General features: G+C 70.6%; 49 protein-coding genes and 1 pseudogene (1 of these 50 running past the window's edge). 18 read left to right on the plus strand and 32 right to left on the minus strand.

Going from position 1 to position 56,848, the window contains the following annotated elements; all coding sequences use genetic code 11:
* Positions 1-240: 240 nt before the first annotated feature.
* The gene (locus ACLQ2O_RS24125) at positions 241-1,209 is read right to left on the minus strand and encodes a glycerophosphodiester phosphodiesterase (protein WP_425835089.1); all 969 of its coding nucleotides are present in this window, start codon (positions 1,207-1,209) and stop codon (positions 241-243) included.
* Between the two features lie 158 nt (positions 1,210-1,367).
* Between ACLQ2O_RS24125 and ACLQ2O_RS24130 the strand changes: the two genes are divergently transcribed.
* The 3 genes from ACLQ2O_RS24130 to ACLQ2O_RS24140 are packed head-to-tail and all read left to right on the plus strand — an operon-like array spanning position 1,368 to position 6,033.
* Positions 1,368-2,534 carry a DUF418 domain-containing protein gene (locus ACLQ2O_RS24130; RefSeq protein WP_425835091.1) on the plus strand — a complete coding sequence of 389 codons (1,167 nt, stop codon included), beginning with the start codon at positions 1,368-1,370 and terminating at the stop codon, positions 2,532-2,534.
* A gap of 44 nt (positions 2,535-2,578) precedes the next feature.
* Entirely contained in the window at positions 2,579-4,300 is a 1,722-nt protein-coding gene (locus ACLQ2O_RS24135) for an ABC transporter ATP-binding protein (protein WP_425835093.1), read from the plus strand.
* Positions 4,297-6,033 carry an ABC transporter ATP-binding protein gene (locus ACLQ2O_RS24140; RefSeq protein ID WP_425835095.1) on the plus strand — a complete coding sequence of 579 codons (1,737 nt, stop codon included), beginning with the start codon at positions 4,297-4,299 and terminating at the stop codon, positions 6,031-6,033. The genes ACLQ2O_RS24135 and ACLQ2O_RS24140 overlap by 4 nt, the downstream gene beginning before the upstream one ends.
* Positions 6,034-6,086: 53 nt before the next feature.
* Here the strand turns inward: ACLQ2O_RS24140 and ACLQ2O_RS24145 are convergent, their stop codons facing one another.
* From ACLQ2O_RS24145 to ACLQ2O_RS24155, 3 genes and pseudogenes are all read right to left on the minus strand, one after another.
* Complete coding sequence (locus tag ACLQ2O_RS24145; RefSeq protein ID WP_425835097.1) at positions 6,087-6,629, minus strand: rRNA adenine N(6)-methyltransferase family protein; 543 nt, start codon at positions 6,627-6,629, stop codon at positions 6,087-6,089.
* A gap of 80 nt (positions 6,630-6,709) precedes the next feature.
* A pseudogene (locus ACLQ2O_RS24150) lies at positions 6,710-7,129 on the minus strand (CapA family protein); the annotation flags it as partial.
* A gap of 12 nt (positions 7,130-7,141) precedes the next feature.
* Complete coding sequence (locus ACLQ2O_RS24155; RefSeq protein ID WP_425835099.1) at positions 7,142-7,675, minus strand: CapA family protein; 534 nt, start codon at positions 7,673-7,675, stop codon at positions 7,142-7,144.
* A 127-nt stretch (positions 7,676-7,802) separates the two neighbouring features.
* On the opposite strand from ACLQ2O_RS24155, the gene map reads away from it, so the two are divergent.
* Positions 7,803-8,573 carry a type I methionyl aminopeptidase gene (gene map / locus ACLQ2O_RS24160; protein ID WP_425835100.1) on the plus strand — a complete coding sequence of 257 codons (771 nt, stop codon included), beginning with the start codon at positions 7,803-7,805 and terminating at the stop codon, positions 8,571-8,573.
* A gap of 1,533 nt (positions 8,574-10,106) precedes the next feature.
* Here map and ACLQ2O_RS24165 read toward each other — a convergent pair.
* Positions 10,107-11,246, minus strand: coding sequence for an Rv2578c family radical SAM protein (locus tag ACLQ2O_RS24165; RefSeq protein ID WP_425835102.1), 1,140 nt, complete (start codon positions 11,244-11,246; stop codon positions 10,107-10,109).
* 37 nt (positions 11,247-11,283) lie between these two features.
* Positions 11,284-12,123 (minus strand): NAD(P)H-binding protein, encoded by an 840-nt coding sequence (locus ACLQ2O_RS24170; RefSeq protein ID WP_425835104.1) that lies wholly within the window; start codon positions 12,121-12,123, stop codon positions 11,284-11,286.
* A gap of 89 nt (positions 12,124-12,212) precedes the next feature.
* On the opposite strand from ACLQ2O_RS24170, the gene ACLQ2O_RS24175 reads away from it, so the two are divergent.
* From ACLQ2O_RS24175 to ACLQ2O_RS24185, 3 genes are read left to right on the plus strand one after another with little or no spacing between them, the layout of a single operon-like run.
* Positions 12,213-12,995, plus strand: coding sequence for a TetR/AcrR family transcriptional regulator (locus ACLQ2O_RS24175; RefSeq protein WP_425835106.1), 783 nt, complete (start codon positions 12,213-12,215; stop codon positions 12,993-12,995).
* Between the two features lie 49 nt (positions 12,996-13,044).
* Entirely contained in the window at positions 13,045-14,808 is a 1,764-nt protein-coding gene (locus tag ACLQ2O_RS24180) for an HSP90 family protein (RefSeq protein ID WP_425835108.1), read from the plus strand.
* Positions 14,805-17,459: a hypothetical protein gene (locus tag ACLQ2O_RS24185; protein ID WP_425835110.1), complete on the plus strand. Its 2,655-nt coding sequence runs from the start codon at positions 14,805-14,807 to the stop codon at positions 17,457-17,459. Before ACLQ2O_RS24180 ends, ACLQ2O_RS24185 begins: the two co-directional genes overlap by 4 nt.
* A gap of 3 nt (positions 17,460-17,462) precedes the next feature.
* Here the strand turns inward: ACLQ2O_RS24185 and ACLQ2O_RS24190 are convergent, their stop codons facing one another.
* Positions 17,463-18,932, minus strand: a complete 1,470-nt coding sequence (locus tag ACLQ2O_RS24190; protein WP_425835112.1) for an alpha/beta hydrolase — start codon at positions 18,930-18,932, stop codon at positions 17,463-17,465.
* 51 nt (positions 18,933-18,983) lie between these two features.
* Positions 18,984-19,601 carry a TetR/AcrR family transcriptional regulator gene (locus ACLQ2O_RS24195; protein ID WP_425835114.1) on the minus strand — a complete coding sequence of 206 codons (618 nt, stop codon included), beginning with the start codon at positions 19,599-19,601 and terminating at the stop codon, positions 18,984-18,986.
* A 154-nt stretch (positions 19,602-19,755) separates the two neighbouring features.
* On the opposite strand from ACLQ2O_RS24195, the gene ACLQ2O_RS24200 reads away from it, so the two are divergent.
* From ACLQ2O_RS24200 to cpt, 3 genes are read left to right on the plus strand one after another with little or no spacing between them, the layout of a single operon-like run.
* Positions 19,756-20,274, plus strand: coding sequence for a SigE family RNA polymerase sigma factor (locus ACLQ2O_RS24200; protein WP_425835116.1), 519 nt, complete (start codon positions 19,756-19,758; stop codon positions 20,272-20,274).
* The gene (locus ACLQ2O_RS24205) at positions 20,271-20,903 is read left to right on the plus strand and encodes a hypothetical protein (protein ID WP_425835118.1); all 633 of its coding nucleotides are present in this window, start codon (positions 20,271-20,273) and stop codon (positions 20,901-20,903) included. The genes ACLQ2O_RS24200 and ACLQ2O_RS24205 overlap by 4 nt, the downstream gene beginning before the upstream one ends.
* 41 nt (positions 20,904-20,944) lie before the next feature.
* Positions 20,945-21,493 carry a chloramphenicol phosphotransferase CPT gene (gene cpt / locus ACLQ2O_RS24210; RefSeq protein WP_425835120.1) on the plus strand — a complete coding sequence of 183 codons (549 nt, stop codon included), beginning with the start codon at positions 20,945-20,947 and terminating at the stop codon, positions 21,491-21,493.
* Positions 21,494-21,497: 4 nt separating this feature from the next.
* On the opposite strand, the gene guaA is transcribed toward cpt, so the two are convergent.
* Positions 21,498-23,048 carry a glutamine-hydrolyzing GMP synthase gene (gene guaA / locus ACLQ2O_RS24215; RefSeq protein WP_425835122.1) on the minus strand — a complete coding sequence of 517 codons (1,551 nt, stop codon included), beginning with the start codon at positions 23,046-23,048 and terminating at the stop codon, positions 21,498-21,500.
* A gap of 134 nt (positions 23,049-23,182) precedes the next feature.
* Here guaA and ACLQ2O_RS24220 point away from each other — a divergent pair, with 134 nt between their 5' ends.
* Entirely contained in the window at positions 23,183-23,809 is a 627-nt protein-coding gene (locus tag ACLQ2O_RS24220) for a LuxR C-terminal-related transcriptional regulator (protein WP_425835124.1), read from the plus strand.
* A 14-nt stretch (positions 23,810-23,823) separates the two neighbouring features.
* Here ACLQ2O_RS24220 and ACLQ2O_RS24225 read toward each other — a convergent pair whose 3' ends face one another.
* Positions 23,824-25,161, minus strand: coding sequence for a hypothetical protein (locus ACLQ2O_RS24225; protein ID WP_425835126.1), 1,338 nt, complete (start codon positions 25,159-25,161; stop codon positions 23,824-23,826).
* Positions 25,162-25,378: 217 nt separating this feature from the next.
* Between ACLQ2O_RS24225 and ACLQ2O_RS24230 the strand changes: the two genes are divergently transcribed.
* On the plus strand, positions 25,379-27,907 hold the full coding sequence (locus ACLQ2O_RS24230) for a choice-of-anchor D domain-containing protein (RefSeq protein ID WP_425835128.1): 2,529 nt from the start codon (positions 25,379-25,381) through the stop codon (positions 27,905-27,907).
* On the opposite strand, the gene ACLQ2O_RS24235 is transcribed toward ACLQ2O_RS24230, so the two are convergent.
* Positions 27,891-28,436 (minus strand): phage tail protein I, encoded by a 546-nt coding sequence (locus ACLQ2O_RS24235; protein ID WP_425835130.1) that lies wholly within the window; start codon positions 28,434-28,436, stop codon positions 27,891-27,893. The two genes, ACLQ2O_RS24230 and ACLQ2O_RS24235, sit on opposite strands and share 17 nt — an antisense overlap.
* A 19-nt stretch (positions 28,437-28,455) precedes the next feature.
* Positions 28,456-29,364, minus strand: coding sequence for a zinc ribbon domain-containing protein (locus tag ACLQ2O_RS24240; RefSeq protein ID WP_425835132.1), 909 nt, complete (start codon positions 29,362-29,364; stop codon positions 28,456-28,458).
* Between the two features lie 59 nt (positions 29,365-29,423).
* Between ACLQ2O_RS24240 and ACLQ2O_RS24245 the strand changes: the two genes are divergently transcribed.
* Positions 29,424-29,624, plus strand: coding sequence for a hypothetical protein (locus ACLQ2O_RS24245; protein ID WP_425835133.1), 201 nt, complete (start codon positions 29,424-29,426; stop codon positions 29,622-29,624).
* Positions 29,625-29,813: 189 nt separating this feature from the next.
* Here the strand turns inward: ACLQ2O_RS24245 and ACLQ2O_RS24250 are convergent, their stop codons facing one another.
* From ACLQ2O_RS24250 to ACLQ2O_RS24300, 11 genes are all read right to left on the minus strand, one after another.
* Positions 29,814-31,760 carry a putative baseplate assembly protein gene (locus tag ACLQ2O_RS24250; RefSeq protein ID WP_425835135.1) on the minus strand — a complete coding sequence of 649 codons (1,947 nt, stop codon included), beginning with the start codon at positions 31,758-31,760 and terminating at the stop codon, positions 29,814-29,816.
* Positions 31,760-32,191 carry a GPW/gp25 family protein gene (locus ACLQ2O_RS24255; RefSeq protein ID WP_425835137.1) on the minus strand — a complete coding sequence of 144 codons (432 nt, stop codon included), beginning with the start codon at positions 32,189-32,191 and terminating at the stop codon, positions 31,760-31,762. The genes ACLQ2O_RS24250 and ACLQ2O_RS24255 overlap by 1 nt, the downstream gene beginning before the upstream one ends.
* Before the next feature lie 15 nt (positions 32,192-32,206).
* Positions 32,207-34,144 (minus strand): phage baseplate assembly protein V, encoded by a 1,938-nt coding sequence (locus tag ACLQ2O_RS24260; protein WP_425835139.1) that lies wholly within the window; start codon positions 34,142-34,144, stop codon positions 32,207-32,209.
* On the minus strand, positions 34,084-35,382 hold the full coding sequence (locus ACLQ2O_RS24265) for a phage tail protein (protein WP_425835141.1): 1,299 nt from the start codon (positions 35,380-35,382) through the stop codon (positions 34,084-34,086). Before ACLQ2O_RS24265 ends, ACLQ2O_RS24260 begins: the two co-directional genes overlap by 61 nt.
* A complete protein-coding gene (locus ACLQ2O_RS24270; RefSeq protein WP_425835143.1) occupies positions 35,379-35,876 on the minus strand; it encodes a phage tail protein in 498 nt (165 codons plus the stop codon). The genes ACLQ2O_RS24265 and ACLQ2O_RS24270 overlap by 4 nt, the downstream gene beginning before the upstream one ends.
* 11 nt (positions 35,877-35,887) lie before the next feature.
* The gene (locus tag ACLQ2O_RS24275) at positions 35,888-38,119 is read right to left on the minus strand and encodes an eCIS core domain-containing protein (RefSeq protein WP_425835145.1); all 2,232 of its coding nucleotides are present in this window, start codon (positions 38,117-38,119) and stop codon (positions 35,888-35,890) included.
* Between the two features lie 123 nt (positions 38,120-38,242).
* A complete protein-coding gene (locus tag ACLQ2O_RS24280) occupies positions 38,243-38,428 on the minus strand; it encodes a DUF6760 family protein (RefSeq protein WP_425835273.1) in 186 nt (61 codons plus the stop codon).
* The gene (locus tag ACLQ2O_RS24285; protein WP_425835147.1) at positions 38,425-38,832 is read right to left on the minus strand and encodes a hypothetical protein; all 408 of its coding nucleotides are present in this window, start codon (positions 38,830-38,832) and stop codon (positions 38,425-38,427) included. Before ACLQ2O_RS24285 ends, ACLQ2O_RS24280 begins: the two co-directional genes overlap by 4 nt.
* Positions 38,829-39,242 (minus strand): phage tail protein, encoded by a 414-nt coding sequence (locus ACLQ2O_RS24290; RefSeq protein WP_425835149.1) that lies wholly within the window; start codon positions 39,240-39,242, stop codon positions 38,829-38,831. The genes ACLQ2O_RS24285 and ACLQ2O_RS24290 overlap by 4 nt, the downstream gene beginning before the upstream one ends.
* Before the next feature lie 102 nt (positions 39,243-39,344).
* Entirely contained in the window at positions 39,345-39,797 is a 453-nt protein-coding gene (locus tag ACLQ2O_RS24295) for a phage tail protein (protein ID WP_425835151.1), read from the minus strand.
* On the minus strand, positions 39,794-41,374 hold the full coding sequence (locus ACLQ2O_RS24300) for a phage tail sheath family protein (protein ID WP_425835153.1): 1,581 nt from the start codon (positions 41,372-41,374) through the stop codon (positions 39,794-39,796). The genes ACLQ2O_RS24295 and ACLQ2O_RS24300 overlap by 4 nt, the downstream gene beginning before the upstream one ends.
* A gap of 135 nt (positions 41,375-41,509) precedes the next feature.
* On the opposite strand from ACLQ2O_RS24300, the gene ACLQ2O_RS24305 reads away from it, so the two are divergent.
* The 5 genes from ACLQ2O_RS24305 to ACLQ2O_RS24325 all read left to right on the plus strand — a co-directional run bounded on the left by ACLQ2O_RS24305 (position 41,510) and on the right by ACLQ2O_RS24325 (position 47,564).
* Positions 41,510-42,199: a DUF4255 domain-containing protein gene (locus ACLQ2O_RS24305; protein WP_425835155.1), complete on the plus strand. Its 690-nt coding sequence runs from the start codon at positions 41,510-41,512 to the stop codon at positions 42,197-42,199.
* The gene (locus ACLQ2O_RS24310; RefSeq protein ID WP_425835157.1) at positions 42,171-42,563 is read left to right on the plus strand and encodes a PAAR domain-containing protein; all 393 of its coding nucleotides are present in this window, start codon (positions 42,171-42,173) and stop codon (positions 42,561-42,563) included. Before ACLQ2O_RS24305 ends, ACLQ2O_RS24310 begins: the two co-directional genes overlap by 29 nt.
* Before the next feature lie 181 nt (positions 42,564-42,744).
* On the plus strand, positions 42,745-45,498 hold the full coding sequence (locus ACLQ2O_RS24315) for a helix-turn-helix transcriptional regulator (RefSeq protein ID WP_425835159.1): 2,754 nt from the start codon (positions 42,745-42,747) through the stop codon (positions 45,496-45,498).
* A gap of 216 nt (positions 45,499-45,714) precedes the next feature.
* Entirely contained in the window at positions 45,715-46,515 is an 801-nt protein-coding gene (locus tag ACLQ2O_RS24320; RefSeq protein ID WP_425835161.1) for a hypothetical protein, read from the plus strand.
* 44 nt (positions 46,516-46,559) lie between these two features.
* Entirely contained in the window at positions 46,560-47,564 is a 1,005-nt protein-coding gene (locus ACLQ2O_RS24325; protein ID WP_425835163.1) for a hypothetical protein, read from the plus strand.
* A 114-nt stretch (positions 47,565-47,678) separates the two neighbouring features.
* Here ACLQ2O_RS24325 and ACLQ2O_RS24330 read toward each other — a convergent pair whose 3' ends face one another.
* The 9 genes from ACLQ2O_RS24330 to ACLQ2O_RS24370 all read right to left on the minus strand — a co-directional run.
* Positions 47,679-48,992, minus strand: coding sequence for a hypothetical protein (locus ACLQ2O_RS24330; protein ID WP_425835165.1), 1,314 nt, complete (start codon positions 48,990-48,992; stop codon positions 47,679-47,681).
* 14 nt (positions 48,993-49,006) lie between these two features.
* The gene (locus tag ACLQ2O_RS24335; protein ID WP_425835167.1) at positions 49,007-49,993 is read right to left on the minus strand and encodes a hypothetical protein; all 987 of its coding nucleotides are present in this window, start codon (positions 49,991-49,993) and stop codon (positions 49,007-49,009) included.
* A 272-nt stretch (positions 49,994-50,265) separates the two neighbouring features.
* Entirely contained in the window at positions 50,266-50,940 is a 675-nt protein-coding gene (gene bioD, locus ACLQ2O_RS24340) for a dethiobiotin synthase (RefSeq protein WP_425835169.1), read from the minus strand.
* Positions 50,937-52,124 carry an 8-amino-7-oxononanoate synthase gene (locus ACLQ2O_RS24345; protein ID WP_425835171.1) on the minus strand — a complete coding sequence of 396 codons (1,188 nt, stop codon included), beginning with the start codon at positions 52,122-52,124 and terminating at the stop codon, positions 50,937-50,939. Before ACLQ2O_RS24345 ends, bioD begins: the two co-directional genes overlap by 4 nt.
* Positions 52,124-53,425, minus strand: a complete 1,302-nt coding sequence (bioA, locus tag ACLQ2O_RS24350) for an adenosylmethionine--8-amino-7-oxononanoate transaminase (RefSeq protein ID WP_425835173.1) — start codon at positions 53,423-53,425, stop codon at positions 52,124-52,126. The genes ACLQ2O_RS24345 and bioA overlap by 1 nt, the downstream gene beginning before the upstream one ends.
* Complete coding sequence (locus ACLQ2O_RS24355; protein ID WP_425835175.1) at positions 53,418-53,603, minus strand: hypothetical protein; 186 nt, start codon at positions 53,601-53,603, stop codon at positions 53,418-53,420. Before ACLQ2O_RS24355 ends, bioA begins: the two co-directional genes overlap by 8 nt.
* Positions 53,600-54,589 carry a biotin synthase BioB gene (gene bioB / locus ACLQ2O_RS24360; protein ID WP_425835177.1) on the minus strand — a complete coding sequence of 330 codons (990 nt, stop codon included), beginning with the start codon at positions 54,587-54,589 and terminating at the stop codon, positions 53,600-53,602. The genes ACLQ2O_RS24355 and bioB overlap by 4 nt, the downstream gene beginning before the upstream one ends.
* A gap of 460 nt (positions 54,590-55,049) precedes the next feature.
* A complete protein-coding gene (locus ACLQ2O_RS24365; RefSeq protein WP_425835179.1) occupies positions 55,050-56,762 on the minus strand; it encodes a GMC oxidoreductase in 1,713 nt (570 codons plus the stop codon).
* A gap of 1 nt (position 56,763) precedes the next feature.
* Positions 56,764-56,848: the final stretch of a succinic semialdehyde dehydrogenase gene (locus ACLQ2O_RS24370; RefSeq protein ID WP_425835181.1), read on the minus strand. It continues 1,508 nt past the right edge of the window; 85 of the gene's 1,593 nt are visible here — the last part of the coding sequence; its start codon lies off the right edge, out of view; the stop codon is at positions 56,764-56,766.

The following is a 56,848-nucleotide window of genomic DNA, read 5'->3' on the forward strand; positions in this document are numbered from 1 at the left end:
AACCGCCCGGGCTCCCCAGGAGCCCGGGCTTCGACATGTCCGCCCGCCCTCCAACTGCCACACCGACCGCAAGAACCCGACCTGGCGCCTGGGGCTCGAGCACCAGCTCGCTGACACGCTCTACCGGGACCTCGAACGCGGCAAGGTCCACCGGCCTGGCTGAGACGCCTCAGCGGGAGATCGAGCGGCGGCTGCGGGTCAGCCGGCGGAGCGGGTGCTGAAGGAGCTACGGGCGTTGCCCTAGACCTTCTGCGTCGCGCGCTGGGTCTTGGCGGCTACGGCGATGTCGGGGTGGTCGGCGAAGACGCCGTCGATGCCGGTGGCGGCGAAGGCCTTGAGCTCGGCGGCCAGGTCGAGGCCGGCGGGGCAGAACTGGCGTTCGGCGCGGAAGGTCCACACCTGGACCTTCAGGCCGGCGTGGTGGGCCCGGTCGACCAGGCGGGTCGGTTCGCCCAGGCTGCCGTCGGCGCGGCGCGGGATGACCAGGTCCTTGTGCGGTGCCAGGACCTGGGCGTACGTCGAGATCTCGCGCAGCCCGGACGGTCCGGTCAGGTCGGTGAAGGTGCGGTCGTCGCCGAAGCGCTGGAAGTCGTTCGGCGTACCAACGGAATCGACCAGTTGGACCAGCGGGACGTCCGTCATCACGGACAGGCGGCGCAGGCTGCTCGGCTCGAAGGACTGGACCATCGCCTCGTCGCGCCGTACGCCGAGCGCGGTGAGCCGTTCGGCCAGCAGTTCCTCCAGCGGCAGCCCGAGACGGCGGAAGTACGCCGGGTGCTTGATCTCCGGGATCACCCCGATCGGCCGGCCCAGCCGCGCCGACTCCTGCCGGGCCAGCGCCACCACGTCGTCGAAGGTGGGGATCGCTTCGCGGCCGTCGTACGCGGTGTTGGCCGCGCGCAGGGCGGGCATCCGCTCGCGGGCGGTCAGCGTGCACAGCTCGGCGTAGGTGAAGTCCTCGACGAACCAGCCGGTGACGGCCTGCCCGTCGACGATCTTGGTGATCCGGCGGTCGGCGAACACCGCGTGGTCCGCGACGTCCGTCGTACCGGAGATCTCGTTCTCGTGCCGGGCCACCAGGACGCCGTCGAGCGTGGCGACCAGGTCCGGTTCCAGGTAGTCGGCGCCGAGCGCCGCGGCCAGGCGGTACGCCGCCGGCGTGTGTTCCGGACGGTACCCGCTCGCTCCCCGATGCGCGATGACCAGCATGGATCCAGGACAGACGCTCGAGGTGGCCCGTCGGGGACTGGTTGCCCAACGCAAGGTGAAGGTCGCGCACCGGGTCGACGACTGTCCCCTGATCGGTGGACACCGGGTCCGCCGGTGGCCGGATGCGGGCAGGCGGCGGTCGTCCGTAGCGTCTCGGCATGAGCCCATCACGGACGATCGCCGGTGACGGGCCGACCCGGGTCAGCACCCGCGCACTCGGCCCCGACCTGGCCCGGGGCGTGATGCTGGTGTTCATCGCGCTGGCCAACACGCACGGCTTCCTGCACCCCGCCGGGGTCTCGGTGATCCGCGGGATCCCGATCGCGTCGTCGGCGGCCGACCGGGTCGTGGCCTTCGCGGAGACCGTCCTGGTCGACGGCCGCTCCTACACGATGTTCGCCGCACTGTTCGGCTACGGCATGGTGCAGATCACGCGCCGCCAGGAGGGCACTGGTACGCCGTGGCCAAGGACACGTGCGCTGCTGCGCCGACGCGGCCGGTGGCTCGTGCTGTTCGGGGTCGCCCACGCGGTCCTGCTGTACTACGGCGACATCCTCGCGGCGTACGGTCTGCTCGCGCTGATCCTCGCCTCGGCGGTACGGCACAGCAATCGCCGGCTGCTGATCGGGGCCGGGGTCTGGGCCGTCGTCGGCTCGGTCGTCTACGGCTTCTTCGCCTCGCCCATGACCCCGGAGACGATCAGCCAGGTCTACCCGTGGAGCACCGAGGAGAACCCGTTGCTCGGGGCCGCGTTCCGGCTCGGTGGGATCATCGTCTCGGCGCCGGTGCTGGCCGTCACCGCCGCGGCGGCGCTGCTGCTCGGGATCTGGGCCGCCAAGCACCGGTTGCTGGAGGAGCCCGACCGGCACCTCGTCCTGCTGCGCCGGATCGTGGTGATCGGTCTGCCCGTCGCCGTGCTCGGTGGGGTCCCGCTGGCGCTCTACACCTCGGGGATCGTGGCCGGCCCGGCGCAGGAGGTCGTCCCGGTCGCGGTCCTGCACTCCCTGACCGGCTTCGCGGGCGGACCGGCGTACGCGGCGCTGATCGCGCTGTGGGCGCGGAAGGTCCGGCCGAACGTGGTAGTGACCGCGCTGCAGGCGACCGGCCAGCGGTCGCTGACCTGCTACCTGCTGCAGTCCGCGGTCTGGGCCGTGGCGTTCTTCCCCTGGCTGCTGGACCTCGGCCACACCATGCCCCTGTGGCAGTCCGCCATCCTTGCCGTCGTGACCTGGGCGGTGACGGTGGTGATCGCCGAGCTGCTCCGCCGCGGCGGCTACCGCGGTCCCTTCGAGGTCCTGCTGCGGAGGCTGACCTACCGCCCTTAAACCACATGCTTTTTGTCGGTGCCGAGGCCTAGCCTGAAGCGGTTATGAAACAGCTTCCTGTCGCCGACCCCGGCACTCCGGATCACCGTTCCGCCGCGCGCTACCTGCTCTGGGTGGCCCGCGGCCAGAAGGCCACGCTGCTGGGTGGCATGACCTTCGGGATGCTGTGGATGGGCGCGCAGGCGTTCGTCCCGGCGATCCTGGGCAAGGCCATCGACGAGGGCATCGCCGGTGGCGACACCGAGCGCCTGCTGGAGTGGACGGCGCTGCTGTTCGCGGTCGGCGTGGTGCAGGCGCTGGCCGGCATCATGCGGCACCGGTTCGCGGTGTCGAACTGGCTGAGCGGCGCCTACCGCACGGTCCAGGTGATCACCCGCAAGTCGGCCGACCTGGGCGCCGCCCTGCCGAAGAACCTGGCCACCGGCGAGGTGGTCAGCGTCGGTGCCGGCGACCTGGCCTACATCGGGAACCTGCTGGAGATCGTCGCCCGGTTCAGCGGTGCGATCGTCGCCTTCGTCGTGGTCGCGGTCATCCTGCTGACCACCTCGACGACGCTCGGCCTGGTCGTGCTGATCGGCGTCCCGCTGATGCTGTTCGCGCTCGGCCCGATGCTGCGCCCGCTGCACCAGCGTCAGTCGGCGCAGCGCGAGGCGGTCGGCGAGCTGAACTCCCTGGGTTCCGACATCGTCGCCGGGCTCCGCGTGCTGCGCGGCATCGGCGGCGAGGAGTCCTTCTCCAAGCGCTATCGCGCCGAGTCGCAGCGGGTCCGCGGCGCCGGGGTGAAGGTGGCCGGGATCCAGTCCGTGCTCGACGCGGCGCAGGTGTTCCTGCCGGGCATCTTCGTGGTCAGCGTGGTCGGCCTCGGCGCGCACTTCGCCGTCCGCGGTGATTTGAGCGCCGGCAGCCTGGTCGCCTTCTACGGGTACGCGACGTTCCTCGTCCTGCCGCTGCGGACGGCGACCGAGATGGCCAACTCGTTGATGCGCGCGCTCGTCGCCGGCCGCCGGATCATCCGCGTGCTCGAGCTGACGCCCGACGTCGTCGACCCGGCCGAGCCGGTCCGGCTGCCCGACGGCGGCGACCTGGTCGACCCGGTCTCGGGCATCCGCGTCCGCGACGGACGCCTCACCGCGATCGTCTCCGCCGAGTCCGACCGTGCCGCTGCGATCGCCGACGTCCTGGGCCGGTACGACGACACCAGCGAGGTCCGGTACGGCGGGGTCACGCTGGCCAGCGCGACCCGGGCCGACGTCCGGCAGCGCATCCTGGTCAGCGACACCGGCTCCCAGCTGTTCACCGGCGTCCTGCGCGAGGAGCTGGATCCGACCGGCCGGCGGACGGACGACGAACTGATGGCAGCGCTCCGGACAGCGTCGGCCGAGGACGTGCTGGTCGCACTGGCCGACGGGCTCGACTCCGACGTCGAGGAGAAGGGCCGGTCGTTCTCGGGCGGTCAGCGCCAGCGGCTGGTCCTGGTCCGTGCGCTGCTCGCCGACCCGTCGGTGCTGGTCCTGGTGGAGCCCACGTCCGCGGTGGACGCGCACACCGAGGCCCGGATCGCCGACCGGCTCCGTGAGTACCGGCAGGGCCGCAGCACCGTCGTACTGACGTCCAGCCCGCTGCTGCTCGACCGGGTCGACGAGGTGATCTTCGTGGCCGCCGGACGAGTCGTCGCGACCGGCGGGCACCGGCAGCTCCTGGAGACCGAACCGCAGTACCGCCGTACCGTCACCCGCCAGACCGAGGAAGAGGAGGTGCTCGCATGAAGCGGATCCTGCCCGTCGCAGACTCCGCACAGGTCCGCCGGCACGCCCGTCGGCTGGCCCGGCGGCACCCGCGCGCCCTGCTGATCGCACTCGGCCTGCACGGTCTGGCCGCGATCACCGGTCTGGCCACACCGCGGCTGATCGGTGAGCTCGTCGAGGACGTCCAGGGCGGTACGACGGCCGCCGCCGTCAACAAGGTGATCCTGGTGATCGCCGTGTTCGTGGTGGTGCAGTCGCTGCTCACCCGCTGGGCGCGGTACCGGTCGTTCGCGCTCGGCGAGCAGGTGCTGGCCGAGCTGCGCGAGGACTTCGTCGACGACGCCCTGGCGCTGCCGATCGGCACGGTCGAGCGGGCCGGCACCGGCGACTTGCTGTCGCGCACGTCGCGCGACGTGGACACCCTGTCGAGGACCGTGCGGTTCGCCGTACCGGAGACGATCATCGCGTTCGTCACCGTGCTGTTCACGGTCGCGGCCGCGATGCTGGTCGGGGTCTGGGTGCTGGTGCCGCTGCTCGCGATGGTCCCGGTGCTCTGGGTCAGCACCAAGTGGTACCTGCGCCGCGCCAAGGACGGGTACCTGCGCGAGAACGCGGCGTACGCGCAGATGACCAGCTCGCTGGCCGAGACCGTCGAGGGTGCGCGCACCGTCGAGGCCCTGCGCCGGTACGAGGCGCGCGTGCGCCAGGGTGACCGGGACATCCGCGGCTCGTACGACGCCGAGCGATACACGTTGCATCTGCGCACGGTCTGGTTCCCGGTGGTCGAGGTCGGCTACCTGGTGCCCGTCGTCGGCACGCTGCTGTTCGGCGGCTGGCTGCACAACAACGGACACGTCTCGCTCGGCGCGGTCACCGCGGCGGTGCTCTATGCGAGCCAGCTGATCGACCCGGTCGACCGGCTGATCTCCTGGATGGACGAGCTGCAGTCCGGTGGTGCCGCGCTGGCCCGTCTGCTCGGCATCACCGACGTACCGGACGACCGCACGCCGTCGGGCGAGCAGCCGGACGGTGAGCTGGTCGAGGCTCGCGATGTGCGCTTCTCGTACGTCGACGGTCGCGACGTGCTGCACGGTGTGGAACTGACCGTCCAGCCGGGCGAGCGGATCGCGATGGTCGGACCGTCCGGCGCGGGCAAGTCCACGCTCGGGCGGCTGATCGCGGGCATCCACCCGCCACGGACCGGTTCGGTCAGCGTCGGCGGCGTCGGGATGACCGACCTGCCGCTGGACGAGCTGCGCCGGCAGGTCGCGCTGGTCACCCAGGAGCACCACGTGTTCGTCGGCACCCTGCGGGACAACCTGTCGATGGCGGCACCCGACGCCTCCGACACGACCTTGCTGGAGGCGCTGGACGCGGTGGACGCGCGGGAGTGGACCGAGGCGCTGCCGGACGGGCTGGACACGCGGGTCGGTTCGGGGCAGTACGCACTGACTCCGGCGCAGGCGCAGCAGTTGGCGCTGGCGCGACTGGTGCTCGCCGATCCGCACACGCTGGTGCTGGACGAGGCGACCTCGCTGATCGACCCGCGCGCGGCGCGGCACATGGAGCGCTCGCTGGCCGCCGTACTGGAAGGGCGGACGGTGATCGCGATCGCCCACCGGCTCTACACGGCACACGACGCCGACCGGGTCGCGGTCGTCGAGGACGGCCGGATCAGCGAGCTGGGCAGCCACGACGAGCTGGTCGCCCGCGACGGTTCGTACGCGGCGCTGTGGAAGTCCTGGCACGGCTGAGGTTGTACAGGAACGGCCCGCTTCTCCCTCGAGAAGCGGGCCGTTCGTGCAATCTATCGTCGGGTCCTGCTGATCCGCAGGACGGCTGAATCGACATGTGGAGGCGGGGTGAATGCCTTGCGGGGAAGGCGGATCCCGATCGAAGCGTCGTAGTGCCGGCTCCAGCGCGCGGCTCCGGGTGCGCGGCCTTCGACCCACCGGTTCACCACTTGGCGCTGCAGCACGAGATCGGCCGACAGCAGGCGGGAGCCTGGTGCCAGCAACCTCTTCAGCAACGCGGTGGAAACCCCGTACGGCGGGCTCGAGACCACCCGGAACGGCCGGGTCGGCAACCGCAGATCGGCGGCGTCGACCCGGACGACCTTGACCTCGCCGAACCGCTGGCGCAGCTTGTCGGCCCGGCCGGGATGGAGCTCTACGGCAACGACCTCGGCACCTGCCCGGACCAGCGGTCCGGTCAGCGCACCGAGTCCGGCCCCTACGTCGAGGACGAGTTCACCGGGACGAACCCCGGCGGCGTCGACGACGCGTTGGGCCCAACGACTATCGAGCGGATGCCATCCCCAGGCACCCCTCGCCTGCCCGGAGGCGGGCACGACGGACCATCACGAAGTATGTAATCATGCGGGCGAGCCTAGAGCCATCGGGGCCTTGTGCTCAAAGGGTTTTCCGGCCGCTACAACGCCTTCGGCGCCGAGGTCAGCTGCTCGACCGTCTCGGTCGTCCGGCGCTCGGACAGCTCCAACCGGCGGCGTTTGCTGCCGGACAAGTCGGGCTTGGCCAGCTCACGGCGTACGTCGAGCACGCGGACCGGAAGGGTGTCGGTCACCAGCAGCGGTGCGTACCGCGGTGCCGCCGCGGTCCAGCGGTCGCCCTCGCGCCGGAAGCTGAACCTGACCAGCAGACCCTCGGACTTGGGGGCGTTCGGCGTCCGGTGCGCGGCGACCAGGTTGCCGAGACCGTAGACGACCCACTTGCCGTTGAGCTGCTGGATCGGCTGGACGACGTGCGCGTGGTGGCCGAGGATCAGATCGATGTTGCTGTCGGCAAGCAAGTCGGCGGCGACCGTGCGCTGGTCCTGGTTCACCGAGCTCGAGTACTCGTCGCCTCAGTGGCAGCTGACCACGACGATCTGCGCGCCGGCGTCGCGCGCCGCGCGGGCCATCGTCTCGATCCGGGCCGGGTCGAGGGTCCGCAGGGTCCGGTCGATGCCTGCGGCCCCTTGGTCGAAGCTGTGGTTGCTGGCGGTCGAGCACACGTCGTACCCGGTCCGCTTCAGCGCCGGGGCGATCTGCGGCGGGCCTTGGAAGAGCGGGTAACCGGAGTACGGCGTACCGATCGGTGTCTCGAGGTGGCAGACGGCGAGATCGGCGTTCTGCACCAGGGGTTTGACGCCGCTGAGCAGGGGCGCGAAGTCCCACTGACCGTTGCGGCCGTCCTGGCGGGCGGTGGTCCACAGGCGCTCGTGGAGCAGGACGTCGCCGGTCGCGACCAGGATGATCTCTTGCACGCCGTGCGGCGGTTGAACGCCTGGGCCTGAGCCGGAGTCGGTCGGTGCGACGTCCGCAGTGCCGGGAACATCCGCGCAGCCGCCGACCACAGCCAGCAGCAACCCCAACACCACGACACGCCAACCACGCATTTCCTGCCCCCAGGTCCCCACCCGTGGACAGGTGGACAGCTGGAGAGACGACGTGGCGGGCGGAAAGGTTGATTCCCGGTATAACTATCCCGTGGGGTTTCCGATGCCGTGGAGGAAGAAGCAGCCGATGGTGGACCTGAAGACACCGGCCGAGATCGAGGCGATGCACGCGGCCGGACAGGTGGTCGCGTCGGCTCTCACCACCGTGAAGAAGGCCGCAGCCGTCGGTGTCTCCCTGCTCGAGCTGGACGAGGTCGCCCGGGACGTCCTGCGCGCTGCCGGCGCGGTCTCGCTCTTCGACGGGTACCAGCCCGGCTTCGCGACCTTGCCGTTCAGCGGCGTCATCTGTACGTCGGTCAACGACGGCGTCCTGCACGGCCTGCCGACGGGCCAACGCCTGGCGGACGGCGACCTGCTCAACGTCGACTGCGGCGCGTCGATCGACGGCTGGTGCGCCGATTCCGCGACCAGCTTCGTCGTCGGTACGCCGCGCGCCGAGGACCTCGCGCTGATCGCGACCACCGAACGAGCCCTCGCCGCAGGCATCGCGGCCGCCGTACCGGGTGCTCGTCTGGGTGACGTCGGCGCGGCCATCGGAGTCGTCGGCCTGGAAGCCGGCATCGGCACCAACCTCGACTTCGGCGGCCACGGCATCGGCCGTCGTATGCACGAGGAACCCCACATCCCCAACGGCGGCCGCCCCGGCCGGGGCCTGAAGCTTCGCCCCGGTCACGTCCTCGCCATCGAACCCTGGTTCTGGCACGGCCCCGGCTCCACCTACGTCATCGACTCCGACGGCTGGACCCTCCGCTCCGCCGACGGCACCCGCGGAGCTCACGCCGAACACACGGTCGCCATCACGGAAGACGGTCCAGAGGTTCTCACCCTCCGCCAGTAGCCAAGCCGACCGGCGCATCCCACGGGGACAGGACCTCGAGCACCACCCAGCACCCACCGCTACAGATCCCAGCCGACCGGTGCACAAGATCCCACTCCCCCTTGCAGGAAACGACTTTGAGCACCACCCAGCCACAGATCGACACGAAATCTAGCTGACCGGTGCACAAGGTGGCTTGAAACAGAAGGGCCCAGCGCGCGCAGCCGCCTGGCCGGCGCGAGGCGGGGCCACCGGGCCGCGCCGAGGCCGGGGCGGGGCCGGCGTATCGGCTCGGACGGGGTGGGAGCTGCCTGGCGCTCGCGCGGGGCGGGGCAGGGCAGGGCTTGGCCGGAGCGGGGCGGAGCGGGGCGAGGCAGCCGAGCCTGGCCGGGGCGAGGCGCGGGTCGGGTCGGGTCGGGTCGGGTCGGGTCGGCGTATCGGCTCGGGCGGGATGAGCCGCACACCGACCTGCCCGGCGCTGGGCGCGGTGGGCCGCGGCAACTGCCTCCGTTTTCCACGACTGGCGCGGTACAACGCGGCAGTCGTGGAAATAGGCGTCAGCAGTCGCCTCGGTAGGCGCTGACCGAGCCGGGCGTGGCTGGCGTATCGGCTCGGGCGGGATGAGCCGCCTGCGGACCTGCCTGGCGCTGGGCGCGGTGGGGCTGACCGGGCCGGAGTTGGTCAGCGTATCGGCTCGGGCGGGGTGCCCCGCGCGCGGACCCGCCCCGGCGCTGGGCGGAGCGAGGCGGCGCGGCGCCGAGCTGGGGCGACGTGGCGGCGATGGAGCCGCAGCTGTGGTCGCAGGGTGGTGGTGCCGCGCTGCGCGCGCGATGGTGCACCGAAGGCCGCGGGCGGCGTATCGGCTCGGGCGGCGGTGACCCGCACGCGGAACTGCTGGCGCTCGCGCGGGGCAGGGCACGGCCTGGCCGGGCCCGGCCCGAGCAGGGCGAGCGGGGCGGGGCGAGGGGGCCGAGACGAGCGGGCCAAGGCGGGCGGGGCTGGGGCGAGGCGGGCCGGGCCGGCGTATCCCCTCGTGCGGGGTGGCCCGCACGAGGAGCCGCCTGATGCTCGCGCGGGCCAGGGCAGGGCCTGGCCGGTCCAGCCGGGGCCGGTCCAGCGGGGCCGGGCGGGGCGGGGCGGGGGGCGGGGGCGGGGCGGGCGGCGTATTGGCTCGGGCGGGGTGACCCACGCGCGGAGCTGCCTGGCGCTGCGCGGGGCGGCTCCGGGCCGGGGCCGGGCCGGGGCGGCGTGGCTGCGATGGAGTCGCGGCTGTGGTGCAGGTGGTGGTGCCGCGCTGCGCGCGCGGTGGTGCACCGATGGCCGCGGGCGGCGCTGGGGTGGTCACAGGTGACGGCACCGCTGTGCCCGTGCGCGGTGGTGTCCGCTGTGCCCGCGCGGGGTGGTCGCGCGCGTTGGCGCGGGGCAGCCCTTGCGGCGATGGGTGAACTGGGCCGATCAGGGCAGGCCAACGCCACCACCTGCGGCCGGCCTCGTGCACTCACCCACCCTGGGTGCACCAGAGGTTGGGAGAAAGGCCGGGGACAGCGGCATCGCTTAGAACAGCGGCTGCTGGTCTGGCTCGGGGATCGTGGCCGGGACGGGAGCAGGGCGGTGGCGGTGGGTGGTGGAGGTGTTGAAGGGGGCTGGGCTGGAGCGGCGTGAGCGGAAGCGGGCGGTGGGCTCGCCCCAGCCGGAGAAGGAGCCTTGACCGGAGGCTTCGACGACGTTGTTGGTGTTGCGGTGCGACGACGTACCGAAGCCGTGCTTCTCCAGTAGGGGGCGGACCTTTGACTCGAAGGCGTTGCGGTAGCTGGGGGCGGCGTTGGGGCCGTGGGCGTAGAGGGACTCGTAGCGTTTGACCAGGTCGGGGTGGTCCTCGGCCAGCCACTTCATGAACCACGGTTTGACGCCGGGCCGGAGGTGGAGGACGAGAGTGGTGACGCCAGTCGCACCGGCGGAGGCCAGCTGGCCGAACAGGTGGTCGAGGTGGTCGGCGGAGTCGGTCAGCCATGGGAGCACCGGCGCGACCATCACACCGCACGGGAGGTCCGCCTCGCGGACCGCGCGGATCAGGTCGAGGCGCCCGCGGACGGACGGTACGCCGGGCTCGAGTCGCCGGCGGAGCTCTTCGTCGGCCAGCGCCAAGGAGACACCGATCCCGACCGGGACCTGCTCGGCCGCTTCCTGCAGCAGCGGCAGGTCGCGGCGGAGCAGCGTCCCCTTGGTCAGGATCGACAGCGGCGTACCCGACTCGGCCAGCGCCGAGATGATCCCGGGCAGCAACCGGTACCGCCCCTCGGCCCGCTGGTACGGGTCCGTATTGGTGCCGAGGGCAACTTGTTCACCACCCCAGGACGGCCGGGCCAGCTCCCGCCGCAGGACGTCGGCGACGTTGGTCTTCACCACGATCTGCCGGTCGAAGTCCAGCCCCTCGTCCAGCTCGAGGTACTTGTGCGTCGGCCGGGCGAAGCAGTACCGGCAGGCATGGGTGCAGCCGCGGTACGGATTCACCGTCCAGTTGAACGGCAGCCCCGACCCCGGCACCGAGTTCAGCGCCGACCGCGCGAGCACCTCGTGGAACGTGACGCCCTGGAACTCCGGCGTCGTCACCGACCGGACCAGGCCCGCGATCGAGCCCAGCCCCGGCAACGTCCCGGGAACCTCCGCGTCGAGCTGCTGCCCCGCCCATCTCATGGAGTACAGTCGAACACATGTTCGCCCAGCTTTCAAATCACGTCCGGAACGCCGCCACGTTGTCCCGGGCCCACTCCCGGTAGGGCTTGGCCGACCGCCCGGTCACCTCCCGCACCACCGGCGACGGCTCGGCGGCGTACTCGGCCATCATCCGGAAGCCGTCCACCAGCCACTCGGCCGTCTCGGCCCCCATGAACGGCGCCCACGCGGCGACGGCTTCCTCGTGCGTCAGCTCCTCGAACCGCAGTTCCCGCCCGAGCGCCTCCCCGATCATCGCGACCTCCTGCGGCTGCGTCAGCTGCTCCGGCCCGCTCATCGAGAGCTTCTGCCCGGTGTAGCTCTCGTCCTGCAGTACGACGCTCGCCATCGCCGCGATGTCACGGAGGTCGATCGGCAGCTGCACCGCCTCGGCGTACGGGCCGCGCACGACGCCCTCGGCCTTGATCGACGCCGCCCAGTCGAGCGTGTTGTTCATGAACTGCCCCGGCCGCAGGTGCACCCACTCGAAGCCGCCGTCCTCGATCGCGCGCTCGACCTTGTAGTAGTGCCAGCTCTCCGGATCCCCCGTCGCCTCGTACTCGGCGGGTTCCCCCGACAGCACGACCACTCGCCGTACGCCGGCCTTCTGCGCCGCCGTCACGAACTCCTCCACGTACGCCGGCAGCGGTGCGAGGTACACCGTGTCGACTCCCTCCAGCGCCGCGGGCAGCGTCGCGGGCTTGCCCAGGTAGCCGACCGCCACCTCGACGGCGGACGGCAGCGCCGCCTTCGCCGGATTGTTGGTCAGCGCCCGCACCCCCGGCACTCCCGCCGCCACCAACTCGTCCACGAGCAACCGCCCGACACTGCCCGTCGCGCCCGTCACCAAGATCGTCATGTCCCCAGTCCCAACACCTCGGAAGCAATTCTCGTAGGGTATACGATAAAAGCACCTCATAGGATGCGGCGACGGAAACGAGGTGCGGGATGACGGTGCGGCACAGCGGCGGCGGTCCGGCCGCTCGCACGCTCGCGTTGCTCTGGCGCAAGACCCGGCCGACCCAGGAGAAGGCCCGCGGCCGCAGGCCGACCCTGCAGCTGGACACCGTGGTCGACACCGCGGTCGCGCTGGCCGACGAGCGCGGGATCGCCGCCGCTTCGATGGGCAACGTCGCCAAGGCCCTCGGCGTCGGCACGATGACGCTCTACACCTACGTGCCGTCCAAGGAGGAGCTGCTCGACCTGATGATCGACCAGGTTCTGCTCGAACGGCACCTGCCCGCTCCCGGCGAGGACCGCCCGGCCGACTGGCGTGCGCAGGTCGAGCTGTACTCCGACGAGACCCGCGCCCTCTACTCCCGGCACCCCTGGCTGGCCCGGGTCTCCACGATCCGCCCGCCGGTCGGCCCCGGCATGCTGGCGGCCCGCGAGTACCTGCTGTCCACCATGTTCGCGCTGGGCCTGCCGCCGGCCCGCGCGAACCTCGCCGCCCTGGCGATCGCGACGTACGTCGACTCGGCCGCCGGCGGCGAGGCCGAGAGCGACCTGATCGAACGCTCCACCGGCCAGACCCACGACGCCTGGTGGCACGAGCGCGGCGGCCTCTGGGAGAACTACTTCGACGTCGAGCGGTACCCGACGATGACCGCCGTCTGGAACGACGGCGACGGCAGCGGTTCGTCGTACGGCGACGGCACGCGCGAGGTCAGCGCCAAGGCCTACCGCTTCGGCCTCGACCACCTCCTGAACGGCATCGCCGCGAGCGCCTAGCCGAACCACCCATGCCGTAGCGTTTGGGCAGCTTTGAGGCGGAGGGGCAATGGGTAGCGAGAACTTCCGGGTGGATCTGCAGGGTGTCGTCGACCTGCTGAGTCATCACCTGTACAGCAGTCCGCGGGTCTACCTGCGGGAGCTGCTGCAGAACGCCGTGGACGCGGTGACCGCGCGGCGGGCCGTGGACGCGGCGGCGCCGGGTGTGATCGGCATCGCCGTGGACGGGCAGCGGCTGAGCGTCAGCGACACCGGGATCGGGCTGCGGCCGGACGAGGTGCGGGAGCTGCTGGCGACGATCGGGCGGAGCTCGAAGCGGGACGAGATCGGGTTCGCGCGGACCGAGTTCCTCGGGCAGTTCGGGATCGGGCTGCTGTCGGCGTTCATGGTGGCCGACGAGATCGAGGTGGTGACCCGCCCGGCCGACGGCCCGACCACCGGCTGGAACGGTACGGCGGACGGCCGCTACACGATCACCGAGACCGCGCCGAGGGACGCGGTCGGTACGACGGTGACGCTGCAGGCCCGCCGCGGTGCCGAGCAGTGGTTCAAGACCGCGACGGTGATCGAGCTGGTCAAGCTCTTCGGCGCCCTGCTGCCGCTGGAGATCACGGTCAACGGCGAGCGGGTCACCGACGGTGTCGCGCCCTGGGAGGGCAACGGCCGGGCCGACCTGGTCGGCTACGCGCAGGACCACCTGGGCTTCACGCCGTTCGACGTGATCCCGCTGAACAACCCGGCCGCCGGCCTGACCGGCGTCGCGTTCGTGCTGCCCTTCGCGGCGAACCCGGCCGAGCGCGCGACCCACCGCGTCTACCTGAAGCGGATGCTGCTGGCCGAAGGCGTCGAAGGGCTGCTGCCCGACTGGGCGTTCTTCGTCCGCGCCGTGATCGACACCTCCGAGCTGCGTCCGACGGCGAGCCGGGAGGCCCTGTTCGACGACGGCCACCTGGAGACCGCCCGGGAGGCGCTCGGCGAGCAGTTGCGCGGCTGGATGGTCCGGCTCGGCAGCACCGACCCGCAGAAGCTGGACCGGTTCCTCGGGATCCACCAGCTCGGTGTGAAGGCCCTGGCGCTGCACGACGACGAGATGCTCCGGCTGGTGCACCGCTGGCTCCGGTTCGAGACCAACCACGGCCGGATGACCGCCGCCGAGCTGCAGGAACGCAAGGGCGACATCCGGTACGTCGGGACGATCGAAGAGTTCCGTCAGCTCGCGGCGGTCGCCTCGGCGCAGGACCTGACCATCGTCAACGCCGGCTACACCTACGACGCGGAGCTGCTGCACCGCCTGCCCGACGTCGTACCGGAGCTGGTCACCACCAGGTTCGACCCGACCGAGCTGAGCACCAGCTTCGACGGTCTGGACCCGCGGACCGAGCTGGAGCTGCGCCCGTTCGTCCAGCTGGCCCAGGAGGCGCTGGACTCGGTCGGCTGCGAGGTGGTGGTCCGCTCCTTCGACCCGGCGTCGCTGTCGGCCATCTACCTGGTGGACCGGTCGGCCCAGTTCGCCAGTGAGCTGCGCGCCACCAGGGAGCGCACGGACGCGCTCTGGTCGGAGGTGCTCGGCGCACTCGACACCAACGACGACAGCCGCCCCCAGCTCGTGCTGAACCACCGCAGCCCTCTAGTACGACGGATGGCCGCGCTGGCCGACCCGGAGCTCGCCAAGCTGGCCGTCGAAGGCCTCTATGGGCATGCGCTGATGCTCGGCTACCACCCGATCGGCCCGGCGGACTCCGCTCTCGTGAACCGGTCGTTCCTCGGCCTGCTCGACCAGGCCGTTCCTACCTCGGAGGACCCGACGCGATGACAGACGACCTGGTCGACCGCCTGCACCAGGCCCAGCTCACGCCGTACGGCAAGGCGCGGGCCGCGATGCTGGAGGACGTGGTCCGGCGGGCCGACGCCGCCGAGGCCGAGGAGCTGGCGTTCTTCTCCCGGCTCAACCTGGTCACGGCGTACGTGATGGGTGGGGAGCCGCGGAAGTCGCTGGTGCCGTTCGCGCGCTGCGTGGCGGACTGGGACGCCGACCCGGCCAAGTACCAGGAGCACTCGCACCTGTTCCTGTGGTGCTTCAAGTACGCGCCGAGCACGCTGACCAAGTTCCCCGAGGTGCCGCTGGACCGGACGCACGCCGTACTGGACGACATGGAGCGGCGCTGGCGGGTCGGTGGGCACAGTCCGCACGCCGTGCACCAGCACCGCTGGCAGGTGGCGGCGCACATCGGTGACGACGAGACGGCGGCCGAGCAGTTCCGGCTCTGGTCGACCGCACCGCGCGACGACCTGTCGGACTGCATCGGCTGCGACCCGACGAGCAAGGTGCTGCACCTGACGACCACCGGGCAGACCGCCGAGGCGGTCGCGCTGTCGGTCGGCGTACTGGACGGGCAGCTGACCTGCAACGAGCAGCCGCAGCAGATGCTGACCACGCTGCTGCCCGCCTACGTTGCCGAGGGCATGTACGCCGAGGCCGTCGACGCGCACCGGCGGGCGTACCGGATCCTGCGCAACCAGCCCGGCGAGCTGAGCGCGTACTCCGACCACATCCGCTTCTGCGCCCGCACCGGGAACCTGCCGCGCGCCGTCGAGCTGATCGAGCGGCACCTGCCGGACCTGGCCGACTCCCCCAGCCCGCTGGCCGCCATGGACTTCGCGGCCGCCGCGTCGCACGCGCTGAGCCGGGTGGATCTGCGGATCCGCCGGTCCGCGAAGGAGGACGCCGAGTCCGGGCAGCTCGCCGAGGAGCTGGCCCAGCAGGCGCTGGACCTGGCGGCGCAGTTCGACGCGCGGAACGGCACGACGCGGCAGAGCGACAACATCCGGGCGGTGCTGGCTGCTGAGCCCTGGGTCGAGTACCTGCCGCTGTCGGAGACGGCTCGCAAGGCTCACCAGCGAGCGCAGGTCGCGCCGCCGGCTGTTCCGGAGGCGCCGCTGCCGGAGGGAGCCGGCCGGGGCTGGCTCGACCGGGCCGAAGAGGCTTGGCAGACGGACCGTCGTCCGGAGGCCGTCGCTGCGTGGGCGGCGTTCGAGCAGGAGGTGCCGGAGGGCGACCGTACGCCGCTGGACCAGGCGCGGGTGCTCGACGGACGCGGACTGGTTGCCTCGGACAACCAAGAGGTCGAGCTCGCGCTGGAGTCGTGGCGGGAGGCACTGAGCGTCTACGCGGAGCTGGGCGAGGAGATCCGGGTACTGCGCGACCGCGGCCGGATCGGCCGGGTCCTGTGCGACGCCGGGCAGCTGGACGAGGGCCTGGCGACCGGTGAGGCGCCGCTGCGGCAGCTGATCGAAGTGGACGAGCCGCGGCGGCGTGGTGGGTGGCAGTACTCGCTGGCGACGATGCTCGCCCAGGCCGATCGCAGTGAGGAGGCGCTGGCCGAGCTGTCGGTGCTCCGGACCCGGCCGGACACGGACACTGATCTCCAATCGGGTGCTGGGATCCTGCAGTGCAACCTGCTGCTGCAGCTGGAGCGGCTGGACGAGGCCGAAGAGGCTGCGACCGCTGGGACGGCGACCCGCGAGCAGATGCCGCGCTCGTTCGCCTACCGCCAGCGCGGGTGGATCAGGCTCGCCCTGCAGCGACCGGCCGAGGCGATCGGGGACCTGGAGGAGGCGATCGCGCTGGCCATCGGTACGCCGGATGCCGAGGTCCACGTGGCGATCTGCCGGCTGGAGCTCGCCAAGGCCTACCTGTTCAGCGGTCGCGCGCTGGAGGCGGCGGAGACCGCTGAGGAGGCGCTGCCCGCGCTGCGGGACCCGGAGCTGTCCGGTCTGTTCCGCGACGTACGCGGCGTACTGACTGATGCGTACCGGGCGCTGGGTGAGCTGGAGTCCGCGCTGACACAGGTGCGGGCGCTGCTGGCGGAGGCGCCGGACGACGCGCACCCGTACTGGCTTGCGCAGACCAAGCAGGACGAGGGCAACCTGCTCGAGCGCCTCAACCGCGACGAGGAGGCTGTTGACGTGTTCGCGGCTGCTGCGGCGTACTTCGAGGCCGCTGAGCAGCCGCTCGAGTACGTCCAGGCCCTGCGGCTTGCTGCACAGTCGGCGCGGTACACCGGTGACTTCGCCCAGGTCCGTGAGCTGCTGGACCGCGTCCAGCCCGTGCTGGAGCCGCTGCCGTCAGCGGACGAGCAGGTGCTCTTTCAGCAGGCAGGAATCCACTGGGACCGGGCCATCCTCGCCCTGCAGCAGGGCGAGGTGGAAGTGCTGGTAGCCGAAGCCGCCCGCGCCGCAGAGGCCTACGAACGCGGCGGCTACGAGGACCAGCACCTCAACGCCCAACTCCTGCTGGCCGAACACGCCACCACCGACACGACCGCGCTGGAGCAGATCTTCAACACCCTGCCCACCAGCCACCCCCACTACCACCGCACCGGCTACCTCCTGGCCGACCGCCTCCGCCAACTGAACCGCCCCCAGGAGGCGGACCAACTGGAGGCCCGCTTGAGCCAGGCCTGAGTCTCAGGCCTGGCAGTTGAGGTCGTGGTGGGGGCGGTTGCCGGTGGCAAGGAAATTGGTGGCTGTGTCGTTCAGGCACTGGTTGGACTTGAACAGGTAGGACAGGTGGCCGCCCTGGTCGGCGGTGACCAGGCGGGCCCGGTCGCCGAGGGCGTAGCGCATCAGGCGGGCGCCGGCGAGCGGGGTGATCGGGTCGCGCTGGTTCTGGACGATCAGGACGTTGGACGGGCCGTGGTCGGTGATGCGGACCTGCGGCTCGGACTGCCGCGGCCAGAACGCGCAGGCGGAGATGTTCGCCGAGGCGGCGCCGAACATCGGGTAGCGGATGCGGTCGACGGCGACGCCGAGCTGGTAGGTGAGGACCGACCTCGGCCAGCGGGAGTCGTTGCAGATCACGTGCAGCTGGCTGGCGAGGTAGTTGTCACTGGCAGCAGCGGCAGCCCTTGTTGCGGGCACGGTCCCGGCGTTGATGCTCTTCCAGAGCTCGGCGAGGGCCGGGAAGTTCTTGTCGTAGTACAGCTGGCTGAGCGTCGCTTGCCGGAACAGCGCGCCGTCAGGGCTTCCCGACGTCGTGGTCTTGTCGAGCGCCGCGGCCATCGCGTAGTACTTCTTGGTCACCTGCGCGGGCGTGCTGCCCAGCCCGTACTCCGGGTGCGCGGCGGCGTACTTGGCGAAGTCCGGGAACCGGTCGGAGAAGCCACGAGCGATCCGCCGCTGGAAGTCGTAGTCCCACCCGCCCGGGCTCGCCGAGCTGTCGAGCAGGACGCGGTCGGTGGTCCGCGGGAACAGCGTCGTGTAGACCGCGCCGAGATAGGTCCCGTACGAGATGCCGAGGTACGACGCCTTCGCCTCACCGAGCGCGGCGCGGACCTGGTCGAGGTCGCGGGCGGTGTTCGCGGTGGTGATGTGCGGCAGCAGCGCGGCGGTCTTGGAGGCTCCACACTGCTTGGCGACCTGCCGCGACACCTTGGCCTGCTGCGCGACGTCGGCCGCGTTGCGCGCGTACGGCGGGATGTTGGAGGTCTGCTGCGCCGGCGTCAGGTCGCACGTGACGGGCGTGCTGTGCCCGACGCCGCGCGGGTCGATGCCGATGATGTCGTAGCTGTCCCGCACGCTCTGCGGCATCGCCAGCTTGGTACCGCCGCCGTCCGCGATGTCGGCCGGGAAGCGAAGCCCCTCGCCGCCGGGACCGCCGGAATTGGTCAGCAGGATGCCGCGGCGCTTGTCCGGGTGCGGACTGGCCAGCCGGGAGATCGCGAGCTGGATCTTCGCGCCGTCGGGGTGGCTGTAGTCCAGTGGCACCTCGAGCGTCGCGCACTCCGGCTTCGACACGGTCGGTGGGTCGAAGGCGGGGCAGGCACCCCAGGTGAGCGGGCTCTTCACCGGCGCGCTCGGCGTACCGGGCGCTGCGGCCGACACTCCGGGCACGAGGATCAGGGCCGCCAGGGCCGCGGTCGCACCAACGATTCGCACGAAAATTCCTCCTCTGCCACCGACGGGGCGGCGGCGTGTGTGGCGGACTGGTCAGTCGTCGACCGGGTCACCGATCGCGAAACCGGTGGCCGCGCCGACGGCACGGGCCATCCGCGGGTAGGGGTCGTCCATTCGGGCACGGTCGGCACCGGCCAGTACGTCGGCCAGCACCTCCTCGCTGATCACCCGCACCACGGCAGCGACCGCGGCCGCGTGCACCCGCAGGTCGGGGTCGTCGGCCGGGCGGCGCATCCTGCCGGCGACCACCGGCAGCAGATCGCGCTCGAACTGCTCACAGGCGAGCAACCACGCGCCGCGAATCGCCGGCTCGGTGGCGCTCAGCACGATCATCCTGGCCGCGGCCAGGTTGTCCGCCGCCTCTTCCGGCCCCGGCTGGTACCGCGCCCGCTCGGCCACCAGGTGCTCCTCCAGCGACAGCTCAGCAGGCCAGCGGCGCAGCACGGTCAGGCACCAGGTCCAGCTGTGCGCGACGATCGGCTCGGCACAGCTCTCCTTGTTCCGGACGTGCCGCCACAGTGTGCGGACCGACAGGCCGACGGCGTCGGCGATCTGCTCGCCGGTGGTCGCCGCGACGCCCTGCTCCCAGAACAGCTTCGAGGCCGCGCGGGAGATCTCCAGGTGCAGTCGCGCTCGTCGCTGCTCACTCATCGCGCCCTGCATCGGGATCTCCCTTCCAGAACTCTGACACTAAGTGTCAAACTATCACCAGCTGCCGTTCGGCGCGGGATGCAACCATCGCGGGCGAAGCTGCCTCTTGTTCGGTATGCAGGCTGACACTGAGGTTTCGGAGCTGGAGGTTCGGGTGGCAGAGGGCAGCACCCGCGCCGATTTCGAGGCCTACGTGGCTGCCCGGTACGGCGCGTTGCTGGGCCTGGCCTACCTGCTCACGCAGGACCGCGGGCTGGCCGAGGACCTGGTCCAGACCACGCTGACCAGGTGCTGGCTGGCCTGGCGCACGGTGCGGGCCGAGGACCCGACGGCGTACGTGCGCCGGGTGATGGTCAACACCCACACCGAATGGTGGCGCCGGCGGCGGGGCGGCAAGGAGGTGCCGACCGACGACCTCACCGCCGCGGTCGCGCCCACGGCGTACGGGGGTTCGCTGCGCCTGGTCGAGCACTCCGACCTGATGCAGGCGCTGCGGCGGCTGCCGAAGCGGATGTGCGCTGCCGTTGTCCTGCGGTACTTCGAAGACCTGTCCGAGGCCGAGACGGCCGACGTACTGGGCTGCTCGATCGGGACGGTGAAGAGCCAGACCCACCGGGCGCTGACCAAGCTGCGCGTCGATCTCGCCTCCCAAGAGACCACGGAGACCCGATGAACACCGACGAACTACGCACCCTGCTCAAGGAGGCCGGCCGGCCGGTCGCCTCCCCCGACGACCCGGTCGCCGTCATCCGCAAGCGCGGCCGTCGACGCCAGCGCACACAGGTCGCGGCAGCTGTCGCCTGTACGGCGGTGGTCGCGGCCGGAGCGTTCGGCGCGGTCGACCTGTGGTCGGGCAACGACGTGGCCCCGGCCGGTCCGGTCGCGGCGGACACCCCGCCGGGCTCGCTCGGCGAGACCCCCACGCAGGTCGGCGACCAGCACCTGCTGAACGACCCGCGGGTGCACCGCGAGCCCGAGGCCTCACCGCATGGTCTCTACCTGGGCCTCGACGGACTGCGGGCCGACGACCTGGTGCGGGTCCGCTCGCTCTGCCCGACTGCCACCGGGCCCGACCCGGTGACGCTGGCGGTGTCGCTCGAACCGTTCAACGGTCCGATCAACCCGCCGCCGTTGCCGCCGGGCGACCCGGTGCCCGGTGCGCTCCAGGTGCCGTGCGTCGGCACGATCACGGTGACCGACTTCGTCGTACCGGCTGGGTGGACGAAGTACTTCGCCGCACAGATCGACGTGCCGGCCGGCGAGAACCGCCCGGTGAAGCTCGAGGTCGCGTCGTACCGGTAAACCGGCGGCGGGGAGGACCCGGCCGCGGTTAGCGTGGCCGGATGACGTCGATCGAAGGCCCGCGGGTGATCGTGCTGAACGGTGGGTCGAGCTCGGGGAAGTCCCGGCTCGCGCGCGAGCTGCAGAAGGTGCTTCCGGATCCGTGGCTGAGTCTGAGCGTCGACGACCTGGTCGACGCGATGCCGCCGGCGCTGGTGGACGGCGGGGCGGGGATCGGGTTCGGTGACCAGGGCGAGGTGTCGGTCGGCGACGGGTTCCGGACGCTGGAGACGGCGTGGATGGCCGGGGTGGCGGCGATGGTGTGCGCGGGGGCGCGGGTCGTGCTGGACGACGTGTTCCTCAGCGGCGCGCAGTCCCAAGCGCGGGTGCGGGCTCAGCTCGACGGTTTGAATGTGCTCTGGGTCGGCGTCCGGTGTGCACCGGAGATCGCTGCTGCCCGAGAGCTCGCCCGCGGAGACCGCACAGCAGGTATGGCAGAACTCCAGGCGGAGATTGTGCACGAAGGCGTGTACTACGACCTGGAGGTTGATACGGGGAAGACGGACTCGCTGGAGTGTGCCCGCGCCGTGGCAGCGCGGGTCACCTTCTAGCGAACTACTCCCACTCGATGGTGCCGGGGGGCTTGCTGGTGATGTCGAGGGTTACTCGGTTGATCTCGTCGACCTCGTTGGTGATGCGGGTGGAGATCTTTTCGAGGACCTCGTACGGGAGGCGGGCCCAGTCGGCGGTCATGGCGTCCTCGCTGGTGACCGGGCGGAGGACGACCGGGTGGCCGTACGTGCGGCCGTCGCCCTGGACGCCGACCGAGCGGACGTCCGCGAGCAGCACGACCGGGAACTGCCAGATGTCGCGGTCGAGGCCGGCGGCGGTCAGTTCGGTGCGGGCGATCAGGTCGGCGGCGCGGAGGATCTCCAGCCGGTCCTTGGTGACCTCGCCGACGATCCGGATGCCCAGGCCCGGGCCCGGGAACGGGTGCCGGTAGACCATCGTCTCGGGCAGCCCGAGGGCGACGCCGAGCTCGCGGACCTCGTCCTTGAACAGCGTGCGCAGCGGCTCGATCAGCGAGAACTGCAGGTCGTCCGGCAGTCCGCCGACGTTGTGGTGCGACTTGATGTTCGCCGCGCCCGTACCGCCGCCGGACTCGACGACGTCCGGGTAGAGCGTGCCCTGGACCAGGAACTCGATGTGCCGCTCGGCGTCCAGCTTGCGGGCGGTCGCCTCGAAGGTCCGGATGAACTCCCGGCCGATGATCTTGCGCTTCTGCTCCGGGTCGGTGACGCCGGCCAGCGCGGTCAGGAACTGGTCCTCCGCTTCGACCATCTCCAGCCGGGTCCCCGTCGCGGCGACGAAGTCCTTCTCGATCTGGTCGGACTCACCGGCGCGCTGCAGCCCGTGGTCGACGTACACACAGGTCAGCTGGTCACCGATCGCCTTGCTCACCAGAGCAGCGGCGACCGCGGAGTCGACTCCACCGGACAGCGCGCACAGCACCTGCTTGTCACCGACCTGCCGGCGGATCAGCTCGACCTGCTCGTCCACGACGTTGCTGGTCGTCCAGTCGCCGGTGCAGCCCGCGATGTCGTACAGGAAATGCTCCAGCACGGCCTGCCCGGCCTGCGAGTGCAGGACCTCCGGGTGCCACTGGACACCGGCCAGCTTGCGGTCCAGGTCCTCGAAGGCCGCGACCGGCGCACCACCCGAAGCAGCCAGTACGGCGAAGCCCGCCGGCGGCGCGTGCACGGCGTCACCGTGCGACATCCAGACGTTCAGGTCCTCGGGGATCCCGGCCAGCAGCGTGCCGGCGTCGCCCACCGTGACCGGCGTCCGGCCGAACTCGCGCAGCCCGGTCCTGCGGACGTCGCCGCCCAGCGTCTGCGCCATCGCCTGGAACCCGTAGCAGATCCCGAACGCCGGGACACCGGCGTCGAACAGCGACGAGTCGACCCGCGGCGCGCCCTCGGCGTACACCGACTGCGGCCCGCCGGACAGGATGATCGCCTTCGGCTTGCGCTCCAGCATCTCCTCGACGGCCATCGAGTGCGGCACGATCTCGGAGTACACCTTCGCCTCGCGCACCCGGCGGGCGATCAGCTGCGCGTACTGCGCACCGAAGTCGACGACGAGAACCAGGTCATGATCAGTCACGCCTAGAGGGTATCGGTGCAGGTCAGCGGGACTGTAATCGCGCCGGGTTCCACGGGAGCCTAGGGATCGGCCCTAGGGCGCTGTGACCGGTCGATCACCCATCGTTGTCCCAGTACACCGATGGGGAGGCAATGATGGGCCTACGTGTTCCGGTCTACGCTTATTCGACGGATCCGATCTCCCGGGCGGGGGTGGAGAGCCAGCTCCGGTTCGAACCCGATCTGCGGGTCGTGTCCGACGACCACCTGGACGAGGCAGTGGTCGCGGTGGTCGCGGCGGAGGTCCCCGACGCGCCGACGCTCGAGATCCTCGCCGGCCTGCGGCGGCACGGGCTCGACAAGATCGTCCTGGTGGTCGGGTCGCTCAACGACGGCGACCTGATCTCGGTGATCGAGGCGGGGGTCTGCGGGCTGATCCGCAGGCCCGAGGCGACGCCGGCCAAGCTCACCGACCTGGTGAAACGGGCGGCGGCCGGCGAGGCCGAGCTGCCGCCCGACCTGCTGACCCGCCTGCTCAAGCAGGTCTCCCACATGCAGAACGCCGTCCTGACACCGCGCGGTCTGCGGCTGGCCGGGTTGTCGGCTCGCGAGGTCGCGATCCTGCGACTGGTCGCCGAGGGGTTCGACACCGACGAGATCGCCGGGCAGCTGAGCTACTCGCCGCGGACGGTCAAGAACGTCCTGCACGGCGTCACGACGCGTTACCAGCTGCGCAACCGGTCGCACGCCGTCGCCTACGCGCTGCGCGAGGGGATGATCTGACACCACGTCCGGTCTCAGACGAGCTGGCCCGAGAAGGAGACCGACGGCGTGCAGCGCTCGGCGCCGCTGCCGGGGACCGCGCAACTCACGGACACGACGACGGCCTGTCCCGGCGCCGCGTGCAGCGGCTCGAGGTAGTGGTAGTCGAGGTCGCGGAAGTTCGCGAGCCCGGTCTCGAGCACGATGTCCTTCCCGATCGAGATCCGCAGGATGCCGGTGTCACCCCGCGGGTTCTGCAGGACGAGGTCGGCGATGTTCACGCTCTTCTTGTCCGGTGCCGAGTAGGTGAACGCCGTGAACGATCCGTCCGTGACGACCTTGGCCGTCGTCGCCACCCGGAAGCTCACCGGCGCGGGGCCCGTCGGGCTCGGCGTACCGGCGCCCGGGGTGGGACTCGGCTTCGCGCTCGGCTTCGGCGACGGCGTACCGGCGCCCGGTGGGGACGGCGTACTGGCCTGAGGCGCCCCGGGCTCCGGCGTCGGGGTGATTCCGGCCGCCTTCTGCGCGACCGTCGCGGCCGCGCCGGCCTTCTCGGCGGCCACGGTGGCCTTGGACGCCGCGGTCTCGGCGCGGGCGACCTGCTGCTCGGTCTTCTCGGTGGCCACCGACTCGACGGCCGGCTTGAGCAGCGCGAACCAGGCGCCCACCATCGCCACGGCCAGTACGACGAGCGCCGCGGCCGCGGGCAGCAGCCACTTCGGGATCAGCTGCTCCTGCAGAACGACACCGTTGGCCGTGACAGGTTCGTCCCCCGCAGCCGTGGTGACGACCTCGAACGGCAGAGTCTTCGGCTGACCCCGCAGGAAGCGCCGGTGCGGGACGGCCCGGACCTTGACGATCGTGGCCGTTCCCGGCCCGGTGACGATCAGCGGCTGGTCGGTCTCCAGCCGCAGGTCGTCCTCGGGGTCGCGGAGCGCGATCTCGACGGTGGTCTCGCTGTTGCCGAGGTTGTCCACCGCGAGCCGGAAGGTGGCCCGGCGACGGGCCCGGCGCTTGCCGGGGACAAGTTCGGCGACGATCTCCCGGAACGGCGCGACCTCGACCGCGCCTTCCTCGACGATCGAGCTCGCCGGTTCCTCGCGGGAGGCCACCCGGACGCCGAAGGAGTGCCGGCCGGCGACCAGCTCCGGCGACCTGGGTGGCGCGAAGACGAGGGTGACGGAACCGGTCGCGGCCGGCATCAGGTTGATCGTGGCCGGTTCGATGCTCACCCAGTCCTTCGGAACCCCGACCAGCGTGACCGAGAACTGGTCGACCAGGCTCCCCGTGTTCGTGATGCCGACTTCGCACCGGCCGGTCTCACCGGGCACGATCGCGAGGTTGTCTTCCGACAAGGACACTGTGGCTGCCATACCGATCAGCGTCGCCCGGCGCCCGGGGGCCGGGCAGCGGTCCTCGGCTAACCGAGCGCGACGCCTTTGCTGCCCGATCAAGCAGGCCCGGCTGCTCGTTGGGCACCACGATCGGGCAGCCGGCCCCACGGACGGGCTCCTAGGCTCGACCCGAGCCGAGCAGGGGGATCCCGTGGACCGACGGAACCGAAGAACGCGCACTCTGCTACTGACGGGAATGTTGCTAGCGGCAACTATAAACGTCGGTGCCGTCGTACCCTCCGCCGTCCAGGCCTCGCCCGCCGACGTCCAGGTGCTGTCGGTGCCCGACGGCGGCGACGCCGGGGACGCCGCGGCCGCGAGCTCTCCGGCCATCTCCGGCAACGGCCGGTACGTCGCGTTCGAGTCCGCCGCCCACCTCGACCCCGGCGTGGCCGAGCGGCCCGGTTCGGTCAACATCTACGTCCGGGACCGGCAGTCGCCCGGACGCACGGTGCTGATCAGCCGGGCGCTGCCGCAGACCTCGCGGGTCGCCCCACGAGGCCGGTCGGTACCGCTGCGCGGCACGGCGCTGCGGGAGGAGGAGGGCAACGACGACAGCCTCCATCCGTCGATCTCGGCCGACGGCCGGTACGTCGCCTTCGACAGTGCCGCGAACAACCTGCGGGACGGCTATTGGCCCGCCGGCCGCCGCGTCCTCGTCTGCGACCGCGACCCTGACGGGGACGGCGTGTTCGACGAGCTCCGTCCGGACGAGCTGATGGACTACGGCTACGTGTACGTGGGTGTGATGCCGCTCGAAGGCCGCCCTCCTCCCGGGGCCGAACCGAGCCTGTCCGCCGACGCCGGCACGATCGCCTGGAGCGAGACCGCCGAAGACGCGCAGGCGGCCGATGTCGTCATCGCCAAGCTGGGCAAGGATGACACCGGCCGGCCGTTCCCTCCCGACCCCGACCTGTTCGTCCGGCCGCTGCAGAACCTCCCGGAAGCCCTGGGGACGAGAGAAGGCCCCGAGGTGTCGGCCGACGGTCAGTACGTCGTGTTCTCGGCTCTCCTGCCGAGACCTACCCCGGTTCCCGCAGGTCCGCTCTCGACCGTCCAGGTCTTCGACCTGACCTCGTCGACGACCGAGCGCCTCGATGCCGGGACCGACGGCGAGTTCTCCGGACGCGGCAGCCACCCGGTCATCTCCGACGGGGGCAGAGTCGTCGCCTTCGAGCAGGCTCCCACCGGTCTCGGTCCGGTCGTCACGGTCGTGGTCGACCGCGATCCCGATGCCGACGGCACTCTCGGGCCGGCCGGCGGCGCACCGACCGCGACCTCGATCGCGTCGGCGACCGCGACCGGCGAACCCGCCGAAGGCCGTGCCCCGGCGTTGTCCGCCGACGGCCGGTACCTCGCCTTCGAGAGCTCGGCCGCCGGCCTGCACGGCGACGTCGGCGACACCGGCCGGACCGCCGTCGTACTGCGGGATCTGACCCTCGACGCCGAGCGAGCGAAGTCGGCCCTGCCCCGGCTGGCCGGGGAACTCGGGTCGCCGGCCGCTGCCGCTGACTGCGCTGTTCCGCCCGCGTCGATCTCCGACGCCGACGAGCTCGCCTGTCCGTCCAAAGGACCGAGCAGGATGCCACGGCTGTCCGCCGACGGCGCTGTCCTCTCCTTCACCTCAGACGGCGACGACCTGCTCCCGGATCCCTGTTGTGCCGGCGCGGTCTTCGCCCGTGCGTTTCGTCCCGGCCTGCGAGGTGACGCCGCCGACTTCGGCTCCGTTGCCCTCGGCAACTCGGTGTCCCGGACGGTCGTCCTGCGCCAGTCGGGCTTCGGGCCGCTACGGCTCGGGGGTGTGCGGCTGACCGGTACGGATGCGCAGGACTTCGCGTTGTCAGGTGCCGAGAACTGCGCAGGCGCTGTTCTGCACCAGACCGGGACCTGCGAGGTGGCGGTGGTGTTCACCCCAGGAGCGAGCGGGCACCGTGAGGCGCGGCTGCGGATCGAGCTGCCCGAAGGCGGCGTCGCCGAGACACAGCTGGTTGCCGAGGGCAGCGAAGTACCACCGACCCCGCCACCGACCACGCCGTCGACCCGGCCGCCCGCCGAGCCGCCGCTGCCTCCACCCGCCGCACCGAGCGGCGGCCTGGTGGTGACGCCGGAACCGGTGCTCTTCGGCGGGACGGAGCCGGTCCTGGTCGCCCGGGCGCCGCGCCCCGTGACCGTCCGGAACGCCTCGACCACGTCGATCACGATCACCGCGGTCGCCGTACTCGAAGGTCCCCGCTTCACGACCGGCGACTTCTCGGTGGCCGGAACCACCTGTGCGGGCACGGTTCTGGCCCCGGGAGACACCTGCTCGATCCAGCTCAGGACCACGCCGCAAGGCGCCGGCCGGCGCGACGGCGTGCTCGGCATCGAGACGACTGATGCCACGTACCGGCGTCTGGTCGCCCTCCGCAGCGAGGCTCGGCAGCCCACCCTCGTCGCGAGTCCCGCGGTGGTCCGCCCGAACCGCGTGGTGACCGTGACCGGACGAGACTTCCCGCCCGGGCGGGCGATCTCGATCGCCTTCGCGACTCCCGGCAGCCGCACCCAGGTGACCGTGCTCACGAAGCCGGACGGCACGTTCTCCCTGCAGATGCTGGTCTTCCCGCAGACCAGCGCCGGTACCTGGCCGGTGGTGGCGAGCGTGACAGGAACGACCGTACGAGCCCAGACGCCCCTCCTGGTCGTCCCCGGCAGCTACCAACCGCCGGGCTTCACCTCTCGCCGCTGAGCGCGCCCGTCACGCGGACCTCGTGCACGACGTGCGCGGGCTTGACGGCCTCGACGACGGCCTCCACGACGGCGGCGCTCACCGCCGAGTCACGGACCACGACCGTCAGCCGGGCCGGCGTCGAGCCGCTGTGATCGTCCACCGGTTCGAGGGACCAGCCGACACCACCGGTGTCGGTGATCTCCACCTCGCCACCGGTCGCCAGCTCGAGCTGGCGCCGCAAGCCGGCAACGGTTCCGCGGCCGCGGTGCAGCTCGACAGCCCGCGCGATCGTCGCCCGCTGCAGCTCGACGCTCCAGGTCTCGTCCAGCTCGGTACCGACCCAGCCGGCCAGCCAGCCGAGGAAGTCCGGCGGCGCGAGCGCGGGATCGACGTACGCCGGCAGGCAGTCCAGCGAGGCGATCGCCGGAGCGATCACCTCGTCGACCGCGGCCAGGAACCGCATCAGCAGCTCGTCGTCCTGGAACACCGCGGGCAGGAGCAGTCCCAGCGGGTACGGCGTACCGAGACCACCCGGCGTACCTCTCATCCGTGCTCCTCCGTCAGGATCAGCCGAGGCCGAACAACTCGATCTCGGACAGTACGAGGTTCTTGGCGTCCTGCGCCGGGTAGACGTTGATGACCGTCACCGTGAAACTGCTGACCCCGATGGCGTTGGCCAGTGTGAGCTCCTGCCGTCCGGGCTGATCTGCCAGCTGGACGATGTCGGACTTCTCGTTGGAGTACTTGAAGACGAGCGTCGACGGACGGATCGAGGCCGCGTAGTTCTTGGAGTCCCCGTTGCTGACGATCACCCTGCGCAGTGCCACCGGGTGGTCGAGCTGGACGGTCAGGACCGGCTCCTTGTTCTTGTCCCAGGCAACGACCCAGGACGTGTTGGTGAAGGTGTCGAAGGCCGCCTTGGCCGGGTGGTCGGCACCGGCCTGCGGGCCTCGTACCGAGACCGGCCGGACCGGGGTCAACGCCGTCTCGGCGACGCCTTGGACCTTCTGCTTCACCGTGCTGACCTGTTGAACGACCATGGTGCGGAGCGGAGGGTAGAAGCCGGCCAGCAGAGCGAAGGCCAGCAGCAGCATGCCGATCGCGGCCCGAGCCCGTCGTAGCGTCGACTGGAACGCCTGACGTCCCTTGTTGTCACCGGGACGGCGTGGACGCGAGCCTGCTGCCAGCGTGCGCGGCTTGCGGCGCAACCGTCGCCACCAGCGGAGCTTGACGACCTCCGCCTCGGCCAGCGAGTGGCCGCACCGCCGGCAGAACTTCCGCGCCGGGGAGTTCCCTTCGCCGCACTCCGCACAGATCAGTTCCCCCGGACGCGGCCGAGCGGTCGGCGCCGCCCGCTTCACCGGAACCGGCCGCGGACGTCCGGCCTGCGGCGTCACCTCGACGGGCTGGTTCCCGTCGCCCTCGACGATCGGTGCCACCAGCTTGCTCGCCGGAGCGGGAGGCACCGCGGGCATGGGTGGTGGCGGAGGTGGCGGGGGCATGGGAGGCGGCGGGGGCATAGGAGGTGGTGGCGGTGCCGAATCCGCTGACAGCGGGGGCAGCGGAGGCGGGGGCGGAGGCGGCGGAGGTGGCGGAGGAGGAGGAGGAGGAGGCGGAGGAGGCGGAGGAGGCGCCGCGGCGGATGGACGCGGCGGCGTACCGGGTGGGGGTGGTGGGCCAGGCGCGGGCGCGGCACCAGGGGCGACGGGTTCCATCACCGGAGGGCCCACGATGAGGTCGAGGGTGGCCCGTTGGATGCGGCTCAGCAGACCTCGGCGCGGCGGCAGCGGCTCGGGCTCCTCCGCAGTCGCTGCCGGAGGCTCGGTGCGGACCGTCTGGGCGTTCCACTCCAGGAACCGGCCGCACGACCCGCAGAAGGTGTCCCGGGCTCCGTTGTGATGGCCGCACTCGCCACAGATCAGCATCAGCTCTCCTCCACCTTGACCTGGTGCTCGAACGAGAACACCAGACTGTTGCGCTCGAGATCGATCCGCTGCTGCTCGGTCCCCCGTTCGCCGGTCACGGGGTTGGCGCTGAACAACCGGATGTCCTCCACGACCTCGACACCGTGAACCGCCTGCAGCACCGCGTAGATGTCGCCCGAACGCACGGCCCGGCCGAAGTCCCAGCCGCGCCCGTCCGGGCCACCGCCGGGCAACGGGTTGAGAAAGGCGTGCAACGCGGCCAGCGCCTGGCTACGGACCCGTTCCCGCTCCACCCGCGGTCTGGCCACCAGCCGCGCCACGACGGTGATCCCTCGATACCTCGGCGGTTCGACCGAAACCCGCGTCCCCACCAGCCGAACCTGTTCGAGCCGCTCGGCCAGACGTTCCATCAGGGTGGCCGACGGCACGAGGTCGGCGAAGGCGATCACACCGCCGGGCTGCGCGGCCGCCGGAACCACCAGCACCTTCACCGTCCCGGCCGCGACCTCGCCTCCGTCCGCGGTGATGCACCGGATCCTGGCCGCCTCCGGGACGGCTTCGCGCGCGAGCACCTCGTAGTCCTCGGCGGTGACCGCGCGCGACCTGGTCCGTAACAGGATCGGAGCACGGTCCCGGGCCTGATCGACGGTCTCGCCCTCGGTTCCGCCGTGGGCCGCGTGCCGGTTCTCGACCGCCGCGACGAACGGGATCGACGACCTGAGGGTGGCGATCGCCGCGCGTGGGACGTTGCCCCGCAGACCACCACCGGTGGCGTAGCCACGGATCCGTACGTCGGCGCCCGCCGCCGGAACCGCTCCGTGATGGCGCAGTCCGCCGTCCGCGAGCCGGATCACCGGCCCGAACGCCACCTCCCCGGTCACCGCGTCCAGCCGGAAGTGCCGGTCGGCCGGCCCGCTCGCCGCGAAGTCCTCGACCTGCGTCCACTCCTGCCAGCCTTCGTCGGAACTCGTTTCGATCACCGGCGCGCTCACTCCCGCCAGAACAGGAGCAGCCCGTACGGCGAACAGCTGCCCCGGCACTCCCACGGACTCGCCCAGCACTTCGTCGAACACCAGCTCGGCGTTGACCGACTCGACGGTCCCACCGACGCTGCAGGCCTCCAGCCGCCGTACTCGAGGTGAAGCCGTGTACCCGGCCTGCTCGTCCACCGCGGCCACCACCCGGGCGCGCAACCACCCCGCGGGTTCCCCGGCCACGACGCTGGTCTGGTGACCGGCCGGGACGTGCAGGACGAGAGAGCCGGACTGGTTGAGCCCACCTGTCTCGTCGCGCTCCAGCTCGCACTCGGTCCAGCCCGCCCCGGTCCACGCCTCCCACACAAGCGGCGGATCACTCGGATCGATGCCGAGCCCTTCGGTGTCTCCGAGGTAGTCGAGCTGGATCGCCACCGAAGGCGCGGCGACATCGAGACCCACCAGGAACTGGTCGCCGGGCAGCGGCACGGTGGAGAACGCCTGGAAGACCTTCCCGGCCGGTTGCGGCTCGAAGCCGTCGGAGTGCTCGACGGGCCCGGTCATCAGTGCCGTCGCCGCGCACGGCGGAATGACGAGATCCTCACTGGAGGAGAAGACGACGGACTGCTCGGTCTCCGTCCGGACGGTCCCGGTCTCGGTGCCTCGCGCGATGGTGACCGCCGCCCTGGCCGGCGACGAGAGCCAGAAGGTGATCGCCGCCTTGGCCGGCGTCGGGGGCACCAGGCGCAGGCCGATCAGGTCGAGGAACTTCAGGTGCAGCCGGTCGGGGACCTGGTTGAGCCGGGAGAAAAGACTGTCGGTCAGGTACGCGTACGCCTCGATCAGGGTCAGTCCCGCGTCGGCCGGGTTCTCGTCGGTCCACTCCGGGCAGGCGCGCCGGGCCAGGCGGACCGCGTCGGCCACGAGATCGTCGTACCTCCGGTCGTCGAGATCCGGTGCGGGCAGCGCCATCAGCTCTCAACTCCCGGTGCGCCCGCGCCGGCCGCGACCGGCTGGTACCCGTCCGTGCTGAAGTCGACGCCGAGCTCACCGTCCACGCCGGTGCCACGGACGTGGTAGCCGATCAGGATGTGCACCAACCCGTCGACGGACCCGTTAGGGGTCACCTCGACGGCGTCCACCTCGACCGCGGGTTCCCAGGCCCTGATCGCCCGCTCGACCTCGTCGGCGATCCTGGCGCCGGTGGACGGGACCAGCGGCTCGAAGACGAAGTCCCTCAGCCGGCACCCGAAGTCCGGCCGCATCACGCGCTCGCCCGGGTAGGTCTGCAGGATCAGCACCAGGTTCTGCTCGAACTTGTCCGTCCCCCGTGCGATGCCGAACCGGCCCCGTCCCGCGCAGTCGGCCGGGAACCGTAGACCGGTCGTCGTCTGCGTAGCCATCGTCTCTCCTCCGTCTCAGTTGAGCTTGATCGGCTTGCCCTTGAGCTCCACCGGGCCCGACCCGTTGACGGTGATCTGCGCACCCTCCAGGTTCAGCCGCTGGGCCTTCAGGTCGAGCTGGGCGCCGCCGTCGATCGACACCGAACCGCCGCTGCCGGCGACGATCTCGATCGCCCCGCCCGGACCGCACTCGATCGTCACCCGGCCCTTCTCACCGGGCCGGGTGGCCCGGCCGGGCAGGCACTTCAACGCCACCGCGCCGGCCACCTGGTCGATCCGCAGGGTCAGGTTGCCGTCACCGCTGCCGAGCAGGATCTCGGCCTGCCGGACCTGTGCCGGGTCGACCATCTCGTCGTGAAAGGCGAGCCGGTTCCCCGACGGTGCGACCAGGCCGCGCCATTGCACCGCGCCCGTGGTCCCGGTGGCTCGGACCGGCGCCGCGCCGAGCGTGTAGGTACTGCGGTTGTTGACGATCCCGCCGAGGACGTACGGCCGCTGAAGGTCACCGAACTCGAACCCGACCATCACCTCGTCCCCCGGGTCCGGGAGGAACATGGCGCCACTGTGCTGACCGGCTCCCGGTTGGACGACGCTCGCCCAGCCGGTCTCGTACTCCGGTGAGAGCCACGGCAGGACGAGCTTCACCCGGCCCTTGCCGAGCGGGTCGTTGTTGTTGCTGACCATGCCGCACACGACGCCGTGCACCCGGTTGTCCGAGGTCCGAGCACTGCTGACCAGACCGAGCAGCGACCGGTCCTGAGACCCACTGACCTCGAACCTGGTCCGGTACCGGCCGAGGTCGATCTCGTGCCGCGCCCGGGTCAGCATCCACCGGCCGGCGAACGGTGCGGCGACTCCGGAGACGTCCGCGACCCGGCCCGGGGACAACCACGGATCGCCGACGCTCTCACCGACCGCCTCGGCGAAGGTGCCCGCCAGCCGGTCGGCCAGTCCGGCCGCCTGAGCCCGGGTGGCGGGTCCGGGGTTGATCGCGAACGATCCCGGCTGATCCGGTACGACGGTCGCCTGTTCCGACGGCGCCGGCCCCATCGCCGGACCGGTCGTTGCCGGCCTCGCCGCAGCGGGGCCGCGCGGCGCCGGAGCGCTCCGCAGCCGGGCCAGGGTCGCCTGAACCCCGACGCCGACCACCGTGTCCGCCGTCGCGACCCGCACCCGCTCGCTGACCACCTTCGCCGCCAGCGGATCCCAGACGCGAACCTCGGCCTCCGGCGCGAGGTTGCCGGCGGTGACGCGCGGCGAGAAGGTGAGCAGGTTGTCGAGCATCATCAACGACACCGGCGCCGCGGTGGTCCTGTCCCGGAAGAAGAACTTGCCCTGCGAGACCCCCGTCTCGTAGCCGATCGCCGCCGCCCGGCCGGACAGGAACTCCCAGTCGGTCTGGTTCAGCTGGCCGAGGTGGTCGTGCACGACCCGGCTGGGGGCGATCTCCCCGATCGTCAGTCCGTTGCCCAGGGCCACTTTCCGGGCGATGTCGGAGTCGGTCATGGTGACGAAGCTCCGGGTCCGGCGGGCCCGCTGCAGCCGATGGTCCTCGGTGTAGCCGCGGACGGTGAAGAGCGCGGACTCGCCGTACTCGGCTTCGAGGGCCGTGACCTCGCCGGTGATCAGCATCCGCGGATCCCCCTGGCGCAGCGGGGACGCCGCGGCGATCCCGATCTCGGTACCGATCGGCAGCAGCGGCAGCAGTCGTGCCGAGGTCATCGTGTCGACGAAGCCGATCTCGAACATCCCCGGCAACCGCAGACTCTGGTCCACGACGACCCGGACGATCGAGTCGGCCAGGTCGACCGGTAGCGGCTGCCGGGCCGCGCCGACGTACACGGCGGGCCGCACCACGATCTCTGCTTCGTCCGACCAACCGGCGGCGATCGTCACGGGGTCCTCCTGGGTGCGGCCGGCCTGGGTGTCGACGGCCGCGCTCCGGCCGACCATGCCGGTGCCGGTGCCGGTGCCGGTGCCGGTGCCGGTGCCGGGCGATGGGCACCGATCGCCGGACGGTCCTTCCCCGCCGAGCGATGAGCGCCGATCTGAGCGGGCGCCACCTTGGGAGTCGCGTTGACCCAGGTGCCCGGGGCTTCCTGGAGGGTCAGCTGCAGGGTTGCCCGGCTGGGCTCGCCCGTGGGCGTGAATCTCGTGCAGACCAAGGTGAAGCTCTTCAGGACCAGCTGACGCGGGAGACCACCGCGGCCCTGGCCCCAGACGACCTCCAGGACTCTGGGTGCGCCGCTCGCGCTCGCGTCTCCCGCCGAAGCCTTCTTGCGCTTGCAGGTGCCGCACTCGGGAGGGGGCGAACCCTCGGCCGGCGGCGGGGCCGCTCTGGGCGCGGCCGGTGGGTCCTCGAGCTCGACCCACCGCCTCAGCAACGGGACGGCGGCGGAAATGGCCGCGGCGCCTTCCAGCCGAAGGTCGGCCAGCGTGACGCTGAGGCTGTTCGGATCCACGAGCAGGGTTCCCGCCTGCTTGATCTTGGTGGTCTTGCTGTCCGACTCGCGGGACTTGGTGAGCGACACCTTCGCCGGGTTGCCCAGCAGTTTCAGCGTGTTCGTCCGCTGGGTCGTCTCGACCAGCTTCAGGAACTCGTCGGCGACCGGCTCGGCCGCCTTGAGAAAACCGCTGTGGGCGAGCGTGAGCTTCTCGATCGCGACGGATCCGTTGCCGGAGGTGGACAGGGTCGGAATGCTCCAGCTGGTCGGAGCCGCCCCGTGCAGCTCCCAGGTGTGGATCAGCACGTCGTCGGCACCCAGCCCGCTGTGCAGTTCGATCACCACGGGCCCGCTGAGCCCGGACGAGGACTCGCCCTTGGCCCACAGCGCCGTCAGCTCCTCGAGCCAGCGCCGGACCTGGCGCGTTCCGTTCTCCGTCATGGCGCGTTCCAGCGTCACCTCGGGATAGACGATCTTTCCGAACAGGTAGCGCGGCCTGCCGTAGTTGCCGCCCTCGTCCACGAGCTCGGGGGTCAGCTTCACCGCCAGCCCCGAGCATCCCGACCAGGACCCCAGCGAGCGCGACCCGAGGGCGCCGTCCAGTCCGGGGACGAGCACGTTGAACCACATCGTCATGCCGTAGCGCGGTTCGGTCAGCCGGCCCGTTCCGAGGCCCGCGAGCCGCTGGCCGGCGACTGCCTGGAGCGGGTTGGCGGCTGCCTGAAGGCTCGGCTGCCCCGGCCTCACTTGAACCTGCTCTCGGCATCGAGGAAGCCGGCGTGCGCGAGCTCCAGGGTCTCGATCGCCGGCCGTGCACCGCCGGAGTCGAACTCGGTCAGCCGCCACGCGGTCGGGAAGAACTCCCGCAGTTTCCAGGTCACCACCGGCAGGCCCAGGAAGTCGACGAGATAGATCGCTCCGCTCAGCAGCTCGCGCTCACGGTTGACGGTCCTGAGCCAGCTCTGCACGGTTTCGGAGTCCCGCCCGGCCGCCCGCGAGAGCGTGACATTGGTGTACGTCGGATTGCCCGGCACGATCGACTCGTGGGTCGCGCCGCCGACGCGGTAGCCGTGCTTCTGCCAGCTGACCCCGAGCCCGGCCGCTTTGGTCCAGTCGCCCAGCCCGTAGTCGGACCGGTCGATCCCGATCACGTACCGGTGCGACATGCCCACCTGGCCGGTGAGTTGCTCGAGAGCTTTCCCGACCAGCTTCGGTCCTGACGACAGCGGTCCTGGTGACATCGGCTCGTCTCCTACCTTGAGTCCGCGAGAACGCCGTGGCGCTCACGATCGATGAGCAGTTCGCCGCGGAGCCGGTGGCGAAGGTTCGCGTACAGCCGCTCGGCCAGCCTGCTGAGCGTCCGCGGATCGTCCAGCCGGACCACCAGCTCGTCGCCGTCGTGGTCCAAGGCCCGAAGGTGCTCCACCGCTCCCTCCAGCCGGTCGAGCCGATCCAGGACCGCTCGGTCCGTGGACGCCGGTGGCTCGACAGGACTGTCGTGAAGCCGCCACTCCGAGACCGCTGACGGCGAGCCGCTCGACGAACGCGGTCCTGGTGACGATGTCCACGACGCCACTTCGGGCGCGGCCGGGAGCTCGGAGCCCAAAGCCCCCGCCGACGGCTCCCCGGCTCCGATCTCCGTCTCCGTGACGGGTGTCGCGACCGGCACCAGGTCGAACGGTGCCCGCTGAATCCGGCCCTGGCCACCGGCCGTTTCGTCGTCGCGTCGCTCGACGGCCGGTGGTCGGCGATGGATCAGCGCCGCCGAGGAGACGGGCTGTTCCCCGAACCACGCCTCGGCACGGACCGCCGCGGCCTCCAGTTCCTGGCCGCGCGGTGAGTCGGCAGGTGGAAGATCGGCACCGAGCACCCGCTGCTGCATCACGTGCGTGAGTTCGTGCGCCAGCAGAGCCTGTACGCCGGGCGAGGACAGCTCGCCGGCCTCGCCCGGGAGATGGACCACGCCGTCGGCACTGAACGCTCGCGCCGACAGGGCTCCGGCGCGAGCGCCGGTCACCCGGCCACGGCGTACGGGCACGTCCTCCACGGCGCTCCCGAGATCCGCACCGACCACCCTCACCACCTCCTCGGGAATCCGGACCGTGAAGTGGTCGGTCTCCTGCTGAGGTAGCAGCGCGGGCGACGCCGTACCGATCAGGGCGCTTCGATAGACGAGGGACGGTCCGTCGCTGTCCTCGCGAGCCTCTTCTGGCGAGACCGCGGGGAACTCCAGCAGTGGCGCCGCTGGAGCAGTTGTCTGCGGCGGGACTCGGTACGTCGTCTCCACAGAAGGCGGCTGCTCCTGACCCGACCGAAGGGTGACCGGCCGGGCAGCAGCGCGGCGGTCCGGCTCGGACGGTACGGCGTGCTCCGCCGAGCGACGCTGTTCCGGGTGACGCTGTTCCGGGTGACGCAACGGCGGGCCGGGATCAGTCGGTTCCGGCGCGGACACCTCAGCTGGTTTCGTCGGGTCCGCTGTGGCCTGAACCCGTGGCTGGTCGGCCAACCGCGGGCTGTCTTCGATCGGCAGGTCGGCTGATGCGGTGGATTCGATCGGCAGGTCGGTTGATGCGGCGGAGTCGTCCCGCCCGCCCGCCGCGGGCTCGTCGTCGTCCGCGGGACCGTCAGGGGAGTCTTCATCCGTCGGCGGTAGGTCAGCGGTCGTCTCGGCAGCAGGCTCACTCGGCTGCGCAGGACTCAGGCCGCGCTTGCGAGTCTCGGCCAGGGAACGGCGCTGCGGACGTAGTACGGGAGATTGCTGAACCTGAGGCGGCGCCGCGGCCGGCGGGGGTGCCGCTACCGAGGAGAACCCGGTGAGCATCGCCAGGCCGACGGCATCGTTCGTCTCGTACTCCGCGAGCAGGCGTTCGAACTCACCGATGCTGCGGAACGGTGTGTCCGGCTCGACGGGAGCTCCGACCGACTCCGGCGTAGCGGTCGTGAGGAGCGGGCGATCGCCGGACGTCGGCCGCGGTCGCGGCCGACGCCGTGGCTCGGCCGGCGGCAGAGCTCCCGGCGCGGGAGCGGACGGAGCCGATGGCATCTCGTCGTGGACTACGGCCGGAACCGGCAGGCCCAGATTCGGCATGCCGTGCGGGCCGCCGTCCGGCGGCAGGGCGCCGTGACCGTTGCGGTCGGACGCCGCGCTCGCAACCGGCATGATCGGGGCCGGCCCGCTCGGAACCGGCGTGGCCAGAACCGGTGTCGCCAAGTCCGGATCCGCCGGATACGGCATGGGCAGGTCCAGATCGGCCGGGGCCGGCCGGGCCTTTGCCAGCCCGGTCACGGTCCCCGTCACCACCTCGCCAGGGCCGCTCACCTCCCGGCCTTCGCCCGCACGTCCGGCGATCGGAGCCAAAAGGTCCCTCGTCCCGGCCACTCGGTGACCGGTCCGTGGCGTGATCAGGATCGGCGTCGCCCGCAGGTCGACGACCGGTACCAGCTGCGGCAACCGCGCCCAGGCCCGCCGGCGCGGAACTTGCATGCCTTCAGCAACGACTTCACCGGCGCCCTCGACAGGAGCAGGGCCTGACCGGGTCACCGCCCGGGCGGCGCGTGCGGCCCAAGCGGCTCGGACCGCCGGGAAGCGAAACGGCCAGCGCATCGATCACCTCCAGATTCCGTCCGGCGCGTCGCCGGCTCCGTCGAGCTCGGTGTGGATCCTGCCGATTCCCTCGATCACCGTGGTCCTGGTCGCGTGGTCGAGATCGAGGATCTCCGCGTGCGACCAGTGCAGGTAGTAGGCGACGTACACGACCTCCTCCCGGAGACGGTCGGCCGGGTACGCCGTCAGGCTTCCCCCGGGGCATCACCGGCGATGTCGACCACGTAGTCGTGCCGGCAGTTCGGGCAGGTCACGTCCACCTCGGTGTGCCCGCTCTGGTTGATCCGCCGGTACAGGTCCTGCAGGAAGGCCAGGTCCGAGGCGAACAGGCACTCGACGACCAACGGGTCGACCACCGGCAGGTTGCCCAGCCGGACGATCGTCCGCTCCAGCAGCAGGACGGTCAGGTACGCCGGGTTCTGCCGCACCCGCGGATCGGTCTGGGTGCCGATCTCGTCGCGCGCCGTCGCCAGCCGCATCGAGCCCTCGCGATGCAGGGTGCCCTGCTCGTCGACGAACCCTCGCGGCAGCACGAACGGGTACTCGGTCCGCAGCCCCGCCGCTTGCACCGCCACGTCGTTGCCCGGTGTCACGGCTTGATCCAGATCTCCTGGCAGGTGATCTTGCACTCGACCATCGCGACGTCCGCCGCGCCGGCCTTGACCGACGTGATGTTGATCTCCGACAGCCAGGCGTCCTCCAGCACGTACGTCGACTGACGGTTGCCGCCGGCATCGAAAATGACCAGCGTGCCCCCCGAGCGAGCCGTGTCGTCGCCCAGCCGGGCCAACTGGTGCCAGGCCATCAGCGCCGCGGTGCCCGCGTGGTCGACGGCGCGCTTCAGCGTGATCGTCGGCGGGTCGGTCTTGCCGAACTGCTTCGTGTGCCGGGTCTCGCCCCGGACGTCGTTGAAGATGTACTCGGTCGGCGTCACCTTGGAGGTGATGCCACCGAGCTCGGAGAACGCCATCTGCTTGATCGGCGTACCCACGAACTCGATCACGAACCGTCCCGCGCTGGCCACTTGTCCCTGGCTCGTGGTCGTACTGGCGCCTAGGGCCATGTCGTCACTCCTGTTCTGGTCGCACCGCTGGTCGGACTTCGGTCAGAGCTGCAGGATCGCGTCGCAGACGAGCGTCGCGCGCATCATCACGACGGCGGCGCTGCCGGCCTGCGCCGCGTCCATCTCGAGCTTCGAGCACCACGCGTTCTCCAGCAGGCAGGCCAGGGCGGGCTGCCCGGACTTGTCGAGAATGTCGAAGGACGCGGGGAGCTTGGCGAGCGGGTTGTTCATCCGCGCCAGCTGGTGCCAGCCGTAGAGCTGGGCGAAACCGTTGCGGTCGAGTGCCTTCTCGAGCACGATCGCGGGCGCCTTGGCCCGGCCGAACTGCTTGGTGTGAACGTTGCCCAATTGGCTGTTGTACGAGTACTCCTGGAACTCCACCTCGGAGGTGAAGCCCGACAGCTTGGAGAAGCCGATGCCGGCCGTCCAGCCCTCGCACATGACAACGAACCGGGGCGAGCTGACGGCGGGCGGCGCCAGTACTGCCGAGGTCATTCCTCCAGCTCCGTGCCCTCGGCGAACTGCGACAGCCGGAAGACGACGAACTCCGCGGGCTTCACCGGCGCGATCCCGATGTCGACGGTGAGGATGCCGGCGTCCCGGTTCTCGGGCGGATTGTTCTCGGCGTCGCACTTGACGTAGTACGCCTCTTCGGGCGTCCGTCCGAACAACGCGCCGGTCCGCCAGATCCGGCGCAGGAACGAGCCGATGACGCGCTCGACCGACGACCACAGGAACTCGTCGTTCGGTTCGAAGACGACCCAGTGGGTACCGCCGAGAATCGACTTCTCGACGTAGTTGAAGAGCCGCCGCACGTTCAGGTAGCGCCACTCCGCGTCGCTGGACAGTGTCCGCGCGCCCCAGATCCGGATTCCCTGGCCCGGGAAGAACCGCAGGCAGTTCACCCCGATCGGGTTGAGCTGGTCGTGCTCTCCCCGGGTCAGCGAGGACTGCAGCTCCAGAACTCCCCGCACGACCTCGTTGGCCGGCGCCTTGTGGACTCCCCGCGTGTCGTCGTTACGGGCCCAGACCCCGGCGACGTGTCCGCTGGGCGGAACGAACAGCGGCTTGCCGGTGCGGGGATCGGCGACCTTGATCCAGGGCCAGTAGAGCGTCGCGTACTTCGAGTCGTAGCCGGTCGTGACCATCCGCCACTCCTTGAGCTGCTGCGGTCGCAGCGACGGCGGCGGATCGAGCACGGCGACCCGGTCGGACATCAGTTCGCAGTGCGCGATCATCGCCAGCTGGACCGCTTTGACCCCGTCCAGGTCGATCGTCCCGGCCTGGTAGGCGCTCATCAGATCGGGAACGCAGAGCATCGTGATGTCGTCGACGGCCTCCAGGCCGGACAGTCCGGTCCGTTCGTCGGCGTCGCCGATGTACTCGTCCGCGGAGGGCGTCGCCGGCTCCGGCTCGTCGCTGGAGAGCGTCGTCAGAACGCCCCGGTCGGGTACCGCCAGCGCTGCCCCTTTGGTCTCCTCGGCCACGACCCACTTGGACTTCCGGAGGGCGGCGACAACGTTGGCGGCCCCGCGCCGCGTCGTGACGTTGTCGAACACCTCCTCCTCCGCCCCGGCCCGGACGACCAGCTTGAAGTTGTCCTCGGCGGGCTCGGTGGGCTCCTGTACCTCGACCGTCAACGGAGCTCCGGTGGGTGCACCGTCCGCCGCCCGGACCGCGAGCGCCCGGCCCTCTCCGTGGCTCGGCAGTTCAGCTCGGGCCGCCGCGGATCCGACGGCGCGGGCGGGTCCGCCGGAGCTCCCGGCTCCGACCCGTACGACGTACGCGCTGCCGCCGCCGTTGAGGAAGAACCCGTAGACCGAGTGCGGAAGGAGAGCACCCTCGGAGAACTGCCCGAAGGTGGTGACGTACTGGGTCCAGTTCGTCACCAGGACCGGCTCGTTCAAGGGCCCTTTCTCGGTGAACCCGACGAACGCGGCGACCGCCGTACCGACTCCCTCGATCGGTTTGGAACCGGAGGACACTTCCTCCACGTAGACACCCGGGGACAGGTACGACGGCATCCGGACCTCCTGGCTGAGCAGCTGTTCCGACGAATCGGCCTGCCGCAACTGTGCATCCGGCGCGCTCGGCCGCACCACAAGATCGGGTGCACGAACGGATGCCTCATCGGGCCACCCGGGTCGCCCGCTCCGCTGCGCCAAGACTCCTGGTTGGTTGCCTAGGGCAAGCCTCAGGCTGGACGCATGCTCGACGACCTCGGCACGGCCCTCAGCGTGGTGCTGCGCGACCGCTTGCCCGGCGGCACCGTCGTCCGCCTCGACCCGCCGGACGCGTCATGGGCCGAGAAAACGACCGAGACGGTCGGCGTCTTCCTGCACCGGGTGCTGGAGGCCGAGGTGACCGGGACCGTCGGAGGGTGGACCGAGGACCGCACCCCTGACGGCCGGGTCGCTCAGCGTACGTCGCCCGAGCGCCGGTACGACTTCTGCTACCTGGTCACGGCCTGGGCGACCGACCTCGATCGGGAGCTCGCCCTGCTGGGCGGCGTCCTCGGGAGCGTGGTCAACGACCCGTTGCTGCCCGTGGAATCGTTGCCGGACTCGCTGGCCCGCGCCCGTGGCCCGGTGATGCTGGCGATCGGACGCCCCGGCCCTCACCTTGCCTCGCCGGAGCTCTGGACGAGCCTCGGGCTGCGCCCCCGGAGCTTTCTCGACCTGGTGGTGACGGCCCCGGTGCCACCGGTCACACAGACCAGTCTTCCCCGGCACCCCGACACCATCGACCTCGGCGTCGCTGGTTCCACCGGTACGACGAGTCCTGCCGGCGAGCCCCCGCGGGCCGACTCGCGAGCTGCCGCCCGTCCTCGACAGCGGCCGACGGCACGGATCACGGAAGGAGCCCGCGATGGGCAACCCCGCGGCCAAGCTCGGTGACCAGGTCGTCGGCACGGACATCCACATCGTGATGGTGCCGTCGTCAGGCGGTCCGGTGCCGACCCCGGTGTCGCTGCCCTTCGCCGGCCGGATCATGACGGGCTGCAGCAACGACGTACTGATCGAGGGCAAACCGGCCGCTGTCCACGGCAGCGTCGCCGTCAACCTCCCGCCCCACGTCCCCACCGGCGGCTCCTTCCAGAAGCCGCCGGACAACCGCGGCACTGTCCTTGCCGTCGGCCCGCTCGTGCTCGTCAACAACAAGCCGCTGGCCAAGGCCGGCGACAAGGTCCTCACCTGCAACGACCCCGCGCCGGCCCCGACGAGCACCGTGATCGCCACCGGCCAGGTCTTGGTGGGCTGACCGGTCGGCGACGAGGCGTTGATCAACGATCACGGAAAGATAACTATGTCGCGACACGCACCGTCGTGCGTAACTCGGGGCCTGAAGCATCGGTTATGGGACTGACCCGCCGGTAGCAGGCTGGACCGGCGCCCCCGTCACCGCCGGTCCAGGGAGTTGAGGCGCCTCCATGAGCCCAGGCATGCCCGCTCGGATGGACCGTGACTTCGTCGGACGGACCGCGGAACTGGCCTGGCTCGCCGATGTGGCGGACAAGGTCCGTACCAGTCAGCACCGAACCGTGGTGGTCCAAGGACCACCAGGAATCGGCAAGTCCTCGCTGATCCGCCGCTTCACCCACGGCCTGGCCGATTTCGCGGTCCTGATGGCCAACGGCGATCCCTCGGAGTACGAGCTGGACTTCGGCATCGTCGACCAACTCCTGGCCAGGGCACCAGCAGAACTTCGCGCCCGGACACCGACCCTCGGTTCGGGGGCGTTGTCCGGGGCGAGTCCGATCGCTGTCGGGAGTCAACTGCTGGATCTGTTCGGTGAGCTTCAACGCCGGTCGCCGGTCGCCGTGGTGGTCGACGACATCCAGTGGGCCGATCCTTCCTCGGTGCAGGCCCTGCGCTTCCTGCTCCGCAGGACGTGGTCCAGCCAGCTCCTGGTGGTGCTGTCGACCCGGGTGGACCGCAGCGGTTCCGCGGATCCGGCTCTGCAGCAGCTGGTCCACGGCATACCGGCCACACTTCAGCTCGAACTGAGCGGCCTGGATCTGGTCGACGTCACCGATCTGGCCAAGGCACTCGCGGGCCGGCGACTACCGGTGAGCGCGGCGCGCCGGTTCCACTCCTACACCGGGGGCCACCCACTGCTGCTCCGCACCATGTTGAACGAGATCTCGTCCCAAGGCCTCAGCAGCGTCGACTGGCGGTCGGCCATTCCTCCCTCGGTGGCGTCCGCGACCCGCCGGAGGTTCAGCGAGCTCCCCGAACCGTCCCGGTCCCTGGTCGAGGCGATGGCGGTTCTCGGCGGCCGGCCACTGCTCGCCCAGGTTGCCGAGGTGGCCGGTATCGAGTCCGCTCAGCAGGCCCTGGGGCCGGCCCTCGAGGCCGGCCTGGCGAACTGGTTTCCCGAGGAGCCCGCCTGTCCGGTGACGATTCCTCACGACCTGCAGCGGGAGGCTGTCTACAGCACGCTGACACCGGCCCGGCGCAGCCAGCTGCACCAACGCGCCGCGACGACGGTCGACCATGTGCTCGCCTGGCGGCACCGGGTGGCCGCGGTCAGTTCGAAGGACGAGCTGCTCGCCTCACAGCTCGAGCAGGCCGCCGGCGAGGAGGCGGCCAACGGCAACCACGGAACAGCGGCAACCTTTCTGGGCTGGGCCGCGGATCTCACGCCGTGGGGGCCCCGAGGCCAGAAGCTGTTGCTGACCTCGATGATCCACCTGCTGTTCAGCGCGAACCGCGGCCAGGCGAAGGTCTTCTACCCACGCGCCGCCCGCTGCGCCCACTCGCGCCTGCGTTCGCTGGCGCTCGGGCTGTGCGAGCTGTACCTGACCGGCGAGCGGGGCAAGGCCGAGCAGCACCTCCTGCACGCCTTCGGCACCGGCCAGCCGACGACCGTCCATTCATGGGTACGCGGCGCGGCGGCGGCCGGCCTGGTCGGCATCAGCGTCTGGCGCGGGGACACCGACCAAGCCCTCGCCTACTCGGAGCTCGCGCTGAGCACCGACGGCGTCCCGGCGCCGCTGCGTGACTACGTGGTCTGCCTGCGGGGGGTCGCCCGCGGCCGGCGTGACGGACTCGCCGCCGGGCTGGAGGAATTCGGCCGGTTGTCCGACCACCCGTCCGACATCTCCCCCCAGGACCTCGAGGCCCTGTCCTGCCGCGGCTCGCTCCGTACCTTGCTCGGCCTCGTCGAAGAGGCCAGGGGCGACTTGTCGGAGGTGGTCAGGCGCCAGGAAGCGGGCGCCCCGATGCTGTCCGGCATCACCCCCCACTGCTACCTGGCCGCGGTCCAGTACCAACTCGGCGAGTGGGACGACAGCGCCACGACGATGCGCCGGGCCGCCCTCTTCTCGGACGACGACCAGCCGGCGATGAACGAGGTGATCAGGTACTTCGTCGCTTCGCTCGTCCCCTCGGCCCGCGGTGACTGGCAGACCGCCGAAGAACTCGTCCGATCCGCCGCGACCGCTGCCCAGCGGGTCGGCGGCCCACAGGACCTCAAGTACGCCGCCATCGCCGCCGCATCCCTTCACCAGGCACGCAACGACTACCGCGGAATGCTCCGCGCGCTGAGCGCCGTGCCCGGCCTCCGCACCCACGGCAGCTCTCCCGGCGGCCCCCACGAATGGTGGAGCACCTGGTGGGGCCCGCTGCTGATCGACGCCCTGCAGGCCACCGGCCAGCCGGTCGAGGCCGCGAGGGAGCTCGCGACGCTCCGCGAAAGGGCCAAGGGCGCGCACCCGGCAACGAGCACGATCATCCGGCTCGCCGCCCAGCAGGCCGTGGCTGAAGGCAACCTCCAGGACGCCGTCGACCTGGCCAGGCACGGCCTCGCCGGCCTGATCGAACCCCGCCCGCGCCTCGCCGAAGGCCAGCTCTTCCACGTCCACGGCCTTCATCTGTCCATCCTCGGCGACCGGGCCGGTGCCGCGCAGTGGCTGACGGCGGCCGTCGAGTGCTTCGCCACGCTGTCCGCCGCGCCGTACCGCGAACGCGCCGCGGCCGACCTGGCCCGGTTGCTGTCGGCAACTAGTACGCCGCCGCTGGCCGGCCTCACCTCCCGCGAGCAGGAGATCACCCTGCTGGTCCGTCAGCACCTGACCAACCGCGAGATCGCCGCCGCCCTCTTCGTCACCCCGAAGACCGTCGAGTACCACCTGAGCAACATCTACGCGAAGCTCGGCATCACCTCCCGCCGCGACCTCGGCAAACTGCGCTGAGTTTCCGCCGCGCCGGCAGCCGGAGACCGAACGCCGCCGAGCGGCGCCCCATCAGGCAGTTCCCGGTGCACGATCTCTGGTCCGGCGACTTCACCGCCGGACCAGGGCACCCGCCGATAGTGGATCTCGCCGCCGCTCGGGGCCGAACGACCTACCGGTCACGGTTCGGCGATCGCCGGCGGCAGCCGTGCACTTCTCGACCGAAGGGAGCGTTCCGTGTCCGACGCGGAGGAATTTCGCTGGGTCAGCGAACAGCAGGAGCAGTATCTGGAGAACGACGGGTCGTCGGCCTGGGGAAGGAACTGGCCCGAGCACCTCAGCCGCTACCTGGACACCACCCGCTCGGGATGGCAGCAGGAGGACGACGAAACTCGCCGTACGTGGCTCCAGGAGCGCGTCGAGTCGATCGCCCTGGGCTGGGTCACCGCCGAGCAGCGTCAAGAGCTCGGCACTCTGACCGCGACCCGGGGCGACTGGCGCGACTGGCTTCCGGAACAGCTCGACCAGTGGTGGCCGGACTGGTCCAAGACCTCGCCGGCCGAACTGACTGCCTGGTTCGCCACAGCGATGGCCGGTCTCCTGCCACGCTCCGAGGACGCGCCCGGGCCGGTGGACCAGGCCTCTGCCGACCCGCGAGCGCTGGACTGGCTCACAGCGGACCAGCGGACTCGGCTCGAATCGCTGAGCGCCACCCGTGGCGACTGGCACGAATGGTTGCCCCTCCAGCTGGACCAGTGGTGGCCCGCCTGGACCCAAGCGACCACCGACCAGCTCAGCCCCTGGCTGGACAACGCGCTCACCAACCTGACCGGTACCTCCGCTGCCGCCTCGACCGCGACGCCGACCGGCTCCGAAGCTGACGCCGTCGACAGCGCGCGGACGACCCTCTGGGCGCGCATCCCTGCCCTGGCGTCCGAGCTCGGAATGTCCGAGGACGACCTCCGTACGGAGTTCTCGAAGCTCACCCTGGACGAGATCGAGCGTGCTCTGCGCGGCGATCTTGCCGTCGCGGACTGAACCAGCACGACCCGCGTTCGACCCGATCGGAAAGGAACGAACCGATGACCAACAAGCACGAAGCCTCGAAGCGGACGCCACGCGGCGTACTCCTGCGTGTCCTGCACGAGATCGGGACCGCAGTGGACACCGGCGGCAGAGAGCTGGCGGAAGGGGCCGTCGGCACCAAGGGTCTCAAGGCTCTCGGCGTCCGCGGCCCCCGCGAGGGCTGGGACACCGACCACGCCAAGCTGATGGCCGCCCACAACGACGCCATTGCCGGCGAGGTGCTCGGCGCCGGCGCGCAGAAGGACGCCGACGGGCAGTACGTCCCGGCGGTCAGTCTCAACCCGGCCGCCACCCTGCACGACCAGGTCAACCGTAAGGTCGAGGTACTCGACATGGCCGACCACGTCCTTCCGGTCGTCGCGGATCCACAGGGCACCGCCTACAGCCCCGAGCGCGGCGGCGCGGACCTGACCGATGAGGGCCGGCCGTACTACGGCGTGAGCTCGCCCCGGGCGATCATCGGAACCTTCGACCAGATCAGGGGATTCTTCGACGAGCGCAAACGTGGCGGCTACCGCCTCGTGCTCACCGCGCCCGGTGCCAACAGTCTCGGCCTCCAGATCTCCCCGTTCGTCCGGCTCGCCGAGGACGAGCAGTGGAAGATCTACGATCCCCAGACCGAGATCGTCTCGTACGTCGTGAAGTCTGTCGCGAGCATCGGCCTCGGCGCGGGAGTCGGCGCGGCCGCGTCGGCGATTCCCGCCGGAAGTCTCCCCCTCGCCGACCTCGCCGACTTCTTCGACGTCGTGCGCCGGCAGGTGAGCGACAACCTGGCCTGGAAGGACAACTACACCCGCTGGACCAGCGGAATGGAGTTCCTGGTCGAGCTCCTCCCGTACGTCGCCCTGGGCGAGGAATCCTCGAAACCCTACGCACGCAAGACGGTCCGCACCGAGTCCCGCGCCGGCATCGGCGGCAAGCAGTGCGTGAGCTTCAACCTGAACACTGTCGGCAACCTGGTCGACGAGATGCTCACCAGCCTCAAAGACCGTCTGACCTGACCCACGGTTCTCCGAAACGGCGGCGGCCCACTGCTCCCCGGCATCTCGTCGGCACCGGGGAGCAGTGGCTCGCCGCCGTCGGCAACAAGGCACAGAACGTGACACCAGGACGAGCTACCTCCTGGGCATCCTCTTGTTGTAGAACTCTTCCAAGACTTCTCTGACGGGGTCTTCGCGACCCTCGAGCGTCAACCCTCGTGCCCGTCTCCCCTTGTGAACGAGCGCGATCGCGGCCGCGACGTCCTCCAGGCGAGCGACGCGCTCGATGTGGGCGTTCTCAGGATTGCCATCCTTCTCACTGTCGATGTAGACACCTGGTTCCAGACTGTTCAGCGCCGAGCCTCTGTAGCGGATGTCGTTGTAGATGAATCCTTGCTCGATGCCTACACCGTGGTCCTGCCGGGAGATGATGATCCGCTTGGCCCCGTGCACCCTTTGGGGTTCGAACCCTGCCAGGTAGCCAGGGGCAATCGAGTACACGACGGTGGACTCGTCGAGTCCCCGGGCGAGCATGCCGCGCGGTCCGACATTGATGTCGACATCTTCACCGCGGTGCCCTGGGCCCGGCACCGGATCGAGCTGCGCCAGTTCCACGCGAACGTAGGGATACTTCGTCTTGATGGCGTTGGCCACCTGCCCTGCCGCCACCGCGCCTCGACTGTGCCCTCGGAAGAGGACGACGATCGGCCGGCCCTTTTCTCCCTTGGCGAACCACTCGTCAGCCACCGCCCTGAAAGCCTCTACGATCAACTCTTCGATCTGAGCCTTTACCGCGGCGATACTGTTGGATTCGCGATCCATGATGCCGTGGACGGTCTTCTTCCGATTCTTCGTTCCCGCGCCACCGACGCCGGCAATCGACAGCTCTTTTCCCTGCAAGGTCTCTCGCTCGTAGTAGACGACCGTCTTGGACTCGACGCCGTCCTTCCAGCCCAGACCCATGGTCGAGGAGATGTTCACCTTCTCGGTTCTCCACTCACCGTCCCCGGAGCCGCTGACCGTGACCTTGACGTAGAACGGGTAACGTCCCGGATCGTCGGGGTCCGGGTGCCGGCGCCGATACTCCGCGTCGAGGTCCATTCGCCGGCCACGTCGCGCCGGCTCCTTCATCTGGTCTTCATGATGGTCCCGGAACTCGCTACGGGCATCCTGTCGCACATACTCCGGGAGTTGGCGCCAGCGTTCTTCGGCGACCAGGAACAGATGAGGATCGGATTGGCATTCGACGGTTTCCATGAATCGCAGAAGCTTGAGAGCCTTCTTGGTCAGACCGTGCCTCAGCCCCCATGGTTCACCTTCTCCGCCACTTTCCCTCCTCCCCTCGCCCTCCCCTTCTCCTTCACCTTCCTCTTCGCCTTCTCGCTCTTCGGTCTCCTTCTCCTTCTCGTCCGGGTCCTCTCGCTTCCAAGAGTCCTTGTGTCCGTCCATGTGAACCATCCGATCTAGGATTCGGCGTCGGCCAGGGCGGCGTCGACCAGGGCTTCGGCTTCGGCCAGGCGCTGATCGAAGTCAGGATCGTGCAGCAGCTCGTCGAGCGTTTCGCGGTCGATGCCCTCGACGGCGGGGTCGTCAGCCAGAGCACGGAAAGTTTCCAGGCGCTCGTCCGAGACCTGGCCGGCCTCCGCCGCAGGCTGGTCCGGGGGCTCGTCGGCGGTCAGCGGTGCGCCGTGTGACTCGGGCTCGGGAAAGGCCGGCGGGACCTGCTCGGCGACGATGTGGTCACCCCAGTCGTCCAGGAACTTCTGCAGGTCGGCCGCCTGCGCGGAGCGCCAGAGGGGGTACTCGCTGTCCAACGCCTCGCGCACCAGCTCGGGCCAGCTCCCACCGGCAGCACCTTCGAACTTGTTCCGCTGCGCATCCGTCAACCACGCCAGCGTCTCCGCCTCGGACGCAGCCGGCGGAGCAGGCGGAACGTGCTCGGCGACGATGTGGTCACCCCAGTCGTCCAGGAACTTCTGCAGGTCGGCCGTCTGCGCGGAGCGCCAGGGCGGGTACTTGCTGTCCAGCGCCTCGCGCACGAGCTCCGGCCAGCTCCCACCGGCGGCGCTCTCGAACTTCCTCCGCTGCGCTTCGGTCATCCACGACAACGTCGCCGGGTCCGCTGCATCGACGTCCGCGCCGGAACGCGCCTGTGCGAGGAGCACGGGGTAAGCACGCGCAAGGTCGGCAACGCCGATGCGCTCCAGGTCCGCGATCGTCGCCAGCGGATTGCCGAGACGCTCGGCAACAGCCAGGAAGGACTCGACCAACGGACTGTCGAAGCTGGAGTCGAACTGCGCCGCGGTCGCTGTGAGTTCGTCCTTCACCGAACTCCAGTCGGAGCCACCGTTCGCGTAGGCAGCACAGATCGCGGTGAACCATCGCTCGATCTGCGCGTCGTCTACGAGTTGCACGGCAGTCATTGCTTGTTCGGTGTCCTGGTCGTACATCTGGTCACCTTCGCTCGTCAACGGGAGGGCAAGTGGTTCGGCAGTTGCTCCCGAATCACTGCTCCAGCATCGAACCGCCGGTCCAGGCCGGCTGGTGCCTTGGTCCAAGAGTTGGAGCACAAAGCCGCGACCCCTTCAGGCAACCGGCCCCCGATGACGCGGGTGATCGCGCAGCGGCCGGAACGATCCGCCGCAGGGCCGTTCGAACCCGTGATGACCGCTGATCAGGGATGAGCAGGGCGAAGGTCAGGTGATCGGTTCAGCCTGCGCGCTCAGCCGTTGACCGATGGCGCGAACCACGTCGTGGCAGCAGCCCGGAACGCTGCTTGGTCCAGAGCTCCGGCCCCAGCGGGGATTCGTCCCAGTACCGGTACGCCGGTGGTCGCGGGCAGGTCGTCGGCGTTGCACTGCTCGGCCAGGTCGGGCTCGGCCGGCCAGGAGCCGATGACCAGTCCGGCGATCGGGAGCTGGCGGGTCCGCAGTGCTTCGACTGTGAGGCCGGTGTGGTTCAGCGTGCCGAGTCCGGCGCGGCAGACGACGACGAACGCGAACGGGACCGTCAGCAGGGCGGCCAGGTCGGCCAGGTCGTGGCCGTCCTCGTCCAGCCCGACCAGCAGTCCCCCGGCGCCTTCGACCAGTACGAGGTCGTGGTCGGCAGCCAGGTCGTCGATCGCCTTCGCGTGGGTGTCGATGGACGGCAGCGGGAGTCCTTGACGGCGGCCGGCCGTCGTGGGGGCCAGCGGGTCGAGCAGGCGGACTCCCTCGTGCAGGTCAGTCAGGCCGGTGAGGCGCTGGATGTCCTGGAGGTCGCCCGGCTCGTCAGCCGTCACACCGGTCTGCGCGGGCTTCATCACGGCGACGCTGCCGGGAGCCGTTGCCGCCAGCGCGGCAGTGACCACGGTCTTGCCGACCTCGGTGTCGGTCCCGGTGACGATGAGGACGGTCACGAGACCTCCTGGATAGCAGTGGTGATGGTGCGACAAGCATGGTCGAGCTCAGCAGCCGACAGCCCGGCCCGAGCGGTCAGACGGAGCCGGCTGATGCCGTCCGGGACCGAAGGCGGCCGGAAGCTGCCCACCCGTACGCCGTCCGCCAGGCAGAGCTCAGCAGCCCGGACCGTCTCGCGGGGACCGGGCATCGGGACGGACACGACCGCTCCGGCCGACGGCATCACGCCGCACTCCGCGGCGAGCCGGCGGGCTGTCGCGTGGATGGAGTCCGGCCGGGTCGGCTCGTCGATCAGGATCCGCAGCGCGGCCAGGGCTGCCGCGCAGGCTGCTGGGTTCAGACCGGTGTCGAAGATGAAGGATCGGGCCCGGTTGACCAGGTGCTCGCGGAGCACCGCAGGGCCGAGCACCACTCCGCCCTGGCTGGCCAGGGCTTTGGAGAGCGTCGCGGTGACGACGACATGGTCCAACCCGGCCAGACCGGCAGCTGCGACGCCACCGCGGCCATGGCCTGTCACACCGACCCCGTGGGCCTCGTCGACCAGCAGCACCGCGTCGTACTCCAGAGCGGTAGCGGCGAGCGCGGTCAGCGGAGCGGCGTCACCGAGCACGCTGTAGACGGACTCGGTGAGGACCAGCGCGTGCGCTTCGTTGCGGTTGGCAAGCGCTTTACCGACGGCCTCGACGTCGTTGTGCGGGACGATCTCGACCCGCGAGCGGGACAGGCGGCAGGCGTCGACCAGGGAGGCGTGGACGTGGGCGTCGGAGACCAGCAGGGTGTCCGGGCCGCCGAGGGCGGTGACCACGCCGAGGTTGGCCAGGTAGCCGGAGGAGAAGGCCAGGCCCGCTTCGTGTCCGGTGTAGGAGGCCAATGCAGACTCGAGGGAGGCGTGCAGGGCTGTGGTACCGGTGACCAGGCGGGACGCGGTCGCGCCGGCGCCCCACTCGCGGACGGCCGCGACGGCGGCCTCGACCACTCGGGGATCACGGCTCAACCCCAGGTAGTCGTTGCCCGCCAGGTCGATCAGGGCCTCCCCGGCGGCGCGGGGACGCAGCCGGCGGGTCAGCCCGCGGACGTCCCGGTCTGCGGCGAGCGGCGTCAGCCACCGCGCGAGCAGACCCTCGCCGACCGGCTGGGGAGACCGTTCCCCCCCAAGCGGCTCGGGAGCAGCACCGTCCGACATCAGTTGCCCTCGGCAACAGCTTCGGTGATCGCCGTGCAGATCGTCGTGATCTCCTCGTCCGTGCACACGTACGGCGGCATCGTGTACACCAGGTCGCGGAACGGCCGGACCCACACACCCCGCCGCAGCACCGCCTCGGTCATCCGCGGCAGGTCGACCGGACCGCCCAGCTGGACAACACCGACCGCACCGAGCACCCGGACGTCCTTCACGCCCGGCAGCGACGCAGCCGGAGCCAGCCCAGCGGCCAGACCCGTGGAGATGCGCGAGACCTCAGCGGACCAGTCCTGCGACAGCAGCAGGTCGATGCTCGCCAGGGCGACCGCGCAGGCCAGCGGGTTCGCCATGAAGGTCGGTCCGTGCATCAGCGCGCCGCCGGGACCGTCCGACACGGTCCGCGCGACGTCCGTCGTACAGAGGGTGGCTGCCATCGACAGGTAGCCGCCGGTGAGTGCTTTGCCGACGCACAGGATGTCCGGGTCGACTCCGGCGTGCTCCGACGCGAACAGCGTGCCGGTACGGCCGAAGCCCGTAGCGATCTCGTCCAGGATCAGCAGGAACCCGTACTCGTCGGCCAGCTCGCGCAGCAGCCGCAGGCAGGCCGGGCTGTACGGGTACATGCCACCGGCGCCCTGCAGGATCGGCTCGACGACGATCGCCGCCACCTCGTCGCGGTGCCGCGCTGCCAGCGCCCGCATCGCCTCCGCCCAGGCCAGGTACTCCGGGTCGTCAGCGGGCCGGTCGAAGCCGGCCGGAGGCTGCGGGCCGAACACCTGCTCCTTCAGCGCACCCGTGAACAGCGAGTGCATGCCGTTGACCGGGTCGCAGACGCTCATCGGCGCGAACGTGTCGCCGTGGTAGCCACCGCGCACCGTCAGCATCCTCGTACGGCCCTCGAAGCCTCGCGCGACCTGGTACTGCAGGGCGAGCTTCAGCGCGACCTCGACCGACACCGACCCGGAGTCGCAGAAGAACACGTGCCGCAGCGGCTCCGGCGTGATCTCGACCAGCCGCTCCCCCAGCCGGACAGCGGGCTCATGGGTGAGCCCGCCGAACATCACGTGGCTGAACGAGTCGACCTGCTCCCGCAGCGCGGCATCCAGCACCGGGTTCCGGTAGCCGTGGATCATGCACCACCACGACGCCATCGCGTCGATCGCCTCGACCGTGCCACCGGCACCGTCCGAGAGCGTCAGCCGTACGCCGGACGCCCCCGTGACCAGCCGCGTCGGCGAGGGCTCGGTGAGCGAGGCGTACGGGTGCCACAGCAACGCAGCGTCCTGCTGCAGCAGGTCACCCATGGATCTCACCGTGCTGCGAGCAGCGGGCGGTCCAGCCCGTCGGGTGCACCTGCACGACCATCCGACGCCGGCACTGGTCGCAGTAGCGCGGCGGCTCCATCGACAACGCCGTACGGCAGCCGTCGTGGCCGCCGTCGGTCAGCTCCTGGCCGCAGTGGCCGCAGTACACAAGCGTCATAGCGTCTTCTGGAGTTCCTTCACCGGCATCTTCAGGTCGGCCAGCAGATCCAGGTCGGCGGTCGCCGGCCGGCCCAGGGTGGTCAGGTAGTTGCCGACGATGACCGCGTTGATGCCACCGAGCAGGCCCTCGCGGGTGCCCAGGTCGCCCAGGGTCAGCTCGCGGCCCCCGGCGTACCGCAGGATCGTCTTCGGCATCGCCAGCCGGAACGCCGCGATCGTGCGCAGCGCGTCCTTGCCGGCCATCACCTCCATGTCACCGAACGGCGTGCCCGGCCGCGGGTTCAGGAAGTTCAGCGGTACCTCGTGCGGTTCCAGCTCGGCCAGCTGGGCGGCCAGCTCGGCCCGCTGCTCCAGCGTCTCGCCCATCCCGACCAGGCCGCCGCAGCACAGCTCCATGCCGGACTCCTTGACCATCACGCAGGTCTCCCAGCGCTCCTCGAAGGAGTGCGTGGTGACCACGTCGCCGAAGTACGAGCGGGCCGACTCGAGGTTGTGGTTGTAGCGGTGCACGCCCATCGCGCGCAGCTCGTCGACCTGCTCCTGGGTGAGCATGCCGAGCGAGCAGGCGATGTTGATGTCGACCTCGGCGTTGATCGCCTCGATGCCGGCCTTCACCTGCGCCATCAGCCGCGCGTCCGGACCGCGGACGGCGGCGACGATGCAGAACTCGCTCGCGCCGGTCTTCGCGGTCTCCTTGGCGGCCTCGACCAGCTCGGGGATGTTCAGCCAGACCGCGCGCACCGGTGAGGTGAACTGGCCCGACTGGGAGCAGAAGTGGCAGTCCTCGGGGCAGCCGCCGGTCTTCAGGGAGATGATCCCCTCGACCTCGACCTCCTCGCCGCACCACTTCACCCGTACGTCGTGCGCGAGCGCCAGCAGGTCGGCCAGCTGGTCGTCCGGCGACCGCAGCACCTCGATCAGCTGCTCTTGGTTCAGACCGACTCCACGGTCGAGGACCTGCTCACGGGCGACGTCGAGGATCATGCGGTCACAGTAGGCCAGCCCTGGCGGTCCGCACTGCGAGGGGCGTCACGCTGCCGCCGAAGAAGGCCGGAAAAGTTTCGGAGAACCTCGTAACCCCTTCTGTACAGGCTCGTTGATGTGTGCAGAGGCGGTCACCGCAAGGAGACCGCCGCTCCGAATCGCAGAGTATTACGAACAGCACGCAGAGTGATCACATTCACTCGGAGCCGCTCGAAATACCGCGAATCGGATGTAGAGTGGGGTTCATGAGCTCGGGTCGCCAGCTGTGGTTGGTGACCCGATCCCAAAGCGCCGGGCGCCTCACCCCGGCTTGAGTGGGTCCCTCGGGAAACGATTTGGGCGGAAACGTTCCCGAGGGGCCTGCTCCCTTTTCTGCACTAATCAGCAGCGCCGGTACTAATAGACAAACCCTCAGCCGCGGAATTCACCGCAACTGAGGGTTTTTCACATTGTCAGGGCGTTACAGTTTCGTCACAGGCTGCTGCTTGTTGGTGATCTCCACAATCGGCAGCCGCAAAGCCCCGGGCGCATCCACCGGTACCACCGGCCGCCCGGGCACCACCGGCGCCACCCGCTGGTACGGCGTACCGATGCCCGGCCGCGGGTCGGCCTCGCCCTTGTTCGGCCAGAACGCGAGCGCCCGCTCGGCCTGCGCCGTGATCGTCAGCGACGGATTGACGCCCAGGTTCGCCGAGATCGTCGAGCCGTCCACGATGTGCAGGCCGTCGTACCCGTAGACCCGGTGGTACGCGTCCACCACGCCCGTCTCCGCCGAGTCGCCGATCGCGCAGCCGCCGATGAAGTGCGCCGTCATCGGCACGTTGAACGGCTCCCCGATCGTGCCGCCCGGCGTCCCCCGCATGATCGTCGCCATCCGGCGGACCACCTGGTTCGCGACCGGGATCCAGGACGGGTTCGGGGCACCGTGGCCCTGCTTCGAGGTCAGCCGCCACCGGCCGAACCGGTCCCGCTTGCCGAAGGTGGTGATCGAGTTGTCCGCGGTCTGCATCACCAGCGCGATCACCGTCCGCTCCGACCAGTGCTTCAGGTCGTACAGGCGGCGGATGTTCTTCCGCTGCACTCCCAGCTCGCGAAGCCAGGTCCGCCAGCGCGGCTTGTCCCCGTCACCGTCGGTCAGCACGGTCTGCAGCAGCGACATCGCGTTGCTGCCCTTGCCGTACCGGACCGGCTCGATGTGCGTGATGTCGTCGGGGTGGAACGACGACGTGATCGCGACGCCGCGGCTGTAGTCCACCGTCCGGTCCCCGGCGATTGCTCCCAGCAACGACTCCGAGTTGGTCCGGGTCAGCACGCCGACCCGGTCCGACACCTTCGGCAGCTTGCCCTCGTCGCGGAGCCGGTGCAGCAGCTTCGCGGTCCCGAGCGCGGAGGCCGCGAAGACCACCTGCTCGGCGGTGAACCGCCGGGTCAGCTTCCGGTTCGACGTACGGCGGGTCTCGATCGCGTAGCCACCACCGGGCAGCGGCTCGACCGACGTCACCGTGGTCATCGGGAAGACCTCCGCGCCGGCCTTCTCGGCCAGGTAGAGGTAGTTCTTGGTCAGCGTGTTCTTGGCGTTGTGCCGGCACCCGGTCATGCACTCGCCGCAGTCGATGCACCCGCTGCGTCGCGGCCCGGCACCACCGAAGTACGGGTCCTCGACCTCGACCCCGGGCTCGCCGAAGAACACCCCGACCGGCGTCGGGTGGAAGGTGTCCCCCACGCCCAGGTCGTCGGCGACCTGCTTCATCACCTCGTCGGCCGGCGTGAAGTGCGGGTACGTCGTGACGCCGAGCATCCGCTTGGCCTGGTCGTAGTACGGCGCCAGCTCGGACTTCCAGTCGGTGATGTGCGCCCACTGGCGGTCGGCGTAGAACGCGGGCAGCGGCTCGTACAGGGTGTTGGCGTAGACCAGGCTGCCGCCACCGACGCCCGCGCCGGACAGGATGATCACGTCCCGCAGCGCGCTGATCCGCTGGATCCCGTACCAGCCGAGCTTCGGCGCGAACAGGAACCGGTTCTTGTCCCAGGAGTTCTTCGCGAACCCCGCGTCGTCGAACCGCGCGCCCGCCTCCAGGACGGCGACCCGATAGCCCTTCTCGGTCAGCCGCAGCGCGCTCACGCTGCCGCCGAAGCCGGAGCCGATGATCACGACGTCGTGGTCGAAGCTCATCTCAGGCCCGGCCCAGCTTCTTCAGGACCCGGAGCGCCGTGGTCATCACTTCGGCGTACGTCTCGTCGCTGATCCCGTGGGAGGCG

Origin of the sequence: Kribbella sp. DT2, from assembly GCF_049844575.1 — a bacterium.
Lineage (GTDB): Bacteria > Actinomycetota > Actinomycetes > Propionibacteriales > Kribbellaceae > Kribbella.

Excerpts from the sequence above, each read along its gene's own strand:
- ACLQ2O_RS24125 (WP_425835089.1), bottom strand. The coding sequence starts at position 1,209 with ATGCTGGTCATCGCGCATCGGGGAGCGAGCGGGTACCGTCCGGAACAC.
- ACLQ2O_RS24130 (WP_425835091.1), top strand. The coding sequence starts at position 1,368 with ATGAGCCCATCACGGACGATCGCCGGTGACGGGCCGACCCGGGTCAGC.
- ACLQ2O_RS24135 (WP_425835093.1), top strand. The coding sequence starts at position 2,579 with ATGAAACAGCTTCCTGTCGCCGACCCCGGCACTCCGGATCACCGTTCC.
- ACLQ2O_RS24140 (WP_425835095.1), top strand. The coding sequence starts at position 4,297 with ATGAAGCGGATCCTGCCCGTCGCAGACTCCGCACAGGTCCGCCGGCAC.
- ACLQ2O_RS24155 (WP_425835099.1), bottom strand. The coding sequence starts at position 7,675 with ATGCGTGGTTGGCGTGTCGTGGTGTTGGGGTTGCTGCTGGCTGTGGTC.
- map (WP_425835100.1), top strand. The coding sequence starts at position 7,803 with ATGGTGGACCTGAAGACACCGGCCGAGATCGAGGCGATGCACGCGGCC.
- ACLQ2O_RS24165 (WP_425835102.1), bottom strand. The coding sequence starts at position 11,246 with ATGAGATGGGCGGGGCAGCAGCTCGACGCGGAGGTTCCCGGGACGTTG.
- ACLQ2O_RS24170 (WP_425835104.1), bottom strand. The coding sequence starts at position 12,123 with ATGACGATCTTGGTGACGGGCGCGACGGGCAGTGTCGGGCGGTTGCTC.
- ACLQ2O_RS24175 (WP_425835106.1), top strand. The coding sequence starts at position 12,213 with ATGACGGTGCGGCACAGCGGCGGCGGTCCGGCCGCTCGCACGCTCGCG.
- ACLQ2O_RS24180 (WP_425835108.1), top strand. The coding sequence starts at position 13,045 with ATGGGTAGCGAGAACTTCCGGGTGGATCTGCAGGGTGTCGTCGACCTG.
- ACLQ2O_RS24185 (WP_425835110.1), top strand. The coding sequence starts at position 14,805 with ATGACAGACGACCTGGTCGACCGCCTGCACCAGGCCCAGCTCACGCCG.
- ACLQ2O_RS24195 (WP_425835114.1), bottom strand. The coding sequence starts at position 19,601 with ATGAGTGAGCAGCGACGAGCGCGACTGCACCTGGAGATCTCCCGCGCG.
- ACLQ2O_RS24205 (WP_425835118.1), top strand. The coding sequence starts at position 20,271 with ATGAACACCGACGAACTACGCACCCTGCTCAAGGAGGCCGGCCGGCCG.
- cpt (WP_425835120.1), top strand. The coding sequence starts at position 20,945 with ATGACGTCGATCGAAGGCCCGCGGGTGATCGTGCTGAACGGTGGGTCG.
- ACLQ2O_RS24220 (WP_425835124.1), top strand. The coding sequence starts at position 23,183 with ATGGGCCTACGTGTTCCGGTCTACGCTTATTCGACGGATCCGATCTCC.
- ACLQ2O_RS24225 (WP_425835126.1), bottom strand. The coding sequence starts at position 25,161 with ATGGCAGCCACAGTGTCCTTGTCGGAAGACAACCTCGCGATCGTGCCC.
- ACLQ2O_RS24230 (WP_425835128.1), top strand. The coding sequence starts at position 25,379 with ATGTTGCTAGCGGCAACTATAAACGTCGGTGCCGTCGTACCCTCCGCC.
- ACLQ2O_RS24235 (WP_425835130.1), bottom strand. The coding sequence starts at position 28,436 with ATGAGAGGTACGCCGGGTGGTCTCGGTACGCCGTACCCGCTGGGACTG.
- ACLQ2O_RS24240 (WP_425835132.1), bottom strand. The coding sequence starts at position 29,364 with ATGCCCGCGGTGCCTCCCGCTCCGGCGAGCAAGCTGGTGGCACCGATC.
- ACLQ2O_RS24250 (WP_425835135.1), bottom strand. The coding sequence starts at position 31,760 with ATGGCGCTGCCCGCACCGGATCTCGACGACCGGAGGTACGACGATCTC.
- ACLQ2O_RS24255 (WP_425835137.1), bottom strand. The coding sequence starts at position 32,191 with ATGGCTACGCAGACGACGACCGGTCTACGGTTCCCGGCCGACTGCGCG.
- ACLQ2O_RS24260 (WP_425835139.1), bottom strand. The coding sequence starts at position 34,144 with ATGGTCGGCCGGAGCGCGGCCGTCGACACCCAGGCCGGCCGCACCCAG.
- ACLQ2O_RS24270 (WP_425835143.1), bottom strand. The coding sequence starts at position 35,876 with ATGTCACCAGGACCGCTGTCGTCAGGACCGAAGCTGGTCGGGAAAGCT.
- ACLQ2O_RS24275 (WP_425835145.1), bottom strand. The coding sequence starts at position 38,119 with ATGCAAGTTCCGCGCCGGCGGGCCTGGGCGCGGTTGCCGCAGCTGGTA.
- ACLQ2O_RS24295 (WP_425835151.1), bottom strand. The coding sequence starts at position 39,797 with ATGACCTCGGCAGTACTGGCGCCGCCCGCCGTCAGCTCGCCCCGGTTC.
- ACLQ2O_RS24305 (WP_425835155.1), top strand. The coding sequence starts at position 41,510 with ATGCTCGACGACCTCGGCACGGCCCTCAGCGTGGTGCTGCGCGACCGC.
- ACLQ2O_RS24310 (WP_425835157.1), top strand. The coding sequence starts at position 42,171 with ATGGGCAACCCCGCGGCCAAGCTCGGTGACCAGGTCGTCGGCACGGAC.
- ACLQ2O_RS24315 (WP_425835159.1), top strand. The coding sequence starts at position 42,745 with ATGCCCGCTCGGATGGACCGTGACTTCGTCGGACGGACCGCGGAACTG.
- ACLQ2O_RS24325 (WP_425835163.1), top strand. The coding sequence starts at position 46,560 with ATGACCAACAAGCACGAAGCCTCGAAGCGGACGCCACGCGGCGTACTC.
- ACLQ2O_RS24330 (WP_425835165.1), bottom strand. The coding sequence starts at position 48,992 with ATGGACGGACACAAGGACTCTTGGAAGCGAGAGGACCCGGACGAGAAG.
- ACLQ2O_RS24335 (WP_425835167.1), bottom strand. The coding sequence starts at position 49,993 with ATGTACGACCAGGACACCGAACAAGCAATGACTGCCGTGCAACTCGTA.
- ACLQ2O_RS24345 (WP_425835171.1), bottom strand. The coding sequence starts at position 52,124 with ATGTCGGACGGTGCTGCTCCCGAGCCGCTTGGGGGGGAACGGTCTCCC.
- bioA (WP_425835173.1), bottom strand. The coding sequence starts at position 53,425 with ATGGGTGACCTGCTGCAGCAGGACGCTGCGTTGCTGTGGCACCCGTAC.
- ACLQ2O_RS24355 (WP_425835175.1), bottom strand. The coding sequence starts at position 53,603 with ATGACGCTTGTGTACTGCGGCCACTGCGGCCAGGAGCTGACCGACGGC.
- bioB (WP_425835177.1), bottom strand. The coding sequence starts at position 54,589 with ATGATCCTCGACGTCGCCCGTGAGCAGGTCCTCGACCGTGGAGTCGGT.
- ACLQ2O_RS24365 (WP_425835179.1), bottom strand. The coding sequence starts at position 56,762 with ATGAGCTTCGACCACGACGTCGTGATCATCGGCTCCGGCTTCGGCGGC.